Here is a 52,113-nt window from a genome sequence, read left to right as displayed (position 1 = left end):
CGCTCCCCCCCCCCCCCCACCCCCCCCCACACCCCCACCCCCCTCCCCCCCCCCACCCCCCGCCGCCCGCGGGGCGGCCCGGGGGGCGGGGGGCCGCCCCCCCCCCCCCCCCCCCCCCCCCCCCCCCGCTCCTACAGGAGAGGATGAGACGGTCAAACCGCGTTCAGTCGATCCACCATGTCGGGAAATTTATCCACCAGTTTGATCAGCAAGGCGGCTTGGGCGTTGGGTCTGGATTTCTCCTGCTCCCAATTGCGCAGGGTGCTCGCGCTGGTGCGAATGCGCCTGGCGAAAACGTTCTGCGACATGTGCAGCCGTTCCCGAAGTGCCACGATCTCCTGAGCTGAAACATCAGGTGCTGGTTTCTCTGCAAACGTATCACTGCGCAGAGTGATCTTTCCTTCTCGATGCGCGGCCATTTCTTCCACGCCCTGCATCATTTCTGCGAATAAATCGCGCTTCTTGCTCATTGCATGCCTCGTTTCCTGAGCTCGGCGCTGATAGCTCCTTTGAGCTGCCGTTCCTGCTCAGGTGTCAGATTCTCAAGTTCATCCTTGTCGTAGATTGAAAACATCCAGAACTGCCCGTCGCCGATCAGCCAGTAGTAGATGATCCGCAACCCGCCACGTTTTCCTTTGCCTCGATGCGGATCGGACCACCTCAGCTTTCGGAAGCCACCGGTCCTTGGCATCACATCCCCCAGCCCAGGGTTCGCCATCAGGACTGTCTGAAGGGATCGGTACGCTTCCTCGTCCAGATATCCGGGGCGAAGAGCGCTGAAAAGCGACGTCTCGAAAAATACAGCATCCATAGAAGTGTACGCAAATTGATTATGGTCATGACCTGGGAGCGCTACCTTAGCTCGGCAGGTACGCCCGCTCACCCGGTTTTTTGCCACGACCTGTTGCGCCGAAAACTCCTACAGCAAAAGAAGTCGCATCCCACCATTTGTTCGCATCCTTTTCACAAAAAATTGATGGCCAGCTGCCTAAAGTTTGCGATGTCGAAAGAGTTTTTTGTTGCTCTTGATCGGCGGTGCCTTTTTTAGCCAAGTAGAGCCCCATGTTGAACGTAAAAGCAGTTCGCCCCGAGCTTGTGACTGTGCTCGCCAGTGCCTTTTTGTTGCTCGGTTTTAACCTGACGCTCTGGCAGCATTTGTTCACCATTACCGAATTCAACGGTAAAGGCCTGTTATTGCGCAGCGCTTTTGCGGTGATGGTGTTCTGTGCGTTCAATATTTTTCTGACCCTGTTTGCCTTCAGGAAAGTGCTCAAACCCGTGTTGATCGCGTTGTTCATGATCAGCGCCGGTGTCGCTTATTTCATGAGTCAGTACGGTGTATTGATTGACTCCGGCATGTTCCGCAACTTTGCCGAAACCGACGTCTCGGAAGTTCAAGGTCTGTTGTCGTTCAAGTTGGCGGCGTACTTGTTATTTCTCGGTGTTCTTCCTTCCGTCGTTCTCTGGAAAGTGCCGGTCAACTATCGTCGCTGGCCCCGTGAGGTGCTGAGCAAAGTAGTGGTCAGCGCGGTGTGCGCCGGTGTCATCGGCGGTGTTGCATTGATGAATTATCAGGGCTTGTCGTCGCTGTTCCGCAACCACCACGAGTTGCGGCTGATGGTAGTGCCCAGCAACTACATCGGTGCCTCCGTGGGCTACCTGAGCGAGCAGGTCAAGTCCGCGCAACAGCCCTTCGTCAGTATTGGCAAGGACGCGAAACTGGCCGCTGACTGGCAGCAGCACAAGCGCAAGTCGCTGACGGTGCTGGTGGTGGGCGAAAGTGCGCGGGCCGAGAACTTCGGTATCCTGGGCTACAACCGCGATACCACGCCGCAACTCAAGAAAGAACGTGGTCTGCTGACTTTTACTGATGTGCATTCCTGCGGCACGGAAACCGCTGTCTCGGTGCCGTGCATGTTCTCCGACATGGGGCGCAAGGACTACAGCGCAAGCCAGGCCAAGAACCAGGAAGGCATGCTCGACGTGCTCAAGCGCGCCGGCCTTGACGTGATCTGGCGGGACAACCAGTCAGGCTGCAAGGGCACCTGCGACCGTGTGACCCTGCAGGACGTCAGCAACCTCAAGGATCCGGTGCTGTGCGCCAATAACGAATGCCGCGATGAAATCCTGCTTCAGGGCCTGCAGAACTTCATCGACAACCTGGATAAAGATACGGTACTGGTGCTGCATCAGATGGGCAGCCATGGCCCTGAATACTTCAAGCGTTACCCGAAAGAGTTCGAAAAGTTTACCCCGGTGTGTGAAAGCAATGCGCTGAACAATTGCTCCCGGGAAAGTATCGTCAATGGCTATGACAACACTCTGTTGTACACCGACCATGTATTGGCATCCCTGATCGATATCCTGCGCACCAACCAGGACAAAGTGGACACCGCCATGTTGTACCTGTCCGATCACGGCGAATCGCTGGGTGAATACAACCTGTTCCTGCACGGCACGCCTTATATGCTGGCGCCGGATCAACAGAAACATGTGCCGATGATCGCCTGGTTCTCGGATAACTATCAGCAGTCGTTCGCCGTTGATACCCATTGTTTGCAGAAGGAACGTAATGCGCCTTTGAGCCAGGACAACCTGTTCCACTCGATGTTGGGATTGTTGAAGGTTCAGACCAGCGTTTATAACCCGTCGCTGGACATGTTTGCCGGTTGTCGGGGGATTTATACGGACGGGGTACTGGCCAATGAATGAACAGGCGACAGAGCGCGATCAGGTGCAGCAATACGTGCAACGCCATGAGCAAGGGCTGGCCCGCCGCCTGAGCCTGTGGCGCGATGCGCAACTGGCGCGCCAGGCGCTGCGCGATGCCGGCGAGCCGGGGCTGGTGCTTGATGTACCCTCGGGCGCCGGGCGTTTCTGGCCGGTGCTGGCCGAACACGCCAACCGGGTGATTCTGGCGGCCGACCCCTCGACCGACATGCTCGACGTCGCCAAGGCGCAGTCGGCCGAGCCCGTAAGCAAACGCATCCGCACCTTCCAGAGCTCGCCGCTTTCCATTGGCCTGCCTGCCAACGCGGTGGACTGCATCTTCTGCATGCGCCTGTTTCACCATATTGCCGACGGCGAACGGCGCATGGCGATCCTGGAGGAGTTTTACCGGGTGACTCGTGATACCGCCATCGTCGCCTTGTGGGTCGATGGCAACATCAAGTCATGGCGGCGCAAGCGTCAGGAGGGCAGCCGGCTGGGAGCCGACGGCCATCCGCAATCGCGCAATCGTTTCGTGGCCTGCCGGGCCGAGGTCGAGTCCGAGTTCCTGGCGACGGGCTTTCGTATCGTCACGCACCACGATTTCCTGCCGGGCTACGCCATGTGGCGCGTGTACATCCTGCGCAAGAACAGTTGATCGCTCCGATGAACGGTAGTTATCCCGTGCGATATCGATAAACACTCCACATGAAGTTGTTCAAGACTTGCAGGACGGATGCCCGGTAAACGCTCATAGCGATATATACTGCGCGCCATTCTTCAAGGGAGAGCCGTGTGGCCATCGATATTCACTGGATTCGCGACGACGACAGCCTCGCCCTTCATTGCGCACAGTGGCAGAAGCTGCCATTCGTCGCTCTCGACACCGAGTTCATGCGGGTCGACACTTTTTATCCCATCGCCGGGCTGTTGCAGATCGGCGACGGCTCGCGGGCTTTTCTGATCGATCCCTTGCTGATCGGCGACTGGCAACCTCTGGCTGCACTGCTGGAGAACGCCGACGTCATCAAGGTCGTTCACGCCTGCAGCGAAGATCTGGAAGTGCTGTTGCGCCTGACCGGCAGCCTGCCGGTGCCGCTGTTCGACACCCAACTGGCCGCCGCCTATCTGAACCTGGGGTTCTCGATGGGCTATTCGCGTCTGGTGCAGGAAGTGCTGAACATCGAGCTGCCCAAGGGTGAAACCCGCTCCGACTGGCTGCAGCGGCCGTTGTCGGAGACGCAGATCAGCTACGCCGCCGAAGACGCGGTGCACCTGGCCGAGGTCTACAGCCTGCTGCGCCCGCGCCTGTCGGACGAGAAGTACGCCTGGGTGCTGGAAGACGGCGCCGAACTGGTCGCCAACCTGCGCCGCGAAACCGATCCTTACGAGGTCTATCGCGAGGCCAAGCTGGCGTGGAAGCTGTCCCGGGCGCAACTGGCCGTTCTGCGCGAGCTGTGTGCCTGGCGCGAAACCCAGGCCCGCCTGCGCAATCAGCCGCGCAACCGGGTCCTGCGCGAGCACTCGCTGTGGCCGCTGGCCAAGACCCAGCCGGACAACCTCGCAGCGCTCGCGAAAATCGAAGACATGCACCCCAAGACCGTGCGTCAGGACGGCGAGTTTCTGCTCGACCTGATCAAGCAGGCCGGGAGTGTGTCGCCTGATCTGTGGCCGCCGGCGTTGCCCGAGCCGCTGCCGATCGAGGCGTCGAATGTACTCAAGAGCCTGCGCACTATCGGCCAGCAGCAAGCTGAGCGCCTGGACATGGCGCCGGAACTGATGCTGCGCAAGAAGACGCTGGAAGCCTTGCTCAAGACCGGTTTCCCTGACGGTCCTTATAAACTGCCCGATTCGCTGCGTGGCTGGCGCCGCGAATTGATGGGCCAGATGCTGCTCGACAGCCTGGCCAATGCCGGAGAACAGCCTTGAAACAGATTTGCTCCATCTATCGCAGCCCGCGCAAGAACGAAATGTACCTCTACGTGCTCAAGAGCGAGGCCCTCGAGCGCGTGCCCGAAGGTCTGCTCACCGTGTTCGGCAAGCCGGTGCATGCTTTCGACCTGGTCCTGAGCCCCGAGCGTACGCTGGCCCGTGAGGACATCCACGCCGTCCTGGCCAATCTGGAGAAGCAGGGCTATCACCTGCAGATGCCGCCGGCCGAGGATGAGTACATCGAGCACCTGCCCGAAGAGTTGCTGCGCCGCAACGACCCGGTCTGATCGACGACTGCCCCTGCAATTCATCGCAGGGGGTTTACCGGACCGTTGTCTGCGTCTGGCCTGCGCCGTTGCCTGTCAAAGGGCCGGGGCGCCGGGCGCGATGCGGTCGCATGTCTTGCTTTTTCGAGTTTTTAATTCATGCGCGTGCTGATTGCCGAACACGATTACGTCCTCTACACCGATTTGCTGCGCAAGGCTGCTCCCGAGATCGAGATCCTGAGCAGTGGCGATTCCGCCGAGCTTGCGAAAATGGCCGCCGATACGCCGATCTGGCTGGGCCAGCCTGACCTGCTGGCCACGCTGTTGCGCCAGGGGCATTCGCCGCAATGGCTGCAATCGACCTGGGCCGGGATCACGCCGCTGCTGGCCGAAGGTCTGCAGCGCAATTACCGGCTGACCCGCGCCGTCGGAATCTTCGGTCAGGTCATGGCCGAATTCGTACTGACCTACATGCTGGTGCATGAGCGCGAGGTGCTGGCGCGGCTGGTCAGCCAGGTGGAGCGCAAGTGGGACACGCGCACCGGTCCTGGTCTTGCCGGGCGCAAGGCGCTGATCGTCGGCACCGGCGATATCGGCGTCAGCGTGGCGCAGTTCCTGGTGCCGTTCGGCGTCGAGGTCTACGGCATAGCCTCCACCGCTCGCGAGCTGGCTCCGTTCAAGGAAGTCGCGGCGTTGCAGGATCTGCCGCGCCTGGTGGGGGAGGTGGATTTCGTCATCAACCTGCTGCCCAACACGCCGCAGACCCACGACATCTATGACGCGAAGCTGTTCGCCAGCTTCAAGCCGTCGGCGCTGTTCATCAATGTCGGGCGGGGTGTGGCGGTGGTGGATGCCGATCTGGTCGAGGCTTTGAAGGAAGGCCATCTGGCGGGGGCGGTGATCGATGTCTGCCGTCAGGAGCCATTGCCCCAGCGTCACCCGTTCTGGACCGCCTGGGGCCTGCTCCTGACCGGCCACAGTTCGGCGCCGACCTCGCCTGCTGCGATGACCCAGCTGTTCGTCGACAACCTCAAGGCCTACACGGCCGGTGAGGCGTTGCGCGGCGAAGTGGATTTCGCAAAAGGGTATTGAACCGCCGCAGCCTGTAGGAGCGCGCTTGCCCGCGACCGCGGTGTGTCAGCCGCTGAAGATGTGCCTGACCCACCGCAGTCGCGGGCAAGCGCGCTCCTACAGGTCTTCGTTTAACAATGGAACTTACAAACTGAAATCCCCTTCAGCCGCCAATTCCACCAACGGCCGGCGTGGGCTTGGGGTTTCGCGGGCTTGCAGGTATTCGGCCAGGGTCGATTTGTCGCCCAGCTTGCCGATCGCCACCGCCGCGTGCAGCGCGTAGCCTTCCGGAATCTTCAGCTCCTTGCGGGTCAGTTCCTGATCGAAACCGGCCATGCCATGGGTGTGCCAGCCGCTCAGGCTCGCTTGCAGGGCCAGATGCCCCCAGGCGGAACCTGTGTCGAAGGTGTGCCACAGCGCAGGCGTTTCTTCGCTGGCGCCCGGTGCGGTGAAGGTGGTCTTGGAAATCACGATCACCAACGCCGAGGCATGCTGTGCCCAGCCACGGTTGAATTCATTGAGCAGACCCAGGAAGCGCTCCCAGTTCGGCGTGTCACGGCGCGCGTAGAGGAAGCGCCATGGCTGCGAGTTGTAGGCCGACGGCGCCCAGCGGGCCGCCTCGAAGAAGCTCAGCAGGGTTTCCTGCGGGATGCTCTCGCCGGTAAAGGCCCGTGGCGACCAGCGATTGGTGAATTGCGGGTCAATGGCGTATTCGGCAATGCGAGGGTTGGCGCTCATGTTTGCAGGTCCTGAAGGTTGAATGAATCGCAGGGCCGGGTGCGGCCTGCGAGGACAATCGGATGGGCCGTGGACGGCAGGCATCGTCGAAAATACGGGGTCGTGCGCGTGTCGCAAGGGGCGCTCTGGCGCGGGCGTGCGAGGGCATAAAGCTACTGCGCGGCACCGCAACTGACAAGTGCGCGCTTACCGACAGTCGCCAACGCTTGGCCCGGCTGCGATGTGCCACTAGACTGGCGGCCTTTTCATTACCCGATACCGATCCTCGCGAAATCATGGCCGCCAAAGTCGAACCGTTCTGGATGCGCAAAACCCTCGACCAACTCGATCCGGTCGAGTGGGAATCCCTGTGCGACGGTTGCGGTCTGTGCTGCCTGCAAAAGCTCGAAGACGAGGACGACGGCAGCGTCTACTACACCCGCATCGCCTGCCAGTTGCTGGACCTGAACACCTGCCAGTGCACCGATTATCCGAATCGCAAGGCCCTGGTGCCCGATTGCATTCAGTTAACGCCCGGTCAGGCCGATGAATTCAAGTGGCTGCCGCCGACCTGTGGCTACCGTCTGGTCAGCGAAGGCAAGGACCTGCCCCTGTGGCACCACCTGGTGTGTGGCGACCGCGAGCAGGTTCACAAGCAACGCATTTCCCAGTCCGGGCGCATGCTCAGCGAAAAGAGCGTGGCCGAAGATGACTGGGAAGATTACCTGATCTTCCGCGCGGGCTGATTCGCCCGGCGCCTCGTCACCCGATCCAAGAGCCTGTGGTTTCAGGAGTGGTCTGCTCGTGCGTTATCAACTGCCGTTGTGTGCTGCTGTTCTTGTTTTCAGCCTGCCGGTATGGGCGGCGAAGAAAGTCGATCTGGATTACCACATCACGTTGCTGCCCCAGAGCGACCAGGCCCAGGTGCGCCTGACGCTTGAGCAGGGCACGGCGGTGCGCAGCCTGGACCTGGATCTGGGTGAGCAGGGCCAGTTCAGCGATTTCAGCGCCGACGGCCAGTGGTCAACCGCCGCCGCTCGTACCGGCAACGCACTGCGCGGCGTCTGGAAGCCCGCCAGCGGCAAGGCGACGCTGACCTACCGCGTGCACATCGACCGCCACGCCCCCGACCCGCTCAACGGTAAACCCCGCTATGCCAGCCGCATGACCGCCGATTGGGCGCTGTTTCGCGGCGAAGACCTGGTGCCCAGGGCGCGCCTGGATCAGCAGGACGGCATACGCCTGCAAACCCGCATGACGGTCGATTTGCCGTCCGGCTGGAAAAACGTCGAAACCTCTTGGCCGCGCATCGGCAAGAACCGCTTTCGTATCGATGACGTCTCGCGTCTGTTCGACCGCCCCAACGGCTGGATGCTGGCCGGCAACCTGATCAATCGCCGCGCCAGGCTGGGCGAGACCGACGTCACGGTCAGCGCGCCGAAAGGGCAGGGCATGCGCCGCATGGAAACCCTGACCCTGCTCACATTCGTGTGGCCCAGGCTGCAAGCGGTGTTCCCGCGCACCCCGGACAAACTGCTGGTGGTCGGCGCCAGCGAGTCCATGGCGCGCAATGCCGGCGCCGCCCATGACTCGATCTACCTCAACGCCAATCGCCCTCTGATCAGCGAGAGCGGGGCCAGCCCGTTGCTGCGTGAATTGGTGCAGGTGTTCGGGCGCATTCAGGTGCGTGATCGCAGCGACTGGATCCGCGCAGGCGTTGCCGAGTATTACTCGGTCGAATTGCTGCGTCGGGCCGGTGGCATGACCCAGGATCGTTTCGAGGACTGGCAATCGATTCTCACGCGACTGGGGCGCAAGGTGACGACCCTGCGTGCCGAGCACGTCGATCCGGGGATGACCGCCCGAGCGGCGATGCTGTTGTCGGCGCTGGATCAGGAAATCCGTCAGCAGACCCGCGACCAGAAATCGCTGGATGATGTGATTCAGGGGCTGGTGCGGATGGGCAAGGTGAGCACCGAGGACTTCGTGCAGCTTGCCGCAGGAGTGATTGGCGAGCCGTCGAAGGTGCTGGCTACTTCGTTGCTGCAATAGTGGCCTGCCCCTGACGGCGGGCAGGCCACGTGTCGCTTACTTCAGGTTGCCGCTCAGGAACTGCTTGAGGCGCTCGCTCTTGGGGTTGCCCAGCACGTCGTCCGGGTGACCGATTTCTTCGATCTGGCCCTGGTGCAGGAACACCACCTGATTGGCCACTTTGCGCGCAAAGCCCATCTCGTGTGTCACCAGGATCATGGTGCGGCCTTCTTCGGCCAGCCCCTGAATCACCTTCAAGACTTCGCCGACCAGCTCCGGGTCCAGCGCCGAGGTCGGTTCGTCGAAGAGCATGATTTCCGGCTCCATCGCCAGCGCCCGGGCAATCGCCACGCGCTGTTGCTGGCCGCCCGAAAGGAACGCCGGGTATTGATCGGCGACGCGGGCAGGCAGGCCGACCTTCTCCAGGTACTTGCGCGCACGGTCTTCGGCTTCGGCCTTGGACACGCCCAGCACCCGGCGCGGGGCCATGGTGATGTTCTCCAGCACCGTCATGTGGCTCCACAGGTTGAAGTGCTGGAATACCATGGCCAGGCGTGTGCGAATGCGCTGCAGCTCGGCAGGGTCGGCCACGTGCATGCCGCTGGCGTTGCTGACCATCTTGACCGGCTTGCCGTCCAGGGTCATGGCGCCGTCGTTGGGCTGTTCGAGAAAGTTGATGCAGCGCAGAAAGGTACTCTTGCCCGAGCCGCTGGCGCCGATCAGGCAGATCACGTCACCGACGTTGGCCTTGAGCGACACACCTTTGAGCACTTCGTGGTCGCCGTAGCTTTTGTGCAGACCATCGATGGTCAGTTTGTACATGTCAGGCAATCCTCAAGGAGAAAGTAGGTAGCCGCTGCGAAAGGCCTCGGTGCCGGCGACATGGGCTATCACCATGCCGGCCGTGGCCATGCGTCGCAAGGAGCGGGCGTACATGAGTCCGGCGTTGGTCGCGTGGACCGGGGTCACCTGATCGTTGATCGGGTCGATGACCTCGGCGATCAGTTGACCCGCCTCGACGTATTCGCCCGGCAGTGTGCAGAACACCAGCAGGCCGCCTACAGGGGTGGCAACCGGTTCGACCGCCGCCAGGGGCGTCGCCGGATAAATCAGTTCAGGGGCCGGCGCAGGCACGCCGGCGATGGCGCCATATTGCATCAGGTAACTGATGATCGCCTGGCAGTCGCGACTGCCCAGGGCGTGGTTCACATCCCCCTGGCCGCGCAGTTCCAGGGTTACGGAGAAGCTGCCCAGCGGGATCGGGAAGCGCTTCTCGAAGCGCTGCTGCAATTGCCACCAGACCAGCGTGAAGCATTCGTCGAACGACTGCCCGCCCGAGTCGGTCGCCAGCAGGCTCGCCTGTGCGCCCAGATAGCGCGACAGCGGCTCGACCCGGGACCAGGCTTCCGGCGTGGTGTACAGGTGCTCCACCGATTCGAAATCGCAGTGCAAGTCCAGCACCATGTCGGCGTCGCAGGCCAGGGTCTGCAGGGCCAGGCGCAACGAATCCAGTTGAGTGGAGCCGCTGCGCGCTTGCAATGCAGCGCGCAGGCTCTTGCGGATCAGCGCCACGTTGCTTTTCGGGTCATCGCCCAGAAGCGGCTCGACCTCATCGCCCACCTGTTGCGCCACATCGACGAACCAGCGGTTGAAGTTCTGCCCGCTTTCCAGCTCGTAGCGGCCCAGCGGGGTGTCCATCAGGACCTGTTCCAGGCCGATCGGATTGGCCACCGGAACGATGACGATTTCCCCCAGCAACTGGCCGGCTTTTTCAAGCTCGGCCAGGCGTTGCTTGAGGTACCAGGACACCAGCATGCCGGGCAGTTCGTCGGCGTGCAGGGAGGACTGGATATAGATCTTGCAGGCACCGTCCTGCGGGCCATAGTGAAAGCTGTGAATCTGCCGCGCGGTGCCTGGCACCGGCGACAGCAGGTCATGAGTCTGGTGGCGCATCTGCGAGTCCTAGTGAGTCGGGCCGAGGAAGGCCAGCCAGCGGCGTTCGGCCAGGCGGAACAGGCCCACCAGCATGAAGGTGACCGCAAGGTAGATGAGGGCGGCGATGCCGAACGACTGGAAGGTCAGGAAGGTCGCCGAGTTGGCGTCCCGCGCAACCTTGAGGATGTCCGGCACGGTGGCGGTAAAGGCCACGGTGGTGGAGTGCAGCATCAGGATCACTTCGTTGCTGTAGTAGGGCAGCGAACGACGCAACGCCGACGGCATGATGACGTAGGTGTACAGGCGCCAGCCGGTCAGGCCGTAGGCCTTGGCCGCCTCGACCTCGCCGTGGTTCATGCTGCGGATGGCACCGGCGAAGATTTCCGTGGTGTAGGCGCAGGTGTTCAGGGCGAAGGCCAGGATGGTGCAGTTCATCGCATCGCGAAAGAACGTGTTGAGCATGGGCTGGTCGCGCACCACCTCCAGGCTGTAGATCCCGGTGTAGCAGATCAGCAACTGGATATAGAGCGGTGTGCCGCGGAACAGGTAGGTGTAGAACTGCACCGGCCAGCGCACCAGCGGGTTGGGTGACACGCGAGCGATGGACAGCGGGATCGAGGCGATGAAACCGATGGCGATCGAGGCGCTGAGCAGCCACATGGTCATGGCAAGGCCAGTGATGTTCTGCCCGTCGGTGTAGAGAAACGCGCGCCAGTATTCTTGCAGCAATTCGATCATCGTTGAGCCTCCCGGCTGCCTGCGGCGTAACGCCGTTCAGCCCAGCGCAGGGCGAAGTTGGAGACGCTGGTGATGACCAGGTAGATCAGCGCCGCGAGCACCAGGAAATAGAACAGTTGATAAGTGCTTTTTCCCGCGTCCTGCGAGGCCTTGACCAGGTCTGCCAGGCCGATGATCGACACCAGCGCCGTGGCCTTGAGCACCACTTGCCAGTTGTTGCCGATGCCCGGCAGGGCGAAGCGCATCATCTGCGGAAACACCACGAAGCGAAAACGCTGGCTTCGGCTCAGGCCATAGGCGGTGGCGGCTTCGACCTGGCCACGGGGCACCGCGAGAATCGCGCCGCGGAAGGTTTCGGTGAAGTAGGCGCCGTAGATGAAGCCCAGGGTGATGACACCGGCGGCGAAGGGATCGATCTCGATGTAGTCCCATTCCATCGCTTCGGTAAAGGTCGTCAGCCAGGTTTGCAGGCTGTAGAAAATCAGCAGCATCAGCACCAGGTCCGGTACGCCACGAATCAACGTGGTGTAGACCTGTGCCGGAATCCGCAGGATCGCGGCCTTGGACAGTTTGGCACTGGCGCCCAGCAGGCCAAGCACGATGGCCAGCAGCAGCGACATTACCGAGAGTTTGACGGTCATCCAGGTGCCCTGAAGCAGCAGCGGGCCGAAGCCCTTGAGGCTGAACGCGGACAGTCCCAGGTTTTGCAGGAGAGTTTCGAACATGTGGAACCTATGCAGTCAATAAAAACGCCCATCGTGCTCAGAGGGGGGATTCGGATGACCCCCTGAACGCGACAGGCGTTTGTTTTCTTACTTACCGCTGTACAGATTCAGATCGCCGAAGTGCTTCTTCTGGATCTCGGCGTATTTGCCGTCATCGTGTAACGCTTTGATACCTTTGTCCAAGAGCGCTTTCAGGTCTTTGTTACCTTTGGCGATGCCGACGGCAGTCTTGGCTGGCAGCAGTGGATCGTCGATAGGCTTGCTGACTTCGTAGTCGGCGCCTTGTGGCGACTTCAGGAAGCCCAGTTCGGCTTGCAGCATGTCTTGTACGGAGGCGTCCAGACGACCGGACACCAGGTCAGCGTAAACCTGGTCCTGGTTGGCGTAGGCCTGGGTCTTCACGCCAGCCTTGTCCAGGATGGCCTTGGCGTAGGCTTCCTGAATGGTGCCTTGCTCGTAGCCAACGGTCTTGCCCTTGAGCGACGCGGTGTCAGCCGACAGGCCAGAGCCTTTCTTGTAGACCAGGGAAGTCGGGCCGGAGAACAGTTCGCTGGAGAAGTCGATGACTTTCTCGCGAGCCGGGGTGACGGTCATGGAGGAGATCACGCCGTCGAACTTGTTGGCTTTAAGACCGGGAATCATGCCGTCGAAATCGCTTTCGACCCATTTGCACTTGACCTTCAGCTCGGCACAGATCGCGTTGCCCAGGTCGATGTCGAAGCCCACCAGGCTGCCGTCGGCAGCTTTCGATTCGAACGGAGCGTAGGAAGGGTCAACGCCGAAACGCAGCTCCTTGTACTCCTTGGCCATTGCGTTGCCAGCGGCCAGACAGATGGCCAGTGCAGAGAGGGTCAGCCATGCTTTTTTCATCGTTCAGTCCTTAAAACCAAATTGAGCGTTGGGAACACGCGAAGGCTTGCTACCGGCGGGTGCCAGACTGAAAAAAGACAGCAATTTCCGAACCAAAGAGACGAACGTGCGTTTTAAATGTACGGAGTTGTCGCAATGATGACTTTGAGCCATCTATTGTCTTTTTATCAGGCGCCGCAGGCAGGGGGAGATTAGCGGAAATGGTTCGAAAGGGCGCGTAAAACTTGTAGGAGCGCGCTTGTCCGCGAACGCTTTTGAAGTACACAGGAAAATTCGAAACACTTTGCAAACCGAACGTGCGCAGGTCGCGGGCAAGCGCGCTCCTACACGGCGCAAATTTCATGACTCAAGAATGACCTCGTGCACCAGAACGGTGCTCAGGCCAGCAGATCCTGCAAGGTTGCCAGGGTGTCGGCCTCGGCCACGGGCTTGTCCAGCCGCCAGCGGAGCATCCTCGGGAACCTTACGGCGATGCCGCTCTTGTGGCGTTTGGACAGGGCGATTCCTTCAAACCCCAGTTCGAACACCAGGGTCGGGGTAACACTTCTCACCGGGCCGAATTTTTCCACCGTGGTCTTGCGGATGATCGCATCGACCTTGCGCATCTCTTCATCGGTGAGCCCCGAATAGGCCTTGGCGAAAGGCACCAGAGTCCGTTCGCTGGCCTCAGGCGGGCCGTCCCACACAGCAAAGGTGTAGTCGCTGTACAGGCTGGCGCGGCGTCCGTGGCCACGCTGGGCGTAGATCAGCACGGCATCGACGCTGAACGGATCGATCTTCCATTTCCACCAGACGCCCATGTCCTTGGTGCGCCCCACGCCATACAACGCATCCCGCGCCTTGAGCATCATCCCTTCGACGCCGAGGCTGCGCGACGCTTCGCGCTGGCGCCCGAGGTCGAGCCAGTCCTTCCCGGTGAGCACCGGCGAAGGCATTAGCACCGGGCTGTTGGCCTGGGCGATCACCTGCTCCAGTTGAGTGCGTCGCTCATGCTGCGGCCGGCTGCGCCAGTCGTGGCCATCCCACTCCAGCAGGTCATAGGCCAGGACCACCACCGGCACTTCGTCGAGGATTTTCTTGCCCAGCGTCTTGCGGCCGATGCGTTGTTGCAGCAGGGCGAAGGGCTGGACCGAGGGCGCAGATTCGCCCGGTTCGGCAGGCGAGGGCGTGCTGAGGGCGAAGGCGTTTTCGCCGTCGGGGGCGGGATTCGACGGCTTCCATACGACGATTTCGCCGTCGATGACCGTGCCATCGGGCAGGCATTGGGTCAGGCTGTGCAGCTCCGGGAAACGATCAGTGACCAGCTCCTCACCCCGCGACCAGATCCACAGTCGTCCTTCGCGCTTGACCACTTGCGCGCGGATGCCGTCCCACTTCCATTCCACCTGCCAGTTTTCGGCAGGGCCGAGCAGGGTCTCGAACTGGTCCACCGGTTGTTGCAGTGCGTGGGCGAGAAAAAACGGGTAGGGCTGGCCGCCGCGTTGGGCGTGTTCGTCGTCCGACTCTTCGGCGATCAACTTCAGGTAGCCTTCGGCGCTCGGGCGATGGGACAGGTCGGTGTAGCCCACCAGGCGCTGGGCCACCCGTTTGCTGTCGATCTCGGCCAGTGCGGCCAGTGCCCGGGTGACCAGCAATTTCGACACGCCGACGCGAAAACTGCCGGTGATGAGTTTCAGGCAGACCATCAGCGACTGGCGATCCAGTTGCGCCCAGAACGTCGGCAGCCGCTCCTGCAACTCTTCCGGTGGCAGGCCGCGCAGGGGCAGCAGCTTGTTTTCCATCCAGCTCGCCAGGCCTTCTTCGGAACTGTGCTCGGCCTGGGGCAGGAGCAGCGACAGAGTTTCAGCCAGATCGCCCACGGCCTGATAGCTCTCCTCGAACAACCATTCGGGCAACGCCGAAAGCTGCATCGCCTGCTCGCGCAGCAGGCGCGTGGGCACCAGTTGACGAGGACGGCCACCGGCGAGGAAGTACACGGCCCAGGCGGCATCTTCCGGTGCTGCGTGGGCGAAGTAGTGCTGCATGGCCGCAAGCTTGGCGTTGCTGGAAGTGGTGGCGTCGAGCTGAGCGTACAGTTCGGCGAAGGCTTTCATGACGCAGTCTCTTGCTCAGACGGCTCCTGGGCCTGCTCTTTGGCGGGCGCGTCGTCTTCTTCATCGCCGTATTCGGTGGTGAAGCCCTGTGCGTCCAGCCCCAGTTCACGCAGATAGCGCACCAGCACCGCGACCGAGCCGTGGGTGACCATCACCCGTTCGGCCCCGGTGTTTTCGATGGCCCACAGCAGGCCGGGCCAGTCGGCGTGGTCGGACAACGCGAAACCTCGGTCCACCCCACGGCGCCGCCGCGTGCCGCGCAACATCATCCAGCCGCTGGCAAAGGCATCGCTGAAGTCGCCAAACCGCCGCATCCAGGTGCTGCCGCCAGCCGAAGGCGGGGCAACGATCAGGGCATGGCGCAGGGCGGGGTCGGTCTTCTTGAAGTCACCTGCGTACTGGGTTTCGGGGATTCGGATCCCGGCTTCACGGTAGACACGATTTAGCGGCTCGACCGCGCCGTGGACCAGGATCGGGCCGATGCTCGGGTCGATGCCGTGGAGGATTCGCTGGGCCTTGCCGAAGGAATAGGCGAACAGCACGCTGGCCTTGCCCACGGCCGCATTTGCCCGCCACCAGTCGTTGATCCCGGCGAAGATGTGCGCCTGGGGCTCCCACTGGTAGATGGGCAGGCCGAAGGTCGATTCGGTGATGAAAGTGTGGCAGCGCACCGGCTCGAATGGAGCGCAGGTGCCGTCGGGTTCGACTTTGTAGTCGCCGGACGCGACCCAGACTTCGCCGCCGTATTCGAGCCTGACCTGCGCCGAACCCAGCACGTGGCCGGCCGGGTGCAGGCTCAGTTTCACCCCGTGGTGGGTGATGGATTCGCCGTATTCGAGGGTCTGCAGGTTGATGTCCCGGCCCAGCCGCGAGCGCAGGATGCCTTCGCCGGGGGCGGCAGCGAGGTAGTGCTGGTTGCCGGTGCGGGCATGGTCGCCGTGGCCGTGGGTGATCACCGAACGCTCGACCGGACGCCACGGGTCGATATAGAAATCTCCGGGCGGGCAGTACAGGCCTTCGGGGCGGGCGATGACAAGGTCCATGGGCTTGGCCGGGGTGGAGGGCTTGTCAGGTAGAGCAGCGGGGGGATCGAGAAGTTCGGTCTGTTTACCTGTAGGAGCGCGCTTGCCCGCGACAGCGGTGGGCCAGATGCATCATCAACATCTGACCTGCCGCAATCGCGGGCAAGCGCGCTCCTACAGCGACAGCGGTGTGTCAGCCACATCGTCCACCCTGACCCACCACGTCCCCCCTGTAGGAGCGCGCTTGCCCGCGACAGCGGTGGACCAGATGCATCATCAACATCTGACCTGCCGCAATCGCGGGCAAGCGCGCTCCTACAGCGACAGCGGTGTGTCAGCCACATCGTCCACCCTGACTTACCAGGTCCCCCTGTAGGAGCGCGCTTGCCCGCGACAGCGGTGGGCGAGATGCATCATCAACGTCTGACCTGCCGCCGCCCTCGTAGGAGTGAGCTTGCTCGCGATTGCGGTGTGTCAGGCAGCGGTGATGTGCCTGAAAGGACGAATCGCGAGCAAGCTCACTCCTACAGGTTTGCGTATTGCCTGGGGTTATTTCCCAGGCGTCAGCGTCAACCGTTGCTTGCCATACACCTTGTCGAAATTCTCAGGTTGCATCGGCACCGACATGTACAGCCCCTTGACCCACGGATCGATTCCGTCGGCGTAATGAGGGCTGGCAGGGTTGCCCGACTGGCCGCCCGCGTTCTGCGCCATCATCGGTTCCTGCTGGGCGAAGTCGACAATCATGCGCATCGCCGGGATCACTGCAGCGTCGAAGTCCTGGCCCCAGTGGAAGCCCGAAGCGTTGAGGGTCGTGTGGTCGCCGCCGGCTGCCATCGGGCCCTTGATCGTGCTCGCCTTGCTACCCCCGAGGGCCGCGGTGATCTGCGCGCTTTGCGAGGTCCATTTATACTGGTGCAGCTTGCCCCACTGCCAGGCCTTGTGGTCAGCACCCAACTGGCTTTCGCCGGCACTGATGGCAGCCGCCAGGCTGCGGGCGAGGATCGCGGGTTTGTCTTCCTTCTGTGGGGTTTTGACGTCGTCCCAGTAAGGACTGTCCTCGCGCCCCAGCAGGTGGTCGGCCTGTGGCGAGTAGGAAAGGTCTGCGCTCTGCACCAGCGCTTTCCAGGCCGGGCTGCTTTCAGGGCCCAGTTCATCGAGGAAGATCTGCCGCGCGCTTTCCTGCAGGAACAGCTCGTAGATCGCCGCGTCAGCCGACACCGGCGACAGGCGCCCGTCGAACGCCATCAGCCGGCTCAGTGCTTCGCGAGCCTTGTCGCGGTCGCCGGCCGGGAGTGCGTCGATGGCCTGTTTCAGCGGCGTGGCCATGCCCGGCGCTTCGAACATCTTCTTCAGCTTGGCCGCGAACGTGGTGGTCTGGTCGTACTGCATGCCGATGGTGCTGCGGGTGTCCTGCTTGCCGCTGCCAGCCAGTTGCGCGATGCGCTCGGCACGCTCGGGGTAATCCCAGGAGTTGGACAACTGCATGCCATAGCCCTTGGGCATGGTGCGCTGGTTGGCCGTGGCGATCCAGCCTTGCTGCGGATCCTGATCGTAAGGATGCAACATGGCGTCGGCGTAACCGTCCCAGTCGAAACGGCTGTCCCAACCCGGCGATGGAATCAGGCCCAGGCCTTCGCGACGGTTGGGGTAGCGGCCAGTGACCTGCCAGCCGGTGTTCGAGGCATCGGCGAACACCATGTTCAGGGTGATGGCGCGGATTTCCCGGGTGGTGTCGAAGGCGCGCTCCACGTTCTGCGCGCGTGTCAGGTCGAACAGTGCGTCCAGGGATTTGTCGTCCTTGGCGTCCGGGGTCTGCAGAGCGATGCCCAGCCCGTTCGCCAGTTGCGCCGACGCGCCGTTGAGCAGGCCGCCATGGCGCGTCGTGTAGGCCGCCTCGCGCACGGGCCGGTCACCGCGCACGAAATAGGTTTCCTCGTGGGCGCCAGCAGGCACCCACTTGCCGTCGGCCATGACCATCAGGCGGTTGCCTTCGCGCTTGAGTTTCTCCAGGAACAGGTCCTGGTTGTCACCCATGGCCGGGCCCATGCCCCAGGCCAGCTTGCCGTTGAAACCCGACAGCACCAGCGGGAAACCCGCCACGGTGGCGCCTGCGGCTTGGTATTTAGGCGCACGAATCTGCACGAAATTCCACATCGACGGAAGCGTGGCCGGCAACTGGCTGTCGGTGGCCAAGAGGCTCTTGCCGGCACGGGCGCGTTGCGGGGCGATCACCCAATTGTTGGAGGCCGACACGCCCAGCAGATTGAGGTCGGACAGTTGCAGGGCGGCCTTGTCCAGATCGCTCAACCCAGGCAACTGAGTGCCCAGGTTCAGGCCCTTGAGTTTGTCGGCCTCGGCGAACGGCAACTCTTCGTCAGGGTAGGTCGGCAGCAGCCACGCCAGCTTCTCGGGTCCGACCTTCTGCGCCAGTACCAGCGAGGAAATCTCTTCCTGCAGGTTCACCGACAGGCTGAAGTTGAGCAGGGCGAAGATCAGCGCCGAGTCTTCCGGCTTCCAGTACTCGGGTTTGTAGCCAGCATCGGCCAGGTCCGCAGGCAGCTTGTCGCGGTAGCGGAACAGGTAGGCGTTGACGCCCCGCGCGTAGACTTCGAAGAAGCGCTTGAGACGAGGCGAGGAGGCGTTGTACAGATCGCCTGCAGTCTGCTTGAGGTTGGCGGCGCGCAGCATGCGGTCCAGATCCAGCGCGCCAGGCCCGGCGATTTCCGACAGACGGCCCTGCGCCAACAGGCGCATTTGCACCATTTGCGAGATGCGGTCGCTGGCGTGAACGTAACCCAGGGTGAACAGCGCGTCATGGAAGGTGCTGCTTTCGATCAGCGGCATGCCCAGGTTGTTGCGGCGCACCGAGACGTTCTGCGCCAGGCCCTTGATCGCGTACACGCCGCTGGTGGGCGGCAGGTTGTCACGGTCTTCGCCGCCCAGTTGGCATCCGGCGAGGCTCAACAGCCCCATCATGGCAGCGGCCGTGCCGAGTCGGGATTTCAAAGGAAAGCGGGCTGGCGAGGCCATGATGTAGCTCCTGCGGAGGGATGCGTTTGGAAACGCGCTACGTTAGTGAGCAGGCAGGCGCCGTGCAAGCGGGAGGCGGGGGTATTTTCACGATTTTGCAGCCCCCGTAGCAGCACGGCTTGCCGGCGGGGGCGGTGTGTCTGTATCGGATACTTCGACTGACACACCGCTCCCGCCGGCAAGCCGCGCTGCTACGGGGCGTGGGGTGACGTCAAACGTCCATCACGCGCCGTGGCATTTCTTGAACTTCTTCTCGCTGCCGCACGGGCAAGGATCGTTGCGGCCCACGTCCTTGAGCGCGTTGCGTGCAGGCTCCTGGGGTTCGTGGTTGCAGTGCGGGCCGTGCACGTGGCCGTGGTCATGGTGGTGGTCGTGATGGTCGTGATCGTGGTTGCAGTCAGGACCGTGCACGTGGGTTTGCTGGTTCATGGGGTTACTCCGGAATCAAATCGCCGGGGATTATCTCGCCATTGCGATCAATACGCACGCTGTGTCCGAAGATAAATCCGGTCTTGAGCTTGCCTTCCAGCCGGTAATGAATAGGCTGGTTGGGTTTGCCGAGCATCCGCGTGACGTCCTTGAGGTGTTCCCACAGGTTGGTGCGGATCGGCACCGTGAAATTGCGGTGGCTGTTGCCCTTGACGATGAACCAGTCGCTGTAATCGCCGTCTGCTATCAAGATGTCGTTGAGAATCACCTTGTAGCGCAGGCCGCGCACCCAGATGCTCGCGTCATTGGGATTGTCGACGCGAAAGCGCAGCTTCATGTCCTGCTTGAGCAGCTTGGCCTTGACCACGTCAACCCGAAGCAGCTTGACGTTGGCATCCTCGGCGCCGCCAGTGAATAGCGACGCACAGCCTGATGACGCCAGCATCATGAAGATGCAGAGGACCCGGATAAGTTTTGCCTGAAATACCATTGATTCACTCCCTGTCGGGTCTTGAGTCTAGCAGCAGCCGGTTCAGGGCAACTCGCCGTTCTAAAGAGCCTGCGCCATACTTACGCCATGTGTCGAAGGAGTATTGACCCATGAAGTTGTACGAAATTGTTTTTTCCGGCCAATTGGTACCCGGCGCACAACTTGATCGCGTCCAGGCCAACCTGGCCAAGCTGTTCCAGGCCGACGCCCAGCGCATCGCCTTGCTGTTCTCCGGGCGGCGGCTGGTGTTGAAGAACAACCTCGATCAGGCAGGCGCTGAAAAATATCGCTCGACCCTTGAGCGCGCTGGCGCCCAGGTACAGGTGCTGGAAATGCCGGGGCAGGTGACGGCCGAGCCGGAACCGGCGCCGGTCGAAGTGGAAGAGGTCGAACTGGCACCGCCGCCGGATGAGCCAAGCTGGACGCGCAGATCCTCATTGGTCGCGCCATCGGCGAAGGGTGAAGCCAAAGGCGGGCCTGCGTCAAAGCTCGAACCGCGGGACGTCTACATGGCGGCGTTCGTCGATGTCGAGGCGCCGGATTTCACCTTGTCCGAACTGGGCAAGGATGTGCAGGATCCCAAAGCCGCCCCGGTGGCGCCGCGCCTTGATCTGTCCGGCCTGAGCCTTGCGCCAGCGGGCAGTGACATGGGGCAGGAGAAATCCGAAGAGCACGTGCTGGTGCCGGATGTTTCACATCTGAAATTGGCGTGAGTCGCAAGTTGCGGTAAAGAAATCCCCTGCACACCACAAAGTCGCTGTAGGAGCGCGCTTGCCCGCGATTGCGTTGCGTCAATCACCCTCGTAGGTACAGACACTCAGCAATCGCGGGCAAGCGCGCTCCTACGGGAATGCCAAATCCGACTCAGGCCATATAGGCCGAACAACACTTCTTGAATTTCTGCTCACTGCCACACGGGCATGCATCGTTGCGTCCGGCCTTGAGTTGCACGGTGGGGTCGATGAAATACCAGCGGCCCTGGTTCTGCACGAACGCCGAGCGCTCGCGGTGGCTGTGCTCGCCGCCTGCATCGTGCCAGCGGGCGGTGAAGGTCACGAACGCATGCTCGGGCTTGCCGCCCAGCAACTCGGCACTCTCGACTTCCAGTCCCAGCCAGGTGCTCTGCGCACTCCACTGGCTGATCGACTCCCGATCCAGACTGCCTTTCTGCACGGGCAGCGTGGTGTCCAGCAGATAGTCCACCAGGCCCAGTACGTAGGCGCTGTAGCGCGAGCGCATCAGGGCTTCGGCACAGGGCGCAGGGTTGCCTGCGTGATAACGACCGCAGCAGCCGTCCAGAAGGTCGCCGCTGCCACAGGGGCAAATTGCACTGCTCATGTTGCGGATCTCACCACCAATACTTGCCAAAGTTTTCCGGGTTGGCCCAGAACTTCGCGTTCAGCCAGTCCGGCACCTGTTTGTATTCGCGCAGGTCGTAGGTGAACAGCGTCAATACCTGATCGTCCCGGGCGAAGCGCTCGCTGGCTTGCAGGGCCAGCGAGTAGAAATCGGTTGTATGCCAGCCGCAGGCGTTCAGGTCGGCCAGAACGGCGATGCGGCTGGCGTTGAGGTTGCGGATGCCGCCCAGCAACTCCAGACCTACGCGTTTGGGGATGTGTTCCAGGCAATCGACCACCAGCGCCAGATCGAAGCGCTGCCCGGCCAGGTCCGCAGGCAGCGGGCCAGGGGCGGCCTGCGCCAGTTCGGTGTCCGGGTGCGCGTCCTTGAAGGCCTGCAGGGCCGGAAAACTGTCGGCGCCGATCAGCAGCAGCCGCTTGGGCGCGTAGCGGTCCAGCAGGGCGGCCAGTGCTTGCTGGGGCGTGCGGGTGGAAAAACTGTCGGTCATCGAAATCCCTCAATTGAGCTCGCAAGGTTAGCCTGCCGAAGGATCGTGGCCTAGTGCTTGAACTTTTTTATCGCTGGCCATGACAAAGGCTACGAAGTAGAGGCAAATGGCTATTTCAATAAAACACCCGGTTTTCCTGCCTCTGGCGGGCTTTGAGAGTGGAAAACTGGCTAGGGGCCGTCTTTACTGCATTTCAGTCGGTTTAAGCCGATACCAAAGGAGAAGAACTGTATGAGCATGATTCGCACAGCGTTACCTCTGATTTTGGTTACCAGTGTGTTGACCGGCTGTGCCGGCTTGCAAAAAACCGACTGGCCTCTGTGCGCCGCCGGTGGCGCGCTCACCGGCGCTGCAATCGGTGCATTCCAGACGGCTTCCGTTGCGGCGGGGCTGGGTGGTGCGGTGGGTGTGATGGCGGGCGCCTATTGCTGGGTTCACGGTGACGGCGATGATGATGGCGACGGCGTTCTGAACAGCGTCGACAAGTGCCCGAACACGCCAAAAGGCACGCCTGTCGATGCGACCGGTTGCCCGATCGTGACGCCAGCGCCTGAGCCAGTAGCCCCTGTGGTGCTGCCGAAGGAAGAAGTCATCACGATCCGTGACGTGCATTTCGAGTTCAACAAGGCGACGCTGACTCCAGGCGACAAGCAACAACTGGATACGGTGGCTACCAAGTTGAAAACCGAGGCGTCCAACGTGCAACTGCATGTGAGCGGCCACACTGACAGCGTGGGCAGCGATGCCTACAACCAGAAACTGTCGGAGCGTCGTGCGCATTCGGTGACGGATTATCTGGTCGGTGCCGGTGTCTCGCGCAGTGCGTTCGTGTCGGTTGAAGGTGATGGCGAGAGCCGTCCTGTGGCGGACAACAAAACCGCTGAAGGTCGTGCATTGAACCGTCGTGTCGAGATCAAGATCAATCGTTGATTGATGGCCGCTACACAAAAGCCCCGCTTCGGCGGGGTTTTTCATGGGCCGAATCCGGCGTTCGAACCCATGACATTTTGACCTTCCTCTGGAAAAGTCGGCCCCTTCGCCGTACTGTGCGCGAAGCGTTTTTTTGCGCCAGAAAACTAAAAATACCAGGGGCGTGTCATGAAGCTGTTCTGCGGGTTGGGGAAAATCCTGACATTGGGATTCTGGGCGGTGGTGCTGGCCAGTCAGGCCATGACCCTGCCGGTGCCCTTCGAATTACTGTTCAAACTGGCGGGCGTGTTGCTGATCGCGGTTCACGTGCTTGAGCTGCTGTTTTTCAATGCCAGCCTGCGGGGGCGAGCGCATCCCTGGTCTGACCGTTTCAAAATCCTGATCTTTGGCATTTTTCACCTGCAATCCTTCGGTCGCCGGCAGGCGGAGGTTCACCATGCGTAATGCGTTGTTGATGACGGCGGGCGTGCTGTCGGCCCTGAGCAGCTCCCTGGTGTTGGCCCAGGCCATTTCGGTGGAGCCGCACTCGTTGATGCGCCTGCCGAGCAACACCAACGTGTTGCAACTCGATCGCCTGGAAGTCGCCGACTACGGCACCTTGCTGATTCCCGCAGGGTTGACCGAAGTGCAGGTCGGAAAACTGGTGATGGGCCATGAGTCGCGCATTGCGATCGTGCCCGGCACCGAGCCGTTCAAGCTGCAAGTCAGGCAGGGCGAGCTGGGCAGCGGTGCGCAGATCACTGCCCGTGGCGCGCCGGGCACCTTCGAGAAGGCGCCTTTGCCTGGTCGCAGCCTAAGCATGCGGGTTGAGCAGTTGAATGCGGACCTGCTGTCCATCGATGCGCGGGGCGGTGCGGGTTCGCCCGGTTATGTAGGCCTGGACGGCGGCAATGGCAAGGATCCGGGCTGCACCTGGGGCTCGGCCAGCCGCGGCTTCGACGGCGATAACGGTGGCAACGGCCGCGATGGCGCACCGGGCGCGCTGGTGCGTCTGGAACTGCCCCAGAGCTTTCCCGATGACCGGGTGAAGGTCAACGTGCAGGGCGGCGCCGGTGGCGTCGGCGGCGAAGGCGGGCGCGGCGGTAAGGGCGGTACGTCCAAGGGTTGCCTGGTGTACCGCGCCGACGGTGCCAAGTCGGGCAAGAACGGCGAGAAAGGCCAGACGGGCTCGGTCGGGCCAGCAGGCTCCGTCAGCGTCCGCAAGCTTTAACGAACTGTAGGAGCGCGCTTGCCCGCGACAGCGGTGTGTCAGGCCATGATGACGTATCTGACACGCCGCCATCGTCCGAATGCGGCCCAGAGCAAGCGCGCTCCTACAGGATGGCTAGAACCCCGGCCGCGCTGCGGCGATCGCCACCACTGCAATCCCCACCAACAGATTGATACCCACCAGCCGCCGGATCCCGCCCAGCGCCGCGGCCCCTTCGGCCCATTGCTCTGCCGCCACGGCCTTCTGCAACTGCGGCAGGTTCAGGGTCGAGATGCGCAGAAACAACGCCACCATCACCACATACAGCCCGATCATCACCTGCACATAGCGTGGCGCGGTCTGGAAACCGCTGAAATTGATGTTGATCATCCCGATCCCCGTGACCGGCAGCATGATCACCGCGCACCAGACCCAGACGAAAAATCGCGGAAACACCTGCGCCCACAACTTCAGCCGCATCGGGCCTTCGAGGGCTGCGATGACCGCTGGTCGCAGAATCATCCAGGCAAAGAACATCCCTCCTACCCACAAGACCGCAGATAACACATGCAAGGTGTAGACAAAGGCTACAGGCGACATCGAGAACTCCGATCTGCACAGAAAGAATTAGCGCGGTATGATAGCCGCCCCGCTGCGACCACTGATAATTTATCCAGCGTTTTTTCATTTGCAACCCTGTGACGCCGAGCCAGCTACCCAGCCCATGATCAGTACCGAACTCAAATCCCAGATTCAGGGCGCCTATTCGCGTTTCCTCGAAGCCAAGAGCCTCAAGCCTCGCTACGGCCAGCGTTTGATGATCGCCGAGGTGGCCAAGGTGCTGGGCGACGTCGAGACCGACGAGGAAGGCCGGCGTTCGGGGGATCCTGCGGTGGTCGCGGTCGAGGCGGGTACCGGTACCGGCAAGACGGTGGCCTACGCCATCGCCTCCATTCCCACCGCCAAGGCCGCCGGCAAACGGCTGGTGATCGCGACGGCGACCGTGGCCCTGCAAGAGCAGATCGTGCACAAGGACCTGCCGGACCTGATGCGCAACAGCGGCCTGAACTTCTCGTTCGCCCTGGCCAAGGGCCGGGGGCGCTACATGTGCCTGTCCAAGCTCGACATGCTCCTGCAAGAAGGCAACGCGCAAAGCGCCACGGCCCAGTTGTTCGAGGAAGAAGGCTTCAAGATCGAGGTCGATGAGGCCAGCCAGAAGCTGTTCACCACCATGATCGAAAAGCTGGCGGGGAATAAGTGGGACGGCGACCGTGACAGTTGGCCGCAAGAGCTGGCTGACCAGGACTGGGCGCGGCTGACCACTGACCACAGCCAGTGCACCAACAGGCATTGTCCGAATTTTCAGCAGTGCGCCTTCTACAAGGCTCGCGAAGGTATGGGAAAAGTCGACGTCATCGTCACCAACCACGACATGGTCCTTGCCGACCTGGCGCTGGGCGGCGGTGCTGTCCTGCCCGATCCGCGGGACACCCTGTACGTGTTCGACGAAGGCCACCACCTGCCTGACAAGGCCATCGGCCATTTTGCTCATTTCAGTCGCCTGCGCTCCACCGCCGACTGGCTGGAGCAGACCGCCAAGAACCTCACCAAGTTGCTGGCGCAGCACCCCTTGCCCGGCGACCTGGGCAAGCTGATCGAGCAGGTGCCGGAGTTGGCCCGGGAGATCAAGGCGCAACAGCAGTTCATGTTCACCGCCTGCGAGCAACTGGCCGACTTCAAGACCGGCGAAGACATGGAAGGCCGCGAGCGTCCGCGCCATCGTTTCGTGGGTGGCGTGGTGCCCGAGCACATGCGCGAGATGGGCATCGAGCTGAAGAAGGGTTTTGCCCGGCTCGACGACCTGTTCACCCGCCTGACCGAACTGCTCAAGGAAGGCATGGATGGCGAGGTGAACATCGGCATCGCCAGCCACCAGGCCGAAGAGTGGTATCCATTATTCGGCAGCCTGCTGGCCCGTGCCCACGGCAACTGGGAGCTGTGGACCGCCTTTACCGCCGAAGATCCGGAAAACAGCCCGCCCATGGCGCGCTGGCTGACCCTGGCCGAAAGCGGCTCGCTGTTCGATATCGAGGTCAATGCCAGCCCGATCCTTGCGGCCGAAATGCTGCGCCGCAACCTGTGGAACGTGGCCTACGGCGCGCTGGTCACCTCTGCGACGCTGACCGCGCTGGGCAAGTTCGACCGCTTCCGCATGCGGGCCGGCCTGCCCAAGGATGCTGTCACCGCCGTGGTGCCGAGTCCGTTTCATCATTCCGATGCCGGCGTACTGCGGGTTCCGGATCTGAACGCCGATCCGCGCAATGCCGCCGAGCATACCGCGGCGATCATTCGCGAACTGCCGGGGCTGGTCGAGGGCTCCAAGGGCACGCTGGTGCTGTTCTCGTCGCGCAAGCAGATGCAGGAAGTGTTCGATGGTCTGGAGCGCGACTGGCGCAAGCGGGTGTTCATCCAGGGCAACCTGTCCAAGCAGGAGACCCTGAACAAGCACAAGGCGCGGGTCGATGGCGGCGATGAAAGCGTGTTGTTCGGCCTGGCGAGCTTCGCCGAAGGCGTCGACCTGCCGGGGGCTTACTGTGAGCATGTGGTGATCGCCAAGATCCCGTTCGCCGTGCCGGATGACCCGGTGGAAGCCGCGCTGGCCGAGTGGATCGAGGCTCGCGGCGGCAATCCGTTCATGGAAATCGCCGTGCCCGATGCATCGCTCAAGTTGATTCAGGCCTGTGGCCGCCTGCTGCGCACCGAGCAGGATCGCGGCATCATCACCCTGCTGGACCGGCGAGTGGTCACCCAGCGCTATGGCAAGGCGATCCTCAATGCGTTGCCGCCGTTCCGTCGCGAAATTTCCTGAAACCCATCGGGGATGAAATGGGGTTGATCGGGTCTTATCTCGGCCTGCCTGAGCATCGCGGCTAACGCCATTGCTCGGGTGTCCGAAGATTCTGGAGCCTCGATCCCATGATTCGCCCCACGCTGTCCGCCGTTCTCGCACTGGCCTGCATTGCACCTGTGTACGCGGCGCCCGATGGTCAGCAGACACTGTTCAACTTTGTGCGTCCTGCCGATGTGGTGCAGGTCACCACTCAGGACGCCACGCTGCCCCAGGCCAACGCCGAGCAGACGCCTGAGGGCGATGTGCTGCGCCGGGTGACTTTCAACCCGGCCGCCAACCCCAGCCTGAGCCTGACCCCACAGAGCGGCGTCTGGGACTGGAGCGCCGACAGCGCCATGACCCTGCGCCTGCAAAGCGCGATGGACTGGGCGCTGACGCTGCATGTGCGAATCGAGAGTGCCGACGGCAAGACCCTGGACAGCCGCATCGACCTGCCGGCTGGCCCTGCGCAAACCCTGATCGTGCCGCTCAAGGCCAGCTCCCCGCTGAGCCAGGGCATGCGCGTCGGGCCGCCCATGCCCTGGACTTACGAAGGCCAGCGCGTGCTGCTGGCCAGCACCGAGGGCGATCTGGACCTGGCCCAGGTGAAGTCGGTGACTGTATCGATGTCCCGGCCTGACGTTGCCCAGAGTGTGCTGATCGAGAAATTCGGTGTGCAGCAGGGCGATGCGGTGATGAAGGCCGCCTACAGCAATCTGCTGGACGGCTATGGCCAATACACCCGTGGCAAATGGCCGGACAAGATCACCAGCGACGACCAGCTCAAATCCCTGGCGGCCAAAGAGCAACAGCAGCTCAAGGGCTGGCTCAAGGACCGCCCGGCCCATGACAAATACGGCGGCCTGCTCAAAGGCCCGACCTTCGAGGCCAGGGGCTTCTTTCGGACTGAAAAGCGCAATGACCGCTGGTATCTGGTGACGCCCGAAGGCCACCCGTTCTACTCCCTGGGCGTCAACGCCGTCGCGGCGGATGACAGCCAGACCTACGTCGAAGGGCGAGAATCGATGTTCGGCAGCCTGCCCGGCAACGATGACCCGCTGGCGGTGTTCTACGGCACCGGCAATGACCACCGCGAGACGGGGGCGAGCAAGGGGCGACAGTTCGATGCAGGGCGCTGGTTCGATTTCTACGGTGCCAACCTGCAGCGAACCTATGGCGTGCAACCGGTCAGCCTGGATCTGAAGCGCTGGACTGATCACACCCTGCAACGCCTCGAGGCCTGGGGCTTCAACACCATCGGCAACTGGAGCGAGCCCGAGCTTGGCAACCGCGAGCGCGTGCCCTACACCTTGCCGCTGTCCATCGTCGGTGATTACGTCAGCATCAGCACCGGCCACGACTGGTGGGGCGGCATGCCCGATCCGTTCGATCCGCGTTTTGCCATGGCCACCGAGCGCGCGGTGGCCATCGCTGCCCGGGATCACCGTGACGATCCGTACCTGATCGGCTACTTCGCCGACAACGAACTGGCCTGGGCCGGGCCCGGAAACGATCCGAAGGACCGTTACGCGCTGGCCTATGGCACGCTGAAACTGACCACCGACGTTCCGGCGAAGCGGGCGTTCCTCAAGCAACTGCGCGACAAGTACCGCAATCAGGAAGGGCTGTCCAAGGCCTGGGGCATCGATCTGCCGGCCTGGGAGTTGATGGAGGATCCGGGGTTCGAGCCGCCGCTGCCGAACCCCGAGCACCCGGAAATCGAGAACGACTTCAGGCATTTTCAGCACGTGTTTGCGCAGACCTACTTCAAGACCATTTCCGATGCCTTGAAGTGGCACGCGCCCAACCACCTGCTGCTGGGCGGACGTTTCGGTGTCAGCACCCCGGAAGTGATTCAGGCCTGTGCCCAGTACTGCGACGTGCTGAGCTTCAATCTGTATGCGCTCAAACCCCAGGACGGCGTGGACTTCGCGCAGCTCAAGGTGCTGGACAAGCCGGTGCTGGTCAGCGAGTTCCACTTCGGCTCGCGGGATCGCGGACCGTTCTGGGGCGGCGCCGTCGAAGTGCCTCGCGAAGAAGACCGTGGGCCTGCCTACGCCAACTTCCTGAAAAGCGCATTGGCCGAGCCTTCGATTGTCGGCGTGCACTGGTTCCAGTACCTGGATGAGCCGGCCACCGGGCGCATGCTCGATGGCGAAAACGGCCATTTGGGGTTGGTGAGCATTACCGACGTGCCGTATCAGGGGTTTGTCGAGGCGGTGCGCAAGGCCAATGGGCAGGTGATTGATGTGATCGGCAAGCCGCAATGACCTGTAGGAGCGCGCTTGCCCGCGACGGCGGTGTGTCTGTAACGAATGTTCCGCCTGACACACCGCCATCGCGGGCGAGCGCGCTCCTACAGGTTTTGTCGTAAGTCTGACAGCGTGCCGCTGTTCCCAAACCGCTCAATCGCTGGAACAATGCACGCCATTTTTCTGCAGCCTGACCGGAGGGCGACACCGTGCAGATCCAGGGTCATTTCGAGCTTCAATTCGAAGCCGTGCGCGAAGCCTTTGCCGCATTGTTCGACGATCCGCAAGAGCGCGGCGCTGCGCTGTGCGTGCAGATCGGCGGCCAGACGGTGCTCGACCTGTGGGCAGGCTGTGCCGACAAGGACGGCGCCGAGGCCTGGCACACAGACACCATCGCCAACCTGTTTTCCTGCACCAAGACCTTCACCGCAGTCACCGCCCTGCAGTTGGTGGGCGAGGGCAAGCTGAACCTGGACGAGCCGGTTGCGCGCCTGTGGCCTGAATTCGCGGCCGCCGGCAAGCAGGCCATCACCCTGCGCCAGTTGCTGTGCCACCAGGCCGGCTTGCCTGCCCTGCGTGACATGCTGCCGGCCGAAGCGCTCTACGACTGGCAAGCGATGACCGACGCGCTGGCTGCCGAGCAGCCCTGGTGGACGCCGGGCCAGGGGCACGGTTATGCCGCGATCACCTACGGCTGGCTGGTCGGCGAAGTCATCCGCCGTGCCGAAGGGCGCGGGCCAGGTGAGTCCATCGCGGCGCGCATCTGCCGGCCGCTGGGGCTGGATTTCCACGTCGGTCTGCCGGACGAGGAATTCCATCGCGTGGCCCATATCGCCCGCGGCAAGGGCAACGTCGGCGATGAAGCGGCCCAGCGCCTGCTCCAGGCGACGATGCGCGAACCCACCTCCATGACCGCCCGCGCGTTCACCAACCCGCCGTCGATCATGACCAGCACCAACAAACCCGAATGGCGGCGCATGCAGCAACCTGCCGCCAATGGCCACGGCAACGCCCGCAGCCTTGCCGGTTTCTACAGCGGTTTGCTGGATGGCAGCCTGCTGGACGCCGAGCTGATCAACGAGCTGACCCGCGAGCACAGCATCGGCCAGGACAAGACGCTGCTGACCCAGACCCGCTTCGGCCTGGGCTGCATGCTCGACCAGCCCGAGGTGCCCAATGCCACCTTCGGCCTGGGCGGCAAATCCTTCGGCCATCCTGGCGCCGGTGGTTCGGTGGGGTTCGCCGATCCGGAGCGCGATGTGGCCTTTGGCTTCGTCACCAACACGCTGGGCCCCTATGTGCTGATGGATCCCCGGGCACAGCGTCTGGTCCGGGTGCTTGGTGAGTGTTTGCAATAACTGTCGCTGATAAGTGCTTGTTCTACCGACTGTCAGTTAAACCGCCCATATGGGAACCGTAGGGCGGTTTCTTTTTCCAACTCGGCGTTTATGCGTGTTATATGGGCGCTGCTTCGTTCATTTTCTGATCAATTTTTTGTGGGTCACCCATGTCTGCCAACAAAAGTCTCGCATTTGCACTGTGCCTCGCCGTTACCGGTTGCGCGCAAACCCCTCAGGACTCGTCGGCCAGCAACGACCATTGGTGGTCGTTCGGCTCCGGCAACAGCGCCGACGCTGCCAAGGCCGCGCCGGTGAAGCCTGCGGCCAGCCCGGCTGCCGCTGAAGTGGCCAAGACTGAAGCCGAGAGCGGCAGCCACTGGTACTGGCCGTTCGGCTCCGACCACGGCACCACCGAGAAGAAGCCGGAAGTGGCAGCGACCAAGCCGAGCGCCCCTGAAGTCGCCAAGGCCGATACCGGCAGCAAGTGGTGGTGGCCATTCGGCGGCAGCGAAGCGAAGAAAGACGCAGCGCCTGCCTTGCCGAAGATCGACCCGAAAGTCACCCAGGCCTGGCTCGACCTCAACGAGCCGAAAGTGCGCGAGGCGATCAAGGACAGCAAGTTCGAACTCGAGCGCCGTGAAGACGTGCTGGTCGTGACGGCACCGGTGGACAGCACCTTCAACCCGGACCGTCCGGAAATGCTGCTGCCGATCAACCTCGGCCCGATCACCCGCATGGCCAAGCTGGTCGAAGGCGATCAGAAATCCGCCGTGCTGGTACTCGGCCACGCCGACGTCGCCAGCGACAGCAACCTCAAGATCAGCCAGCAGCGCGCACAGTCGGTGGCGGCGATCTTCCGCCTCAGCGGCCTGGAGCGTAATCGCCTGAACCTGCGCGGCATGGGCGCGGCAATGCCTCGTGTCACCGCAGATACCGCTTCGGCGCGTGCCCAGAACCGTCGTGTTGAAGTGATCCTCACGCCGCAGGATTCCATGGTCGCCTTGTTGGCCAAGTACAACCTGCCAGCGGTACCGGCGCCGACCATGGTCGCTGTGAAGGAAGCCCAGCCAGCAGTCGCCCCGGCACCGGCCACCAAGGCCGCGCCTGCCAAATCCGCCGCCCCGGCCAAGAAGGCAGCGCCGGCCAAGGCTCCGGCAACCAAGAAAGCGCCTGCCAAGAAAGCCACTGCTACCAAGGCCAAGGCCGCACCCGCCAAGCCTGCCGCCAAGAAAGCAGCCAGCGACGCGCAAGCCAGCAGCAACTGAGGGTAATATCGCTATCCCGTCCACGGATTTCGATAAAGGAAGGCAGTGATGAGCCAGCGTCTGGCTGACATGCGTCGCAACTACGCCCGCGAGGGTCTGACCGAAGCCCAGGCTCCGGAAGAACCCTTCGCGCTGTTCCACCAGTGGTTCGACGAGGCGGTGAAGACCGAGCAGGCGCCGGTCGAAGCCAACGCCATGACCCTGGCGACCGTCGATGCCGACGGTCGTCCTCACTGCCGGGTCCTCCTGCTCAAGGGGCTGGACGCTCAGGGGTTCACCTTCTTCAGCAACTACGACAGCGCCAAAGGCCAGCAGATGGCGGCTCACCCCTTTGCCGCCATGACTTTCTTCTGGCCGACCCTGGAGCGTCAGGTGCGCATCGAGGGGCGGATCTCGAAGGTTTCCCACGAAGAATCCGACGCCTATTTCCAGGTTCGTCCTCTGGGCAGCCGCCTGGGAGCGTGGGCTTCGCCGCAAAGCCGGGTGATCGCCGACCGCGAAGAACTGGAAGGACTGCTCAAGGCCACCGAGGCGCGGTTCAGCGATGGCCAGCCGCACTGCCCTGAACATTGGGGTGGCTACCGCCTGGTGCCGGACCGGATCGAATTCTGGCAGGGCCGGCCAAGCCGTCTGCACGACCGGCTCAATTATCGGCTGGTCGATGGTGCCTGGACCCGCGAACGCCTGGCGCCCTAGACCTGCGATTCTGCCGGTCGGGAGGTTGGATCGGCATTTCTTTGAATCAATCGCCCATGCCGTCGTCCATACTGATAGACGCTGGCGGCTTTCTGTATAGCGCCTGAATGAACGTAAATAATCGGTACAGGTTCGTGACATGACTCAGCGCCGCAGAGTTTAATCGCCACCTGTTCCTTTGGAGATGAATGTTATGCGTAAGTCTGTTCTGTTGGTTGCTTCGTTCACTGCCATGGCGCTGACGCTGGGCGGCTGTACTTCGAGCCTGACCGGCGACTCGTATTCGCGCGATGAAGCTCGCCAAGTCCAGACCGTACGCCTGGGCACCATCGAGTCCTTGCGCCCTGTGAAGATTGAAGGCACCAAAACCCCGATCGGCGCCGGTGCCGGTGCGATCGTCGGTGGTGTGGGTGGTAGCGCCATTGGTGGCGGTCGCGGCAGTATCGTTACCGCCGTGATCGGTGCGGTGGCCGGTGGCCTGCTCGGTTCGGCCGCCGAGGGTGGCCTGACCCGTGCGCAGGGTGTGGAAATCACCGTGCGTGAAGATGACGGCAGCATGCGTGCCTACGTGCAGGAAGTTCAGGAAAACGAGATCTTCCGTGTTGGCGAGCGTGTTCGCATCATGACCGTGAACGGCACCAGCCGCGTTACTCACTGATCCTGCCGCAAATGAAAACGCCCCGATCTTCGGGGCGTTTTTGTTTGCGGGATATCACTCCTTTTCGTAGCAGCACGGCTTGCCGGCGGGAGCGGTGAGTCAGACAAAGAGGCAGTGCCTGATACGACGTCCCCGCCGGCAAGCCGTGCTGCTACGGTTCAGTGCGCCTTGCGGCTGGAAAGCGCGGTGATTGCGTAGCCGATCAACGCGGCCAGGATCGACCCGGTCAGGATGCCCATCCGGTCCACCCCGGCGAATTCGCTTTGTCCCGGCACGAACGCCAGCGAGCCGACGAACAGACTCATGGTGAAGCCGATGCCGCACAGGATCGACACACCCAGCACCTGGCCCCAGTTGGCGCCGGCCGGAAGCGTGGCCATTCCGGTCTTGATCGCCAGCCAGGTGAGGCCGAACACGCCCAGCATCTTGCCCAGCAGAAGGCCCGCAGCGATGCCCATGGGGACGTGATGGGTGAAGCTGTCCAGGCTCACGCCCGTGAGCGAAACCCCGGCATTGGCGAAGGCGAACAGCGGCAGGATGGCGTAGGCGACCCAGGGGTGCAGGGCGTGTTCCAGCGTCTGCAGGGCAGAGGCGGTTTGCCCCGTGGATCTGAGCGGAATGCAGAACGCCAGCACCACGCCGGCCAGGGTGGCATGCACGCCACTCTTGAGCACGCACACCCACAGCACCAGGCCGACCAGCAGGTAGGGTGCGAGTTTCGTCACCCCCAGGCGGTTCATCGCGATCAGGGCCAGGATCGAGGCGCCGGCCAGCGACAGCGACAGTGTGGACAACTCCCCCGAGTAAAAGAGTGCGATAACGATGATCGCGCCCAGGTCGTCGATGATCGCCAGGGTCATCAGAAACAGCTTGAGCGATACCGGTACGCGCTTGCCCAGCAGCGCGAGTACGCCCAGGGCGAAGGCGATGTCGGTCGCCATGGGAATCGCCCAGCCGCTCATGGCCGCAGGGTCGCCCTTGTTCAGCGCCCAGTAGATCAGCGCCGGCACCACCATGCCGCCGATGGCGGCCACGCCCGGCAGGACGATCTGCGAGGGACGCGACAGATGCCCCTGAAGCACCTCGCGTTTGACCTCAAGGCCAATAAGCAGGAAGAACAGCGCCATCAGGCCGTCGTTGATCCACAGCAGGAGCGGTTTGGCGATCTTCAATGCGCCGATCTGCGCCACCACCGGCGTGTCGAGCAGGCCGTTGTAGAGCCAGGAAAGCGGCGAGTTATTGATCAGCAGGGCGAGGGCGGCTGCAGCGATCAGCAACAGACCGCCAGCCGCCTCGAGCTGGAAAAAGCGTTTGAATGTATTGCGTACGGGCAAGGTCATTCTCCATGGACATGCGCAAAAGGAGCGACACCGTACCGCGTGTTCTTATTGCTGAAAACAAAAGTTATATTCGATTTTGTTATAAAAAATTGAATATGAACCTGTATACAAAGGTTTTGTGTGAAGTGTTACAAAGTGCTGCAGGGCTTATGCGACGGGGCTTGTAGGAATCTTCAACAAACCCGTAGCAGCCCGGCCGGGCGGCGCTCCGCTTGCCGGCGGGAGCGATCTCAAGGACGCCCCCGCCGGCAAGCCGTGCTGCTACGGTCGGTATAGTTCAGGTATTGCGTTTGTTACTCGACGATACCCAACATGCTCTTGGCCAAGGCTTCGGCGATGCGAATCCCGTCGACACCCGCCGACATGATCCCGCCCGCGTAGCCTGCGCCTTCACCGGCCGGGAACAGGCCCTTGACGTTGAGGCTCTGCATATCGGCGCCGCGGGTGATGCGCAGCGGCGAGGAGGTGCGGGTTTCGATGCCGGTCAGCACCGCATCGGCCTGGGAGAAGCCGCGGATCTGTTTTTCGAACGCCGGCAACGCTTCGCGAATCGCCTCGATGGCGAAGGCGGGCAGGGCATCGGCCAGATCCGTGAGTTTCACGCCGGGCTTGTAGGACGGCTCGACGCTGCCCAGCTCGGTGGACGCCTTGCCTGCGATGAAATCACCCACCAGTTGCGCAGGCGCTTCGTAGTTCTCGCCGCCCATGATGTAGGCGTGGGATTCCAGGCGTTCCTGCAGCTCGATACCGGCCAGCGGGCTGCCCGGATAGTCTTCGTCCGGGGTGATGCCGACCACGATACCTGAGTTGGCGTTGCGCTCGTTGCGCGAGTACTGGCTCATGCCGTTGGTGACCACGCGGTTAGGCTCGGAAGTCGCCGCCACCACGGTGCCGCCCGGGCACATGCAGAAGCTGTACACCGAACGCCCGTTTTTCGCGTGGTGCACCAGTTTGTAGTCGGCAGCGCCGAGCTTCGGGTGCCCGGCGTACTTGCCCAGGCGCGCGCGGTCGATCAGCCCTTGGGGGTGTTCGATGCGGAAACCCACCGAGAACGGCTTGGCTTCCATGTACACGCCACGGCCGTGGAGCATGCGGAAGGTGTCACGGGCGCTGTGGCCCAGGGCCAGGATTACGTGACGGGATTCGATGCGCTCGCCGCTGGCAAGCTCCACGCCTTGCAACTGGCCGTCTTCGATCAGCACGTCGGTGACGCGCTGTTCGAAACGCACCTCGCCACCCAGCGCTTCGATCTGCTGGCGCATGTTTTCCACGACGCCGGTCAGGCGGAACGTGCCGATGTGCGGCTTGCTGACGTAGAGGATTTCTTCCGGCGCGCCGGCCTTGACGAACTCGTGCAGGACCTTGCGCCCGTGGAATTTCGGGTCCTTGATCTGGCTGTAGAGCTTGCCGTCGGAGAAGGTGCCTGCGCCGCCTTCACCGAACTGCACGTTGGACTCGGGGTTGAGCACGTTCTTGCGCCACAGGCCCCAGGTGTCCTTGGTGCGCTGACGGACTTCCTTGCCGCGTTCGAGGATGATCGGCTTGAAGCCCATCTGTGCCAGCAGCAGCCCGGCGAAGATGCCGCACGGGCCGAAACCGACGACCAGCGGGCGTTCGGCGAGATCGGCAGGCGCCTGGCCAACGACCTTGTAGCTGACGTCCGGTGCCGGTGTCAGGTGCTTGTCGTGGCTCAGGCGCTTGAGCAGCGTGGCTTCGTCGCGCACTTCAAGGTCAATGGTGTAGATGAATTGCAGTTCGGTGGATTTCTTGCGCGCATCGTAGCTGCGCTTGAAGAGGGTGAAATCCAGCAGCTCGTCGCTGTCGATGCCCAGGCGTTGCAGCAGCGCAGGGCGCAGCTCTTCATCCGCGTGGTCCAGCGGCAGTTTGAGTTCGGTGATTCGTAACATTGAAAGGTCCGGTTTCGGGCCGCAGGATCGGCCCGGCAGCGCTACAAGAACCGGAGATTATAAGCCAGAATGCACCCCAAGCGACGTTTTGTAGGAGCGCGCTTGCCCGCGCCTGCGGTGTGTCAGACATGCTGAAACACCGCAGTCGCGGGCAAGCGCGCTCCTACAAGGGAGCAGCGTCAAAATTTCAATCGTTACGCATCGCCCCGAAATACGCGCAGCCACGCTGGACCTGGCCGTTGACCCGCAGTTCGGCCGTCAGGTGCTGTACCGAGCCGGTCACCGGGTCCACGCAACGCTGCGGCGCCACGTACAGCTCCACATGCTGGTCGTTGGCGTCGGTGATCAAGTTGAAGCGGCCTTCGGGCATCTGCTCTTCCATGTACGGCACCGCGAACGCGTCCATGCCCTCACGTTCCAGGACCATGCCCTTGCCGCTGGCATTGAGGTTCCATTTCGGCGCGTTGCCGCTGGCGTGAATGGTCAGGCGCTTGAAGTTGGCGTCTTCGCAGGCATTGCTCGGGCGCTCGACGCGATACAGCTGGTACACATCACCCTGGCCGTCACTGCCCTGGGCGCGGCTGGCGACGAAATTGCCACGGATGTCGGCGAAGGCCTTGCCGCTCTTGTCCACCACCGAGGCGGCTTCCTGCAGGATGCCGGTGTTGCCTTTGTCGGTCAGGGCGTAGCGGCGCTGCTCGTTGCAGGGTTCGAAGAACAGCTTACCGCCGTCGCCGGTCAGGGTGCCTTGCATGCGGATCATGCCGTCGGTGGACACCTTGTCGGCAGCCGATTGCGAAGGCAGGAACTGGCAGCCGGCGAACAGAGGCACGAGGGCAAACAGCAGGACGGAACGAGCAGCGAACATGGGGCGGTCTCCAGACAAGTGCCGCCACGTTACTCAGCCTGCTCGCTCATCACAAGAGGCGATTAACCGACGCGGAAAGTGTGTCCGGTTTGTAGCCCTTCCACGCTCTTGGCGTAGGCCAGCGCTGCATCCGCCGCAGAAACCGGCTTGAAGCCACGGAAGAACGGGCCATAGCTGTCCATGGATTCTTCCAGCACGGTGGGGCTGACGCTGTTGACCCGCATGCCGCGCGGCAGCTCGATGGCGGCCGCCCGCACGAAGCCGTCGATGGCCGAGTTGACCAGCGTCGCCGATGCGCCGCTGGCAATCGGATCGTGACTCAGCACGCCGGTGGTGAAGGTGAACGAGGCGCCGTCGTTGGCGAATTCGCGGCCGATCAACAGCAGGTTGACCTGGCCCATGAGCTTGTCGCGCAGGCCCAGGGCAAAGGATTCCTCGGTCATCTCGGCCAGGGGGGCGAAGGTGACGTTGCCGGCCGCGCAAACCAGTGCATCGAAAGGACCCGTCCGTTCGAATAGTTTGCGGATCGAGGCGCTGTCACTAATATCGACGGTTTCATCACCGCTGTTGCGGCCGATGCGCACGATCTCGTGGCGAGGCGCCAGTTCTTTCTCGATGGCCGAGCCGAGGGTGCCGCTGGCGCCGATCAGTAGAATTTCCACAGTGCTGTCCTTTGGGTGAGTGAGTCAGGTCCACAGTGTGTGCCGCGCTCGTCATCGCGATAAAGGGGGCGGACGGCAACCTCGGGTTGTCGAAAAGGAAACAATCATGAGCGAAATGGAGGACCTGGCGGCGTTCGCCCTGCTGGTGGAGGCCAACAGCTTCACCCTGGCCGCGCAATGGCTGGACACCAGCACCAGCCAGCTGTCCAAGCGCATCAGCAAGCTGGAGAAGAGCTACGGGGTGATCCTGCTGCACCGCACCACCCGCAGCCTGACGCTGACCTCGGCCGGGGCGATCCTGCTTCCCGAGGCCCGTGCGCTGCTGGCCCAGCGTGACCGGATTCGCGACGCCGTGGCCTACCTCAGCGAAAGCCTGAGCGGCACGGTGCGCCTGACGGTGCCGGTTTCGCTGGGTGAGACTTTCTTCGAAGGCGTGCTGACGGATTTCGCCAAAAGCTATCCCGACCTTCAGGTCGAGCTGGACCTGAACAACCAGTTCCGGGATTTGCGCCGCGACGGCTTCGACCTGGGGATTCGTTCCAGTGTCGGTATCGACGAGCGGCTGGTGGCCAAGCCGTTGCTGTCGCTGCAGGAATTGACCTGTGCCAGTCCCGCTTATCTGGAGCAACACGGCCAGCCGCAGACGCCGGAGGCCCTGCGGGTGCACCGCTGCCTGCTCAACAGCCATTACGCGGGCAGGGAAACCTGGGCTTATCACCAGAATCACGAACTGACGCGGATCAACGTGCGCGGGACGTTCGCCAGCAACCACTATGGCTTGCTGAAGAAAGCTGCGTTACTGGGGGCGGGGATTGCGCGGCTGCCGTCGTACATGGTGCATGACGAGCTCAATGACGGCCGGTTGAAATGGTTGTTGCGCGAGTATCAGACGCCGGTGTCGTCGCTGTTCATGGTGCATCCGTTCGAAGGGCAGTTGCCGAGGCGGATCCAGGTGATGGCGGATTATCTGACCGACTGGTTCGAGCGCAGGACGCTGGCGCTGGAAAATCTCTGACCAACGACGCCATTCTCGTAGGAGCGCGCTTGCCCGCGACGGCGGTGTGTCAGACAACATCTGAGTTGCTGAACCAACGCAATCGCGGGCAAGCGCGCTCCTACAAAGGAAGTCGCGGAGATCCGACAACCCCGTAGCAGCACGGCTTGCCGGCGGGGCGATTTCACAATCGCGATTACCCGCAAGCCGCACCCCTACCGGATGGAAGCTGTTGCTTAACCGCCCAGGTAGGCATCCCGCACTTTCGGATCGACCAGCAACTCTTCCCCCGAACCCTGCATCACCACCCGGCCGTTCTCCAGAACGTAGGCGCGGTCGGCGATTTTCAGGGCCTGGTTGGCGTTCTGCTCGACCAGGAACACGGTCACCCCGTCACGACGCAGCTGTTCGACAATCTCGAAGATCTGCTGAATGATGATCGGTGCCAGACCCAGCGACGGCTCGTCGAGCAGCAGCAGCTTGGGCTTGCTCATCAGCGCACGACCGATGGCGAGCATCTGCTGTTCACCGCCGGACATGGTGCCGCCGCGCTGGTTGAAGCGTTCCTTCAGGCGCGGGAACAGGGCCAGCACCTTGTCCATCTGCTCCTGATAATCGCCCTTGTCGGTGAAGAACCCGCCCATGGCCAGGTTTTCCTCGACGGTCAGGCGGGCGAACACACGGCGGCCCTCAGGCACCACCGCGATGCTCTTGCGCATGATCACCGACGACTCCAGGCCCACCAGTTCCTCGCCCATGTAGCGGATGCTGCCGCTGTGGGCGCGGGGCGATCCGCAGAGGGTCATCAGCAGGGTCGACTTGCCGGCACCGTTGGCGCCGATCAGGGTGACAATCTCACCCTGTTGCACATCGATGCTGACGCCGTGCAGCGCCTGGATCTTGCCGTAGAAGGTGGAAACGTTTTCGAACTGCAGCATTTACGCTTCCCCCAGGTAGGCTTTGATCACATCAGGATTGTCACGGATCTGCTCGGGCGTGCCGTCGGCCAGGGGCGTGCCCTGGTTGATGACGACGATGTGGTCGGAAATGCTCATGACCAGCTTCATGTCGTGCTCGATCAGCAGCACGGTCACGTTGTGGTCGTTGCGCAGCAAGCCGATCAGCGCCTTGAGGTCCTCGGTTTCCTTGGGGTTCAGGCCGGCTGCCGGCTCGTCGAGCATCAGGATGCGCGGGCGGGTCATCATGCAGCGGGCGATTTCCAGACGGCGTTGCTGACCATAGGCCAGGGTGCCGGCAGGGCGGTTGGCGAATTCCTTCAGGTTGACCGCATCCAGCCAGTGCTCGGCGTATTCCATGGCCTCGCGCTCGCTCTTGCGATACGACGGGGTCTTGAACAGGCCGGACAGGAAGTTGGTGTTGAGGTGACGATGCTGGGCAACCAGCAGGTTCTCCACCGCAGTCATTTCCTTGAACAGGCGCACGTTCTGGAACGTCCGCACCACGCCCTTGCGCGCGATTTCGTGACCGGCCAGGCCCTGGATCGGCTCGCCGTCGAGCAGGATGGTGCCCGCCGTCGGTTTATAGAAGCCGGTCAGGCAGTTGAACACGGTGGTCTTGCCGGCGCCGTTGGGGCCGATCATCGACACGACCTGTTTCTCGTTGACGGTCAAGCCCACGCCGTTGACCGCCAACAGGCCGCCAAAGCGCATGCTCAAGCCTGAAGCTTGCAGAAGTGGACGGCTCATCAGCGTTCCCCCTTGAGTTTCATGACGGGACGCTGCATTGGCAGGAAGCCCTGAGGACGCCAGATCATCATCAGCACCATCAAGGCGCCGAAGCCCAACATCCGGTATTCGCTGAATTCGCGCAGCAATTCAGGCAGCAGGATCATCACCACGGCCGCCAGGATCACGCCCAGCTGGGAACCCATGCCGCCCAGTACCACGATGGCGAGGATGATCGCCGATTCCAGGAAGGTGAAGGATTCAGGGGTAATCAGGCCTTGGCGCGCCGCGAAGAAGCTACCGGCGAAACCGGCAAACGCAGCACCCAGGGTAAACGCCGAGAGCTTGATGATCGTCGGGTTCAGGCCCAGCGCGCGGCAGGCGATCTCGTCTTCACGCAGCGCTTCCCACGCACGACCGATCGGCATGCGCAGCAGGCGGTTGATGACGAACAGCGCCGCCAGTGCCAGCAGCAGGGCGACCAGGTACAGGAAGATCACCTTGTTGACGGAGTTGTATTCCAGGCCGAAATACTCGTGGAACGTCTGCATGCCTTCAGCCGCCTTGCGCTCGAAGGTCAGGCCGAACAGCGTCGGCTTTTCGATGTTGCTGATGCCGTTCGGGCCGCCGGTGAGGTCGGTCAGGTTACGCAGGAACAGACGGATGATTTCACCGAAGCCCAGAGTCACGATGGCCAGGTAGTCACCTCGCAGTCGAAGTACCGGGAAGCCCAGCAGGAAACCGAACGTGGCCGAAGCCAGGCCGGCCAGTGGCAGGCAGATCCAGAAACCGAAGCCGTAGTAGTGCTGCAGCAGGGCATAGGTGTAGGCGCCGACCGCGTAGAAGCCGACGTAACCCAGGTCCAGCAGGCCTGCAAGGCCAACCACGATGTTCAGGCCCAGGCCCAGCATCACGTAGATCAGGATCAGGGTTGCGATGTCCACCGCGCCGCGCGAGCCGAAGAACGGCCATACCAGTGCCACGATGATGATCGCGCCGAGGAACCAGCGCTGTGTCGAAGGCAGGGTCATGAAGTTGCTGGCGCGCGAGGACACCAGTTGCTTCTGCGGGCGCGAACGCCACATGGCGCTGATCTGCTCGTTGTACAGCACGCGCAGGAACATCAGCAGCGCTGCGCCGAAGATCACCAGCAAGGTGTTGGTGGTGGCGCCGACGACCGCCAGGTTGACCCCGACGATGTCCAGCTTGAGCCCGAGGATCGGGTAGGCAACCAGCAGCACCAGTACAGCGCTGAACAGGGCCGATTTGAGATTCCTGGTCATACTTTTTCAACCTCCGGACGGCCGAGCAGGCCGGTTGGCCGGAACAACAACACCAAGACAAGAAGACCGAACGCCACCACATCCTTGTACTGGTCGCCGAAGATATCGGCGCCAAACGCTTCAGCCACACCCAGCACCAGACCGCCGAGCATCGCGCCCGGGATACTGCCGATACCGCCCAGTACCGCTGCGGTGAAGGCCTTGATGCCGACCAGGAAACCGGCGTTGGGGTTGATCACGCCGTACTGCATGCTCAGCAGGACCGCCGCCACTGCCGCCAGCGCAGCGCCGATGACGAAGGTCAGGGCGATGATGTTGTTGGTGTTGATACCCAGCAGGTTGGCCATCTTGATGTCTTCGGCGCAGGCGCGGCAGGCGCGGCCCAGGCGGGAGCGGGAGATGAACCAGGTCAGGCCGAGCATGGCGACCACGGTGACGATGAAGATCAGGATCTGCATGTAGGAGATCACGACTTCATGGGTCGAACCCGGGCCGAACACGAAGTTGCCAGGGATCAGGTTGGGGATCGATTTGTCCTTGGAGTCCTGCGACAACAACACCGTGTTCTGCAGGAATATGGACATACCGATCGCCGAAATCAGAGGGATCAGGCGGTTGCTGCCGCGAAGGGGGCGGTAGGCGACCCGTTCGATGGCGTAACCGTAGGCGCTGGTCACCACGATACTGGCGACGAACGCGGCAGTAATCAGCAGGGGCAGGCTGTCCAGGCCCAGCATGGTCAGGCCGGCCAGGGCGATGAACGCCACGTACGATCCGATCATGTACACCTCGCCGTGGGCGAAGTTGATCATGCCGATGATGCCGTAGACCATGGTGTAGCCGATGGCGATCAAGGCGTATGTGCTGCCAATGGTCATGCCATTAACCAGCTGTTGGAAAAAATGATAGATGTCTATCTCGGGCATTTGCCGCGCTCCTAAAAACCTTCTCGGTGTTTCACTGGTGAAGTCTTTTTCCCGCTCGCGCGTCGTGATCTACGTCCGCGTTCGGCACGAGCCCAGTGATTCACTGGTGCGGTTTCAAGATGTTCAGGGCATCGGGATTCTTGTGAAACCCCGCGTCCCAGCTAAAACAAAGCCCACTGCGGTTGCAGTGGGCTTCGGGTAAGCATGAAGGCTGCGATTACTTCACAGGGGCTTCAGTCTTGGTGCCATCTTTGTGCCAGGTGTAGACGACGAATTTGAAGTCTTTCAGGTCACCCTTGGCATCGAAGGACAGATCGCCGGTAGGGGTCTTGAAGGTGCCTTTGTGGATGGCTTCGGCCACTTTGGCGGTGTCTTCGGACTTGGCGGTCTTGATGCCTTCGGCGATCACTTCGACAGCGGCGTAGGCCGGGAACACGAAAGGACCGCTCGGGTCTTCTTTCTTGGCCTTGAACGCGTCAACCAGCGCCTTGTTGGCAGGGTCCTGGTCGAAGGATTTCGGCAGGGTCACCAGCAGGCCTTCGGAGGCGTCCTGGGCGATCTGCGAGATCGAGGCGTTACCCACGCCTTCCGGACCCATGAAGCCGGCCTTCAGGCCTTTTTCCTGTGCCTGGCGCAGGATCAGGCCCAGCTCAGGGTGGTAGCCGCCGTAGTAGACGAAGTCGACGTTGGCTTGTTTCATCTTGGCGATCAGCGAGGAGAAGTCCTTGTCGCCGGCGTTGATGCCTTCGAACAGGGCGACTTTCACGCCGTCTTTTTCCAGAGTGGTTTTAACGGCGGTGGCGATGCCTTCACCGTACTGCTGCTTGTCGTGGATGACCGCAACGATTTTCGGCTTGACCTGCTTGGCGATGTATTCGCCAGCGGCCGGGCCCTGGGCGCTGTCCAGGCCGATGGTGCGGAAGACCAGCTTGTAGCCACGGGCGGTGATGTCCGGGCTGGTGGCCGCTGGGGTGATCATGATCACGCCTTCGTCTTCGTAGATGTCGGACGCAGGCTGGGTGGAGCTGGAGCACAGGTGGCCGACCACGAACTTGACGCCATCGTTGACCACTTTGTTGGCCACGGCTACGGCTTGTTTCGGATCGCAGGCGTCGTCGTATTCAACGGCTTCGAGTTTCTTGCCATCCACGCCGCCTTTGGCGTTGATCTGCTCGATGGCCATCTTGGCACCGCTGAACTGCATGTCGCCGTATTGGGCTACAGCACCGGTTTTAGGGCCGGCGATGCCGATCTTGATGGTGTCGGCTGCGAACGAGTGACTGGCAACCCCCGCCAGAACCAGTGCGGCAAACAACTTGGAAATCTGATTAATACCCTTAGTCATGATGCTCCACTCTTGCGTTTGTAGTTTTTATAATCCTGACGGCCAGAAGCTGCAGGACCGGATTGATTTATCCAGGCCTTACCCCAGGCAACTGTACCGGAACAGTTTAGAGCGCCGGTCGAGCGCTTGAAAAGCTGGCTGCGGGGGGCAAAACCTGTTGATGTCGCTTAATCGAAAGAAAGATACACAATCAAGCCGGTGGATTCCCCAACCGGGTCACTCAATCTATCGGCCTGAGCGAAGTTCTCTGCAATCAATCACTTGAATCCGGGTTTGAGCGCAGGGAAGGCGGCGGTATCATTTACGCCGAATTTCCAGACGGTGAAACCCATGACGCAAGAACCTAGCACCCTCTATGCCAAGCTGCTTGGCGAAACGGCTTCAATCACGTGGAAAGAATTGCAACCGTTCTTTGCCAAGGGTGCCCTGTTGTGGGTCGAACCCTCGCAGGATCTGATCGCCGTGGCCGAGGCTTTTGCCGAAAATGCTGAGGCAAAAGTGGCTGCGTGGCTGGCCTCGGGGGAGGTCGGGAAGGTCTCTGAATCAACGGCTCTGGACCTGCTGGAACGCGATCCGCCGCTGTGGGCGGTGGTGGTGGCGCCTTGGGTGTTGATCCAGGAGAGGGCGCCGCAGGCTTGAGCGCACCGATTTGGTGCTTTGCATGATGGCAAAGTGGGTAAGTCGGTAACCGAGGTGGGTTGAGATTGTTACATTGATGCCCTTCGGGCGCATTCGCGGGCAAGCGCGCTCCTACATTTGTTGCAACGTGCCATGGCCTGATGGACCGCGTCGGTTGCCTTTAAAGGCTGGCCACTCGGTTTATCAGGATGCGGTTCGTTGCAAAAAATGTAGGAGCGCGCTTGCCCGCGAATGCGCCCGAAGGGCATCAATGTAGCGATATCAAGCCAAATACCCCGTCTTCCCCGTATGCTGATTCAACGAAATCACCCGCGTCTTGCCAATCCGGTGACGGTAAATCTCCCGCAAATACTTCACCGCCTTCTTCACGCTCTCCCGGGAAATCCGGATGTCGTTGATCGAGATGAACCGCGATTTGTCGTCGATCAGCTCGCGGTACTTCTTCTCGTACATCGGTTTGATCGCATACCAGTTGGTGTCGAGAATTTTTGCCGGGTTCTCGTATTCATTGAGCAGATCATCGATGCGATCTTCGTCGAACTCATCGCTCATGATGAAATCCAGAATCGAGTTGTCCAGGGTGTCGTCGAAGCGATACGGCTGTCTGGCGAAGCAGCGCTTGATGAACGCGACGATCAAGGTCAGGAAATCGTCCGACAGGCACGGGCTCTTGGCGATGAGGGTCGTCAGCGACAGGTTGGCCGAGGCGCCGATCACCAGCGCGTAACGCTTGAGCGTGGTGTTGGGGAACAGGCTGTTGAGGTGGGTCTTGAGCCGGTTCAGATCCATATAGGACAGCTTGTAGTCCTTGGGCAGCGAGACAATCGACACCACCGACGAGCAGTTCTTGAAGAAATGCAGGTCATGCAGCGCCGCAGCGTCGTAACCGGATGCCTTGTACTGCTCCAGCGCCGCGCGATACCGGCGCGATTCGATCGGCAGCAGGCTGATGCCTTCGATGGCCTGGGTCATCTTGTTGAAATGCGGCAGGTCGATGGAGCGGAAGAACAGGTCGTCGATGTCCAGGCGCGGCTGTTCTTTCTCGAACAGCTTGAGCTTGTCCGAGCCCGGCAGCGGGGTTTCCGGCACCACGGATTCTGCGTAGGCAATCGCCACCGGGCCTGCCAGGCTCATGAACAGGTCGTTGGCGTCCAGGCGAATGGTCTCGCCGATGTCGATGCCAGCCCTGCGGAAATAGTTCTGGTCGTAGTCAGTGGTGACCGCCTGGGCGGTCAGAATGTTGAATATCTGTTGTGAGATGTACTGGTTGGCGTGACGCTCCATGGCGTTGACGTCGATGTTTTCGATGGTGCCGTCATCGCTCTCTTCGGCGTAGCGCATGATGTCGTTGGAAATCAGCATCATCGCGTTCCATGGCCGGATGCGGCCCATGACGCTGGCTTCGCTGCTGTCTTCGTTCTCGAAGTTGTACGAGAAATCCCATTCCTCTGCCAGATACTTGCACAGCAGCCGTCCGGCGTTGATGTGCAGGGCTTCCGACATTTCGCTGCGATGGTCGGAAATGTTCGGCAGAACGCAGATGCCGCTGGTGAAGATCGGCTCGAACACGAAGGAGCGCCCGCGCTTGCTGTCGTTCTCGCTGGCGGGCTTGGTGTCGAACGTCTTGTTCATGTACGAGAACTGCTGGGCCAGGCCGAATTCCGAGGCCATCCCCGAACCCGTACCGCCCCCTGCACTGAAGATGTAGAAGTACAGGCGCGACTGGTTGGCCTTGATGCCGCAGGAGTCGATCAGGTAGGAGTGGATCAGCTTCCAGTCGGCGCTGGAGAAGTGCTCGGTGTCCTTGTTGAGGATGATCTTGGCCAGATACTGGCCCAGGATCGGCGCGTTACCGGCGCCGCCGGCATGAACCTCCGAGAGGTCCATGATCTTCATCTTGCTGTAGTCCTTGATGAAGCCGCTTTTCTCGCCCTTGCGCGAAAAACGGATGCGCCCGGCGATGTCCTTGTCCAGGTCGCCGAGCATCACCAGCGGTTCGACCAGAAACACCGGCTTGCTGGATTTGTTCTGCACCAGACGCAGGTTGTTGCGAATCCAGCGTGCGGGGCTGTAGCCCTTGTCGTCACGCAGGCGGTCATCGTTATTCAACTGGTTCAGGTAGAAGGTGCGGGCGTTATAGACAAGCTCCGCCACGTCCAGCGCGATGTTCGAGCCGCAGCGGCCCAGGCCGATCAGGCAGACCGAAGGGAACTGCTGATCGCTGCGGTCTTGCGCTTCCTCGAAGTGGATCGACGGTGGAAACACCATGTCGCGCAGGCCGTCGAGGTTGTCGAGGATGCGGTCAGTGTCGGTTTCGGTGAAATAGAGGTACGACTGGGCAGGCACCGGTTGCGGGCGGTAATCGCCATGGGGCGCCACGCTGTGCTGATCGAGTACGGTTTGCAGAAGTTCGGATACAGCGCCTGCTGCCTCGGTTTTATTGGTCATTGCCTGCCATGCCTGAAGGATGGCGCACAGGTGTCAACGCGCCATCACAGAAAAGAAAGCCGGACTTTACAGCGGCTCATCGATGGCTAGCGATAGGGCCCAACCCTAGCGGCGCCTAGGGGAAACCCCTCCGCGAGCGGCCTCGAACGATCAGGCTTTTACAGGCAAAGGCTCTGTGTCGGGCTGCGAGGCCGCAGCACGCAACGCGGCGACGTGGGGGCGGTTCAGTTGCTCCACCACCGGGCCCAGGTCCCTGAGCGGCAGTGGCTTGCTGAACAGGTAGCCTTGCACGTAATCGCAGCCGTATGTACTGAGAAACTCCAGTTGTGCCGGGGTTTCCACGCCTTCGGTGACCACTTTCAGATGCAGCGTGTGGGCCATGAGGATAATCGCCTGGACGATTTCCATGTCCTGTGGCGATTTGGGAATGTCGATGATGAACGAGCGGTCGATCTTGACCGTGTCCAGCGGCAGGCGCTTGAGGTACGCCAGGGACGAGTAGCCGGTGCCGAAGTCGTCGATGGACAGCCCGACCCCCAGCGCGCGGATCTGCTTGAGCAGCAGGATGGTGTTGCTGATATTGCCCATCAGGGCGTTTTCGGTCACTTCCAGTTCCAGCCTGCCGGGTGCGACGCCGGCCTGTTTCAGCGCGCTGTCGACCTCTGCGGGCAACTCTTCACGGGCCAGGTTCAAGGCCGAGCAGTTCACCGCGATCACCAGATGATCGAATCCCGGTTCAGTGAGCTGGCCCAGGTCACGGCAGGCCCGGCGCAAGACCCAGTTGTCCAGTTCGGCGATCAGGCCGTTGTTTTCCGCGATGCCGATGAAGCGGTCCGGCGTCAGCAGGCCGTGGGTCGGGTGCTGCCAGCGCACCAGCGCTTCGAGTTTCGCCACGTACCCGGTGCGCAGGTCGACGATGGGCTGGTAATACAGCTGCAGGCCGCTTTCTTCGTGCAGGGCGGCGCGCAACTCCTCTTCCAGATGCAGTTCCAGGCTGGCCTTGGTCCTGAGGTTGGAACTGAAGAAGTGCGTGCTGTTGCGCCCGTTTCCCTTGGACTGGTAAAGCGCGAGGTCGGCGTGCTTGAGCAGCTCTTCGCACGTCTGGCCATCGTCGGGGAAAACGCTGATCCCGATGCTGGTGGTCATGACCATGCGCCGGCCGGACAGGGCAATCGGGTCTTTCATCTTTTGCATGACGCGCTGGGCCAGAGCCAGGGCTTCGTTGTTGTTATGGTGCAGCGCCATGAGGATGCAGAATTCGTCGCCACCGAAGCGCGCCACCACGTCGCTGGCGCGGGTCGCGTTGCGAATGCGCTCGGCGATGACCTTGAGCAACTCGTCCCCCGCGTCATGTCCCAGGCTGTCATTGATGCGCTTGAAGTGGTCGATGTCCAGAAACATCACCGCCAGCTTGCCCCCGGCCTGGGTCTGTTCCCGCAGGCGCTCGGCGAAGATCTGGTTGAAGCCGCGTCGGTTGATCAGGTTGGTCAGGGCGTCGTAATGCGCCACCTGCTGCAAGGAAACCCGCGCCTGGTCGAGCTGGCTGAGCAGGGCATTGACCCGGCGCAGGTCGCGCTCCTTGGCTTGCAGCTTCTTGTCGGCCAGCGCGGCGCTGACGCTGCCAACGATGATCAGCAGCACGATCAGGGTAATGGTCAGTGCCAGTTGCAGGCTGTTTTCGGTGGTCGAAACCTGCAATTGCGCGTCGGCAGGGACCACCAGGTGCAACGCCCACATGCCCATGAAGTGCGTGCTGACGATGCCGGCGCCGAGCACCAGGCTGGCGCCGTATTTGAGCCGTTGATGAAGCACGCCACTGCCCCTGCGCAGGCGCATGGCCAGGGTCAGCGCAGCGCAGCTGCTGGCGATGGCAATGATGATCGAGGCGGTGAATCGCGCAGGCTCGTAGTACTGGGTGGCGCCTGAGCGCATCGAGGCCATGCCGGTGTAGTGCATCGCGGCGATGCCCAGGCCCATCAGGACCGAGGCGACGAGGTATTGCGTGGGGCGCAGGGATGGGTGGCTCAGCGCTTCCATGGCCACCATGCCGGCAATCAGGGCGATGGCCAGCGAGGCGACGGTCACGGACAGCTCGTAATGCATGTCCAGCGGGGCCCGGAAGGAGAGCATGCTGATGAAATGCATTGCCCAGATGCCCACCGCCAGGCACAGGGCACCGAGCGCGCGCCAACGAATCCTGGCCTTGAAATGGTCGACATGCCCGACCCGCTCGGCGATGTCGAGCGTGGCGAAGCTGGCGGCGCAGGCCACCACATACGCGAGCAGGACCAGCAGAGGATCGTGGCTGCAGTCCAGCAGCATCCGGCCATCTGCCGGCATCGACGAAAGCAAGTGCATACCCAGCCAATCCATAGCCCACTCCATGTGTTCACTGCCGGAGCGCCTTCAGTCGGGTAGCTGATGGCACTTTGCAATGATTATAGAGATGGCCGGGTTTGAAACACCTGTTGGGAGACGAACGTACTAACTATTTCGCAATAACACCCTGCGTCGATAGATCCAAAGGTTCAGGCGACGGCTATCAGGGTTGGCTGTTCAATGGGGGCCAATCCGAAGGCCGCCCTGGCTGCATCGCAGTCGGCGTTATGGATGCCACCGGTCCAGGACGCTTCGAATTCCCGGCAGGGGCTGGAACGCTGTTCATAAATTGAGCAACGAGTGCCCTTGCCGACTTCACCCTCCAGCGCGGTACAGCGCGGCGACTTGCAATCAGTGCCCAGCATCGCCACGCGGCTGGGGCTGATGCTGGCGACCAGATCGTCCGGCACTGTCCCGCCCGCCGATGCACATTCACCCCAAAAGAAAGACACGCGAAAGTATGAACAACAGGCACCACAATTCAGGCACGGGCTGACATCGGACATGGCGATGAACTACGAAAGAGGGGAGGGAGGGGGGATCGGTTGGACGCTCATTCTAGGCTTTCCATTGCGGCTGGGAAGGGGGGCTGAAGACTATATTTTCAGGCGCCCGTAGCAGCCCGGCCGGGCGGCGTTCCGCTTGCCGGCGGGGGCGTCGTGTCAGGCAGTACATCATTGGCTGATCCACCGCTCCCGCCGGCAAGCCGTGCTGCTACGGGCGCAGGCCGATGCTGAGGTATCAACCCCGCGAATGATCACAGACAGACCTGCCAACCCTGACTAGATTCCAGATTCCTGGCTTGGTTGTGTCTGGCCCGATAACAATAAAAGAGATCGACACATGGATCATTCGACTCAAGCGGCGAACGCGTGGCGGGTGCTGTTTCTGCTGTTTCTGGCCAACCTGTTCAACTTCTTTGATCGCACCATCCCGGCGATCATCATCGAGCCGATCCGCAAGGAATGGCTGCTCAGCGATTTCCAGCTCGGCATCATCGGCACGGCGTTCACCCTGGTCTATGCCGTCGCCGGCCTGCCGCTGGGGCGCATGGCCGATACCGGTTCGCGCAGCAAACTGATGGGCTGGGGCCTGGCGGCCTGGAGCGGGCTGACGGCGGTCAACGGCCTGGTCGGCAGCTTCTGGACGTTTCTACTGGTGCGCATGGGCGTGGGGATTGGCGAGGCCAGTTATGCGCCTGCTGCCAATTCATTGATCGGCGACCTGTTCCCGGCACACCGCCGCGCCCGGGCCATGGGCATTTTCATGCTCGGCTTGCCGCTGGGGTTGTTGCTGGCATTCTTCACCATCGGGGCGATGGTCAAGGCTTTCGACAGCTGGCGCGCTCCGTTCTTCATCGCCGCCGTGCCGGGGCTGATCCTGGCGGTGTTCATGTTCTTCATTCGCGAACCGGTGCGCGGCGCGGCGGAAGCTGTGGCGACGTCCCAGGAGAAGATCGACCGGCCCATCCGCCGCGTGCTGTCGATCCCGACGTTTCGCTGGCTGGTGCTGGCGGGACTGGCGTTCAACTTCGCCACCTACGCCTGTAACTCGTTCATGGTGCCGATGTTGCAGCGCTATTTCTTGCTGCCCTTGCAGGAAGCGGCGATGGCGACCGGGATGATCGTCGGCGTGACCGGGCTTGTGGGCTTGACCGCCGGTGGCTGGATCGCGGACAAGGTGCATCAGCGCTGGGCCAGCGGGCGACTGGTGTTTGCCGCGCTGAGCATGGCGGTGGCCAGTGTGTGCACCGGTTACGCGCTGCATGCCGGGCGGATCGAGATTGGTGTGTTCGTTGCGGTGTTCAGCGTTGGCTGGCTGTTTTCCTACAACTTCTATACCTGCGTTTACACCGCGATTCAGGACGTGGTTCAACCGCGTTTGCGGGCAACGGCGATGGCGCTGTTCTTCGCCGGGTTGTACCTGCTGGGCGGAGGATTGGGGCCGGTGGTGGTGGGGTTGCTGTCGGATCATTTTGCGCATTCGGCGATGTACGCCGCGCAGGTCGAACAGATGACCGAGCCGTTCAAGGCCGTGGGCCTGCATGACGCGATGTACCTGATCCCGGTGGCGCTGTTCTTTGCCCTGGTGTTTCTGGTGCGGGCGTCCAAATGCTTCAGCCGCGATGCACAGCGCATGCGCGAAGGCACGACAATCCCGGAACCACGCTCCCCCGCCACGGCAGTGGATGGGCCAACGGCTGTCTGACTGACACCACCGCCCTGCGTAGGAGCGCGCTTGCCCGCGATGGCGATCTATCTGTGATGAAGATGTCGGCTGACACACCGCCGTCGCGGGCAAGCGCGCTCCTACAGCGTTAGCGGTGTGCCTGGGATGAACATGCCGCCTGGCAGACCGCGGTCGCGAGCAAGCTCACGCCTACAGATGTGCACCACTGTAGGAGCGCGCTTGCCCGCGACGGCGGGATCGGCGACGGCTGTATGACTGACACACCACGGCCCCCTGTAGGAGTGAGCTTGCTCGCGATGGCGATCTATCTTTGATGAAGA

Annotated in this window: 49 protein-coding genes; 20 read left to right on the top strand and 29 right to left on the bottom strand. The window is 62.1% G+C overall.

Going from position 1 to position 52,113, the window contains the following annotated elements; genetic code table 11:
* Positions 1-152 precede the first annotated feature (152 nt).
* Genes ACIPOO_RS25985 through ACIPOO_RS25975 form a run of 3 tightly spaced genes read right to left on the bottom strand, consistent with a single transcriptional unit; the run spans position 153 to position 1,052 of the window.
* Positions 153-470 carry a helix-turn-helix domain-containing protein gene (locus ACIPOO_RS25985; protein WP_400610783.1) on the bottom strand — a complete coding sequence of 106 codons (318 nt, stop codon included), beginning with the start codon at positions 468-470 and terminating at the stop codon, positions 153-155.
* The gene (locus ACIPOO_RS25980) at positions 467-811 is read right to left on the bottom strand and encodes a toxin (RefSeq protein WP_400610781.1); all 345 of its coding nucleotides are present in this window, start codon (positions 809-811) and stop codon (positions 467-469) included. Before ACIPOO_RS25980 ends, ACIPOO_RS25985 begins: the two co-directional genes overlap by 4 nt.
* A 46-nt stretch (positions 812-857) precedes the next feature.
* Entirely contained in the window at positions 858-1,052 is a 195-nt protein-coding gene (locus ACIPOO_RS25975) for a hypothetical protein (protein WP_400610779.1), read from the bottom strand.
* A gap of 10 nt (positions 1,053-1,062) precedes the next feature.
* On the opposite strand from ACIPOO_RS25975, the gene ACIPOO_RS25970 reads away from it, so the two are divergent.
* The 5 genes from ACIPOO_RS25970 (at position 1,063) to ACIPOO_RS25950 (ending at position 5,999) form a co-directional block, all read left to right on the top strand.
* A complete protein-coding gene (locus ACIPOO_RS25970; protein ID WP_400610777.1) occupies positions 1,063-2,712 on the top strand; it encodes a phosphoethanolamine transferase in 1,650 nt (549 codons plus the stop codon).
* Positions 2,705-3,367 carry a class I SAM-dependent methyltransferase gene (locus ACIPOO_RS25965; RefSeq protein WP_274134599.1) on the top strand — a complete coding sequence of 221 codons (663 nt, stop codon included), beginning with the start codon at positions 2,705-2,707 and terminating at the stop codon, positions 3,365-3,367. Before ACIPOO_RS25970 ends, ACIPOO_RS25965 begins: the two co-directional genes overlap by 8 nt.
* Positions 3,368-3,504: 137 nt before the next feature.
* Positions 3,505-4,638, top strand: a complete 1,134-nt coding sequence (gene rnd / locus ACIPOO_RS25960; protein ID WP_400610775.1) for a ribonuclease D — start codon at positions 3,505-3,507, stop codon at positions 4,636-4,638.
* Positions 4,635-4,928: a YcgL domain-containing protein gene (locus ACIPOO_RS25955; protein ID WP_274134602.1), complete on the top strand. Its 294-nt coding sequence runs from the start codon at positions 4,635-4,637 to the stop codon at positions 4,926-4,928. The genes rnd and ACIPOO_RS25955 overlap by 4 nt, the downstream gene beginning before the upstream one ends.
* 138 nt (positions 4,929-5,066) lie before the next feature.
* Positions 5,067-5,999, top strand: coding sequence for a D-2-hydroxyacid dehydrogenase (locus ACIPOO_RS25950; protein ID WP_274134603.1), 933 nt, complete (start codon positions 5,067-5,069; stop codon positions 5,997-5,999).
* Positions 6,000-6,122: 123 nt separating this feature from the next.
* Here ACIPOO_RS25950 and ACIPOO_RS25945 read toward each other — a convergent pair whose 3' ends face one another.
* Positions 6,123-6,716 (bottom strand): nitroreductase family protein, encoded by a 594-nt coding sequence (locus tag ACIPOO_RS25945; protein ID WP_400610773.1) that lies wholly within the window; start codon positions 6,714-6,716, stop codon positions 6,123-6,125.
* A gap of 275 nt (positions 6,717-6,991) precedes the next feature.
* Between ACIPOO_RS25945 and ACIPOO_RS25940 the strand changes: the two genes are divergently transcribed.
* Positions 6,992-7,441 carry a YcgN family cysteine cluster protein gene (locus ACIPOO_RS25940; RefSeq protein WP_274134605.1) on the top strand — a complete coding sequence of 150 codons (450 nt, stop codon included), beginning with the start codon at positions 6,992-6,994 and terminating at the stop codon, positions 7,439-7,441.
* A gap of 52 nt (positions 7,442-7,493) precedes the next feature.
* Entirely contained in the window at positions 7,494-8,747 is a 1,254-nt protein-coding gene (locus tag ACIPOO_RS25935) for a hypothetical protein (protein WP_400610863.1), read from the top strand.
* 36 nt (positions 8,748-8,783) lie between these two features.
* Here ACIPOO_RS25935 and ACIPOO_RS25930 read toward each other — a convergent pair whose 3' ends face one another.
* The 10 genes from ACIPOO_RS25930 to ACIPOO_RS25885 all read right to left on the bottom strand — a co-directional run bounded on the left by ACIPOO_RS25930 (position 8,784) and on the right by ACIPOO_RS25885 (position 20,061).
* A complete protein-coding gene (locus ACIPOO_RS25930; RefSeq protein WP_274134606.1) occupies positions 8,784-9,548 on the bottom strand; it encodes an ABC transporter ATP-binding protein in 765 nt (254 codons plus the stop codon).
* 12 nt (positions 9,549-9,560) lie between these two features.
* Positions 9,561-10,679 (bottom strand): succinylglutamate desuccinylase/aspartoacylase family protein, encoded by a 1,119-nt coding sequence (locus tag ACIPOO_RS25925; protein WP_400610771.1) that lies wholly within the window; start codon positions 10,677-10,679, stop codon positions 9,561-9,563.
* Between the two features lie 9 nt (positions 10,680-10,688).
* Positions 10,689-11,399 (bottom strand): ABC transporter permease, encoded by a 711-nt coding sequence (locus ACIPOO_RS25920; RefSeq protein WP_274134608.1) that lies wholly within the window; start codon positions 11,397-11,399, stop codon positions 10,689-10,691.
* The gene (locus ACIPOO_RS25915; protein WP_274134609.1) at positions 11,396-12,124 is read right to left on the bottom strand and encodes an ABC transporter permease; all 729 of its coding nucleotides are present in this window, start codon (positions 12,122-12,124) and stop codon (positions 11,396-11,398) included. The genes ACIPOO_RS25920 and ACIPOO_RS25915 overlap by 4 nt, the downstream gene beginning before the upstream one ends.
* 87 nt (positions 12,125-12,211) lie before the next feature.
* Positions 12,212-12,994 (bottom strand): transporter substrate-binding domain-containing protein, encoded by a 783-nt coding sequence (locus tag ACIPOO_RS25910; RefSeq protein ID WP_274134610.1) that lies wholly within the window; start codon positions 12,992-12,994, stop codon positions 12,212-12,214.
* Between the two features lie 377 nt (positions 12,995-13,371).
* Positions 13,372-15,087 carry an ATP-dependent DNA ligase gene (locus ACIPOO_RS25905; RefSeq protein ID WP_400610768.1) on the bottom strand — a complete coding sequence of 572 codons (1,716 nt, stop codon included), beginning with the start codon at positions 15,085-15,087 and terminating at the stop codon, positions 13,372-13,374.
* Positions 15,084-16,130: a ligase-associated DNA damage response exonuclease gene (locus tag ACIPOO_RS25900; protein WP_400610766.1), complete on the bottom strand. Its 1,047-nt coding sequence runs from the start codon at positions 16,128-16,130 to the stop codon at positions 15,084-15,086. The genes ACIPOO_RS25905 and ACIPOO_RS25900 overlap by 4 nt, the downstream gene beginning before the upstream one ends.
* A 528-nt stretch (positions 16,131-16,658) precedes the next feature.
* Positions 16,659-19,142: a penicillin acylase family protein gene (locus ACIPOO_RS25895; RefSeq protein ID WP_400610764.1), complete on the bottom strand. Its 2,484-nt coding sequence runs from the start codon at positions 19,140-19,142 to the stop codon at positions 16,659-16,661.
* 222 nt (positions 19,143-19,364) lie between these two features.
* The gene (locus ACIPOO_RS25890; protein ID WP_274134614.1) at positions 19,365-19,571 is read right to left on the bottom strand and encodes an SEC-C metal-binding domain-containing protein; all 207 of its coding nucleotides are present in this window, start codon (positions 19,569-19,571) and stop codon (positions 19,365-19,367) included.
* Positions 19,572-19,575: 4 nt separating this feature from the next.
* Positions 19,576-20,061, bottom strand: coding sequence for an LEA type 2 family protein (locus ACIPOO_RS25885; RefSeq protein ID WP_274134615.1), 486 nt, complete (start codon positions 20,059-20,061; stop codon positions 19,576-19,578).
* A gap of 110 nt (positions 20,062-20,171) precedes the next feature.
* Between ACIPOO_RS25885 and ACIPOO_RS25880 the strand changes: the two genes are divergently transcribed.
* Positions 20,172-20,774, top strand: a complete 603-nt coding sequence (locus tag ACIPOO_RS25880; RefSeq protein WP_274134616.1) for a hypothetical protein — start codon at positions 20,172-20,174, stop codon at positions 20,772-20,774.
* A 151-nt stretch (positions 20,775-20,925) separates the two neighbouring features.
* Here ACIPOO_RS25880 and ACIPOO_RS25875 read toward each other — a convergent pair whose 3' ends face one another.
* Together ACIPOO_RS25875 and ACIPOO_RS25870 are read right to left on the bottom strand one after the other, a co-directional pair.
* Entirely contained in the window at positions 20,926-21,399 is a 474-nt protein-coding gene (locus ACIPOO_RS25875) for a YchJ family protein (protein WP_274134617.1), read from the bottom strand.
* A 10-nt stretch (positions 21,400-21,409) separates the two neighbouring features.
* Positions 21,410-21,907 (bottom strand): DUF6231 family protein, encoded by a 498-nt coding sequence (locus tag ACIPOO_RS25870; RefSeq protein ID WP_400610761.1) that lies wholly within the window; start codon positions 21,905-21,907, stop codon positions 21,410-21,412.
* A 231-nt stretch (positions 21,908-22,138) separates the two neighbouring features.
* Here ACIPOO_RS25870 and ACIPOO_RS25865 point away from each other — a divergent pair, with 231 nt between their 5' ends.
* The 3 genes from ACIPOO_RS25865 (at position 22,139) to ACIPOO_RS25855 (ending at position 24,047) form a co-directional block, all read left to right on the top strand.
* On the top strand, positions 22,139-22,837 hold the full coding sequence (locus ACIPOO_RS25865) for an OmpA family protein (protein WP_274134619.1): 699 nt from the start codon (positions 22,139-22,141) through the stop codon (positions 22,835-22,837).
* A gap of 168 nt (positions 22,838-23,005) precedes the next feature.
* Positions 23,006-23,281, top strand: a complete 276-nt coding sequence (locus ACIPOO_RS25860; RefSeq protein ID WP_400610759.1) for a DUF1145 domain-containing protein — start codon at positions 23,006-23,008, stop codon at positions 23,279-23,281.
* Positions 23,274-24,047 carry a collagen-like protein gene (locus ACIPOO_RS25855; protein ID WP_400610757.1) on the top strand — a complete coding sequence of 258 codons (774 nt, stop codon included), beginning with the start codon at positions 23,274-23,276 and terminating at the stop codon, positions 24,045-24,047. The genes ACIPOO_RS25860 and ACIPOO_RS25855 overlap by 8 nt, the downstream gene beginning before the upstream one ends.
* A 114-nt stretch (positions 24,048-24,161) precedes the next feature.
* On the opposite strand, the gene ACIPOO_RS25850 is transcribed toward ACIPOO_RS25855, so the two are convergent.
* A complete protein-coding gene (locus ACIPOO_RS25850; protein ID WP_274136718.1) occupies positions 24,162-24,626 on the bottom strand; it encodes a CopD family protein in 465 nt (154 codons plus the stop codon).
* A 124-nt stretch (positions 24,627-24,750) separates the two neighbouring features.
* Here ACIPOO_RS25850 and dinG point away from each other — a divergent pair, with 124 nt between their 5' ends.
* From dinG to ACIPOO_RS25820, 6 genes are all read left to right on the top strand, one after another.
* Positions 24,751-26,895, top strand: coding sequence for an ATP-dependent DNA helicase DinG (gene dinG / locus ACIPOO_RS25845; RefSeq protein WP_274136719.1), 2,145 nt, complete (start codon positions 24,751-24,753; stop codon positions 26,893-26,895).
* A 107-nt stretch (positions 26,896-27,002) separates the two neighbouring features.
* Complete coding sequence (locus tag ACIPOO_RS25840) at positions 27,003-29,186, top strand: beta-galactosidase (RefSeq protein ID WP_400610755.1); 2,184 nt, start codon at positions 27,003-27,005, stop codon at positions 29,184-29,186.
* A gap of 191 nt (positions 29,187-29,377) precedes the next feature.
* Complete coding sequence (locus tag ACIPOO_RS25835; RefSeq protein WP_400610753.1) at positions 29,378-30,526, top strand: serine hydrolase domain-containing protein; 1,149 nt, start codon at positions 29,378-29,380, stop codon at positions 30,524-30,526.
* 149 nt (positions 30,527-30,675) lie between these two features.
* Positions 30,676-31,773, top strand: coding sequence for an OmpA family protein (locus ACIPOO_RS25830; RefSeq protein ID WP_274136722.1), 1,098 nt, complete (start codon positions 30,676-30,678; stop codon positions 31,771-31,773).
* A gap of 48 nt (positions 31,774-31,821) precedes the next feature.
* On the top strand, positions 31,822-32,469 hold the full coding sequence (gene pdxH, locus ACIPOO_RS25825; protein ID WP_274136723.1) for a pyridoxamine 5'-phosphate oxidase: 648 nt from the start codon (positions 31,822-31,824) through the stop codon (positions 32,467-32,469).
* Between the two features lie 193 nt (positions 32,470-32,662).
* A complete protein-coding gene (locus tag ACIPOO_RS25820; RefSeq protein ID WP_274136724.1) occupies positions 32,663-33,127 on the top strand; it encodes a glycine zipper 2TM domain-containing protein in 465 nt (154 codons plus the stop codon).
* Positions 33,128-33,285: 158 nt separating this feature from the next.
* On the opposite strand, the gene nhaA is transcribed toward ACIPOO_RS25820, so the two are convergent.
* From nhaA to ACIPOO_RS25800, 4 genes are all read right to left on the bottom strand, one after another.
* Complete coding sequence (nhaA, locus tag ACIPOO_RS25815) at positions 33,286-34,461, bottom strand: Na+/H+ antiporter NhaA (RefSeq protein WP_400610750.1); 1,176 nt, start codon at positions 34,459-34,461, stop codon at positions 33,286-33,288.
* Between the two features lie 299 nt (positions 34,462-34,760).
* Positions 34,761-36,374 carry an NAD(P)/FAD-dependent oxidoreductase gene (locus ACIPOO_RS25810; protein ID WP_400610748.1) on the bottom strand — a complete coding sequence of 538 codons (1,614 nt, stop codon included), beginning with the start codon at positions 36,372-36,374 and terminating at the stop codon, positions 34,761-34,763.
* Between the two features lie 187 nt (positions 36,375-36,561).
* Positions 36,562-37,242 (bottom strand): COG3650 family protein, encoded by a 681-nt coding sequence (locus ACIPOO_RS25805; RefSeq protein ID WP_274136644.1) that lies wholly within the window; start codon positions 37,240-37,242, stop codon positions 36,562-36,564.
* Between the two features lie 62 nt (positions 37,243-37,304).
* Positions 37,305-37,904 carry a short chain dehydrogenase gene (locus tag ACIPOO_RS25800; RefSeq protein WP_400610746.1) on the bottom strand — a complete coding sequence of 200 codons (600 nt, stop codon included), beginning with the start codon at positions 37,902-37,904 and terminating at the stop codon, positions 37,305-37,307.
* Positions 37,905-38,010: 106 nt separating this feature from the next.
* Between ACIPOO_RS25800 and ACIPOO_RS25795 the strand changes: the two genes are divergently transcribed.
* Entirely contained in the window at positions 38,011-38,919 is a 909-nt protein-coding gene (locus ACIPOO_RS25795; RefSeq protein ID WP_274136648.1) for a LysR family transcriptional regulator, read from the top strand.
* 215 nt (positions 38,920-39,134) lie between these two features.
* Here ACIPOO_RS25795 and ACIPOO_RS25790 read toward each other — a convergent pair whose 3' ends face one another.
* The 5 genes from ACIPOO_RS25790 to ACIPOO_RS25770 all read right to left on the bottom strand — a co-directional run bounded on the left by ACIPOO_RS25790 (position 39,135) and on the right by ACIPOO_RS25770 (position 44,137).
* Positions 39,135-39,836: an ABC transporter ATP-binding protein gene (locus tag ACIPOO_RS25790; RefSeq protein WP_274136649.1), complete on the bottom strand. Its 702-nt coding sequence runs from the start codon at positions 39,834-39,836 to the stop codon at positions 39,135-39,137.
* Positions 39,837-40,604, bottom strand: a complete 768-nt coding sequence (gene livG / locus ACIPOO_RS25785; RefSeq protein ID WP_274136650.1) for a high-affinity branched-chain amino acid ABC transporter ATP-binding protein LivG — start codon at positions 40,602-40,604, stop codon at positions 39,837-39,839.
* Positions 40,604-41,866, bottom strand: a complete 1,263-nt coding sequence (locus tag ACIPOO_RS25780; RefSeq protein WP_274136651.1) for a high-affinity branched-chain amino acid ABC transporter permease LivM — start codon at positions 41,864-41,866, stop codon at positions 40,604-40,606. The genes livG and ACIPOO_RS25780 overlap by 1 nt, the downstream gene beginning before the upstream one ends.
* Positions 41,863-42,792 carry a high-affinity branched-chain amino acid ABC transporter permease LivH gene (livH, locus tag ACIPOO_RS25775; RefSeq protein WP_274136652.1) on the bottom strand — a complete coding sequence of 310 codons (930 nt, stop codon included), beginning with the start codon at positions 42,790-42,792 and terminating at the stop codon, positions 41,863-41,865. Before livH ends, ACIPOO_RS25780 begins: the two co-directional genes overlap by 4 nt.
* Before the next feature lie 217 nt (positions 42,793-43,009).
* The gene (locus ACIPOO_RS25770) at positions 43,010-44,137 is read right to left on the bottom strand and encodes a branched-chain amino acid ABC transporter substrate-binding protein (RefSeq protein WP_274136654.1); all 1,128 of its coding nucleotides are present in this window, start codon (positions 44,135-44,137) and stop codon (positions 43,010-43,012) included.
* Between the two features lie 330 nt (positions 44,138-44,467).
* Here ACIPOO_RS25770 and ACIPOO_RS25765 point away from each other — a divergent pair, with 330 nt between their 5' ends.
* Complete coding sequence (locus ACIPOO_RS25765; RefSeq protein WP_274136656.1) at positions 44,468-44,776, top strand: DUF2288 domain-containing protein; 309 nt, start codon at positions 44,468-44,470, stop codon at positions 44,774-44,776.
* Between the two features lie 261 nt (positions 44,777-45,037).
* On the opposite strand, the gene ACIPOO_RS25760 is transcribed toward ACIPOO_RS25765, so the two are convergent.
* From ACIPOO_RS25760 to ACIPOO_RS25750, 3 genes are all read right to left on the bottom strand, one after another.
* Positions 45,038-47,224 (bottom strand): hypothetical protein, encoded by a 2,187-nt coding sequence (locus ACIPOO_RS25760; RefSeq protein WP_274136658.1) that lies wholly within the window; start codon positions 47,222-47,224, stop codon positions 45,038-45,040.
* A gap of 150 nt (positions 47,225-47,374) precedes the next feature.
* Positions 47,375-49,597: a putative bifunctional diguanylate cyclase/phosphodiesterase gene (locus tag ACIPOO_RS25755; RefSeq protein WP_400610741.1), complete on the bottom strand. Its 2,223-nt coding sequence runs from the start codon at positions 49,595-49,597 to the stop codon at positions 47,375-47,377.
* 155 nt (positions 49,598-49,752) lie between these two features.
* On the bottom strand, positions 49,753-50,109 hold the full coding sequence (locus ACIPOO_RS25750; protein WP_274136660.1) for a YkgJ family cysteine cluster protein: 357 nt from the start codon (positions 50,107-50,109) through the stop codon (positions 49,753-49,755).
* Between the two features lie 280 nt (positions 50,110-50,389).
* Here ACIPOO_RS25750 and ACIPOO_RS25745 point away from each other — a divergent pair, with 280 nt between their 5' ends.
* A complete protein-coding gene (locus tag ACIPOO_RS25745) occupies positions 50,390-51,811 on the top strand; it encodes an MFS transporter (RefSeq protein WP_274136662.1) in 1,422 nt (473 codons plus the stop codon).
* The last annotated feature ends 302 nt before the right edge of the window (positions 51,812-52,113 follow it).

This window comes from Pseudomonas sp. NPDC090201 (genome assembly GCF_044746825.1).
Taxonomy (GTDB): domain Bacteria; phylum Pseudomonadota; class Gammaproteobacteria; order Pseudomonadales; family Pseudomonadaceae; genus Aquipseudomonas; species Aquipseudomonas putida_AD.
This window is presented reverse-complemented; position numbering and strand designations above follow the sequence as displayed.

What these genes read in the sequence shown, in the direction of transcription:
- ACIPOO_RS25985 (WP_400610783.1), bottom strand. Translation starts at nt 470, where the DNA reads ATGAGCAAGAAGCGCGATTTATTCGCAGAAATGATGCAGGGCGTGGAA.
- ACIPOO_RS25980 (WP_400610781.1), bottom strand. Translation starts at nt 811, where the DNA reads ATGGATGCTGTATTTTTCGAGACGTCGCTTTTCAGCGCTCTTCGCCCC.
- ACIPOO_RS25970 (WP_400610777.1), top strand. Translation starts at nt 1,063, where the DNA reads ATGTTGAACGTAAAAGCAGTTCGCCCCGAGCTTGTGACTGTGCTCGCC.
- ACIPOO_RS25965 (WP_274134599.1), top strand. Translation starts at nt 2,705, where the DNA reads ATGAATGAACAGGCGACAGAGCGCGATCAGGTGCAGCAATACGTGCAA.
- ACIPOO_RS25950 (WP_274134603.1), top strand. Translation starts at nt 5,067, where the DNA reads ATGCGCGTGCTGATTGCCGAACACGATTACGTCCTCTACACCGATTTG.
- ACIPOO_RS25945 (WP_400610773.1), bottom strand. Translation starts at nt 6,716, where the DNA reads ATGAGCGCCAACCCTCGCATTGCCGAATACGCCATTGACCCGCAATTC.
- ACIPOO_RS25940 (WP_274134605.1), top strand. Translation starts at nt 6,992, where the DNA reads ATGGCCGCCAAAGTCGAACCGTTCTGGATGCGCAAAACCCTCGACCAA.
- ACIPOO_RS25930 (WP_274134606.1), bottom strand. Translation starts at nt 9,548, where the DNA reads ATGTACAAACTGACCATCGATGGTCTGCACAAAAGCTACGGCGACCAC.
- ACIPOO_RS25925 (WP_400610771.1), bottom strand. Translation starts at nt 10,679, where the DNA reads ATGCGCCACCAGACTCATGACCTGCTGTCGCCGGTGCCAGGCACCGCG.
- ACIPOO_RS25920 (WP_274134608.1), bottom strand. Translation starts at nt 11,399, where the DNA reads ATGATCGAATTGCTGCAAGAATACTGGCGCGCGTTTCTCTACACCGAC.
- ACIPOO_RS25915 (WP_274134609.1), bottom strand. Translation starts at nt 12,124, where the DNA reads ATGTTCGAAACTCTCCTGCAAAACCTGGGACTGTCCGCGTTCAGCCTC.
- ACIPOO_RS25910 (WP_274134610.1), bottom strand. Translation starts at nt 12,994, where the DNA reads ATGAAAAAAGCATGGCTGACCCTCTCTGCACTGGCCATCTGTCTGGCC.
- ACIPOO_RS25905 (WP_400610768.1), bottom strand. Translation starts at nt 15,087, where the DNA reads ATGAAAGCCTTCGCCGAACTGTACGCTCAGCTCGACGCCACCACTTCC.
- ACIPOO_RS25900 (WP_400610766.1), bottom strand. Translation starts at nt 16,130, where the DNA reads ATGGACCTTGTCATCGCCCGCCCCGAAGGCCTGTACTGCCCGCCCGGA.
- ACIPOO_RS25895 (WP_400610764.1), bottom strand. Translation starts at nt 19,142, where the DNA reads ATGGCCTCGCCAGCCCGCTTTCCTTTGAAATCCCGACTCGGCACGGCC.
- ACIPOO_RS25890 (WP_274134614.1), bottom strand. Translation starts at nt 19,571, where the DNA reads ATGAACCAGCAAACCCACGTGCACGGTCCTGACTGCAACCACGATCAC.
- ACIPOO_RS25885 (WP_274134615.1), bottom strand. Translation starts at nt 20,061, where the DNA reads ATGGTATTTCAGGCAAAACTTATCCGGGTCCTCTGCATCTTCATGATG.
- ACIPOO_RS25880 (WP_274134616.1), top strand. Translation starts at nt 20,172, where the DNA reads ATGAAGTTGTACGAAATTGTTTTTTCCGGCCAATTGGTACCCGGCGCA.
- ACIPOO_RS25875 (WP_274134617.1), bottom strand. Translation starts at nt 21,399, where the DNA reads ATGAGCAGTGCAATTTGCCCCTGTGGCAGCGGCGACCTTCTGGACGGC.
- ACIPOO_RS25870 (WP_400610761.1), bottom strand. Translation starts at nt 21,907, where the DNA reads ATGACCGACAGTTTTTCCACCCGCACGCCCCAGCAAGCACTGGCCGCC.
- ACIPOO_RS25865 (WP_274134619.1), top strand. Translation starts at nt 22,139, where the DNA reads ATGAGCATGATTCGCACAGCGTTACCTCTGATTTTGGTTACCAGTGTG.
- ACIPOO_RS25860 (WP_400610759.1), top strand. Translation starts at nt 23,006, where the DNA reads ATGAAGCTGTTCTGCGGGTTGGGGAAAATCCTGACATTGGGATTCTGG.
- ACIPOO_RS25855 (WP_400610757.1), top strand. Translation starts at nt 23,274, where the DNA reads ATGCGTAATGCGTTGTTGATGACGGCGGGCGTGCTGTCGGCCCTGAGC.
- ACIPOO_RS25850 (WP_274136718.1), bottom strand. Translation starts at nt 24,626, where the DNA reads ATGTCGCCTGTAGCCTTTGTCTACACCTTGCATGTGTTATCTGCGGTC.
- dinG (WP_274136719.1), top strand. Translation starts at nt 24,751, where the DNA reads ATGATCAGTACCGAACTCAAATCCCAGATTCAGGGCGCCTATTCGCGT.
- ACIPOO_RS25840 (WP_400610755.1), top strand. Translation starts at nt 27,003, where the DNA reads ATGATTCGCCCCACGCTGTCCGCCGTTCTCGCACTGGCCTGCATTGCA.
- ACIPOO_RS25830 (WP_274136722.1), top strand. Translation starts at nt 30,676, where the DNA reads ATGTCTGCCAACAAAAGTCTCGCATTTGCACTGTGCCTCGCCGTTACC.
- pdxH (WP_274136723.1), top strand. Translation starts at nt 31,822, where the DNA reads ATGAGCCAGCGTCTGGCTGACATGCGTCGCAACTACGCCCGCGAGGGT.
- ACIPOO_RS25820 (WP_274136724.1), top strand. Translation starts at nt 32,663, where the DNA reads ATGCGTAAGTCTGTTCTGTTGGTTGCTTCGTTCACTGCCATGGCGCTG.
- ACIPOO_RS25810 (WP_400610748.1), bottom strand. Translation starts at nt 36,374, where the DNA reads ATGTTACGAATCACCGAACTCAAACTGCCGCTGGACCACGCGGATGAA.
- ACIPOO_RS25805 (WP_274136644.1), bottom strand. Translation starts at nt 37,242, where the DNA reads ATGTTCGCTGCTCGTTCCGTCCTGCTGTTTGCCCTCGTGCCTCTGTTC.
- ACIPOO_RS25795 (WP_274136648.1), top strand. Translation starts at nt 38,011, where the DNA reads ATGAGCGAAATGGAGGACCTGGCGGCGTTCGCCCTGCTGGTGGAGGCC.
- ACIPOO_RS25790 (WP_274136649.1), bottom strand. Translation starts at nt 39,836, where the DNA reads ATGCTGCAGTTCGAAAACGTTTCCACCTTCTACGGCAAGATCCAGGCG.
- livG (WP_274136650.1), bottom strand. Translation starts at nt 40,604, where the DNA reads ATGAGCCGTCCACTTCTGCAAGCTTCAGGCTTGAGCATGCGCTTTGGC.
- ACIPOO_RS25780 (WP_274136651.1), bottom strand. Translation starts at nt 41,866, where the DNA reads ATGACCAGGAATCTCAAATCGGCCCTGTTCAGCGCTGTACTGGTGCTG.
- livH (WP_274136652.1), bottom strand. Translation starts at nt 42,792, where the DNA reads ATGCCCGAGATAGACATCTATCATTTTTTCCAACAGCTGGTTAATGGC.
- ACIPOO_RS25770 (WP_274136654.1), bottom strand. Translation starts at nt 44,137, where the DNA reads ATGACTAAGGGTATTAATCAGATTTCCAAGTTGTTTGCCGCACTGGTT.
- ACIPOO_RS25765 (WP_274136656.1), top strand. Translation starts at nt 44,468, where the DNA reads ATGACGCAAGAACCTAGCACCCTCTATGCCAAGCTGCTTGGCGAAACG.
- ACIPOO_RS25760 (WP_274136658.1), bottom strand. Translation starts at nt 47,224, where the DNA reads ATGACCAATAAAACCGAGGCAGCAGGCGCTGTATCCGAACTTCTGCAA.
- ACIPOO_RS25755 (WP_400610741.1), bottom strand. Translation starts at nt 49,597, where the DNA reads ATGGATTGGCTGGGTATGCACTTGCTTTCGTCGATGCCGGCAGATGGC.
- ACIPOO_RS25750 (WP_274136660.1), bottom strand. Translation starts at nt 50,109, where the DNA reads ATGTCCGATGTCAGCCCGTGCCTGAATTGTGGTGCCTGTTGTTCATAC.